This is a genomic window from Bartonella sp. 11B (assembly GCF_002022625.1).
GTDB lineage: Bacteria > Pseudomonadota > Alphaproteobacteria > Rhizobiales > Rhizobiaceae > Bartonella > Bartonella rochalimae.
In genome coordinates, this window is record NZ_CP019783.1 from 1,233,599 (window position 1) to 1,291,269 (window position 57,671).

Genomic DNA, 57,671 nt, shown 5'->3' on the forward strand with positions numbered 1-57,671 from the left:
CAACTCCTGTCTCAATAACCCTAGAAAATCCATACCATGTGCAAGAGCTATAACATTGTGCTCTTTATAAAATTTCCGTAAAATAGTAATTGTATTTGAAGTATTAAGATCATTACTTAATGTTTTAATTAAAGAAGAATCAACAGTTTGATTATCTTCCAAACAGTATTTTTCACTACGAAGCAATTCATACCAGCGATACAACTCACTACTGGACTGTATTAAACGCTGCATTGTCCAATTTAAAGGCTCTCGATAATGCGTTTGTAACATCGAAAAACGTATAGATAAACCAGCCCAGATCTGTTTTACTTCAGCTGACAAAATATCTGCAAACTCAAAAAAATCATCCTCTAAGAGTGAACGAATAGTAATGAAATTCCCAAGACTTTTAGACATTTTTTTACCTTCAACTTGCAAAAAACCATTATGCATCCAAAAATTAGCCATCCGTTCTGTCCCAAAAACTGAACAACTTTGCGCAATTTCATTTTCATGATGAGGAAAAATCAAATCAATACCACCGCCGTGAATATCAAAAATATTTGCCGTCGGATCTTCACAAACAAAACCACCACCATAAGGAGATAACAACTTCGCCATCGACATTGCTGAACATTCAATATGCCAACCAGGACGACCTAAAACGGAAATTCCTGCTGGTGATGTCCAACCTGGTTCTCCTTGAGCAGAAGGTTTCCACAAAACAAAATCCATTTCCCCCTTTTTATAAGAAGCTACATCTATGCGTGCCCCTGCTCTCATTTCGTCAAGTGATCGTTTTGCAAACATACCATAACGAGGGTTATCTCCCATACTACTGACAGAAAATAATATATGATTATCCGCTATATAAGCGTGGCCCTTTTCAAGAAGCCTTTCAATCAAAAACCGTATTTCCTCCAAATGATCCGTTGCGCGCGGTTGACTGGTCGGCGGCAAGCAACCAAGCGCCAATGTATCTTGCTGAAATTGATAAGATGTATGTTCTGTTAATTGATGAATAGCATCATTAAGTTCTAGATCGGGATACTGAAGAGCTGCTTTTGCATTAATTTTATCATCCACATCGGTAATATTACGAACATATATAACATGGTTTTCACCGTAAATATGACGTAACAAACGAAATAAAACGTCAAAAACAATAACAGGACGAGCATTACCGATATGAGCGTAATCGTAAACTGTTGGACCGCAAACATAAAGGCGTACTTTAGTAGCATCGATTGGTATAAAATCTTCTTTTCTCCGTGTCAGCGTATTATAAAACCGCAATTCTCCCATCATCACACTCCATTAGTGATACTTCTTAGCCATTCCCTTAAAATTGTTTACATCAATGCATTAATAGCACTGTAATAGCACTGTTTGAAAAGAAATCTCGCCCTGTTGCATCTACTACTAACATCAATTTTTATATATAATAAAAAAATAGCAATAAATGTTCATTAACAAACATACTAACTATGCATACTCAAATAATTAAAATAAATCAAACTGTTGATTGTTTTGAATATCGGATAATTTAACTGTTTAATTTGGTAAAGATATAACCTAAAAAAATATTTGATAACATATAGGTTGTCTTGTTAACTTGATTTGAAATGAGATAAAATTCGAAATCATCATACTAAGCTTATCATAAGGTCTATAACCTCATTTTTCTTGTAACGAGAACAATCAAGCCAGCACACAATACTAGCACGATTTACCATAACAGGAATACGATGATGAATGGCATATAAATATTGAAGCAAATGACCACGTAATAATTGCACCCGTATCAATCAGTAATACATCTGCACCATTCTAGATTTCCATAAACTCTGCAGAACCAATAAACCGATATCCTTAGGATGAATGAAATTATGTCTTTTTCATACCATATTTTTTGCATTCAAAAAATCTAACTGATAATTAAAAGTCACTTTATTCGTTATGAGCAAATGTTAACTGCCATTATCTATTAGATAATAATTTTCATCAAAATAGAATTATGGACAAGAAATACTCTGTAATCTGATGGAGAAAGAAAATTGATTGTATGAAAAAAAATAAATACTCTAAAATATTCAATTTTAATATTTTCATGATTATTTTCTTACGTCTATCATGCCCTAAATACTTACTGCACACCTATAGCGAATAAGAATGAGTGAACTATTTTGACTCTATTTATCAATATACAGTCCATAATAAAACTCCTCTATCCACTATTGAAATTCATAGAGATAATGTTAAAAGCGAGTAATAAAAATAATGAATAAGATATTGATAAATATATTTTTTTTAATTTTCTTCTTAATTCCAACACAAACTTTTGCACAACAATACCCACCTTATCATATCAAACTTTTACGATTAGTAGAAATTTTAGGATCTCTGCATTATCTACGTAATCTTTGTAGCCTTCCAACAAATCAATGGTATGATCACATGGTTGCATTAATTGAAGCAGAAAAACCAACTCCACAAATACGTGCTCACCTATATGAAACGTTTAATGCAGCTTACAGCGCTTTTTCAGAAAATTATCATCGTTGTACAGATTCAGCAATCGAAGCAGATCAAAGATATGTAAAAGAAGGTAATGCCTTATCCACAAGTTTACTTAAGCATTTCAATAATGAAAACTAGAAAAAATTGATAGCACTCTTATTTAACTGACATAAATAACTAGAAAACAAATAGATTACCTATAGGCAGTATAAAAATTTGACCCCTGATAAACGTAATTTTTTGCTACTCTTCTACTATAAATCTCTATAATCTCTACATTTCTAAATTTTTTGAGTAACTTTTCTCTCTCTTTATCAACTTTACCCAACGCTTTTATATAATCAGAAAATGACTCTATCTAGAATCCTTAAGACCCGTGAGATATCCCTATCATAAAATAATAACATCTTATGATTTTCTCAGAGAATCCAAATTTTAAGTTTTCAAATCTTACCAACTTGTCTCATGAAAGCCCATGAAATAATTGTTGCTTAAAATATACTATTAGCTGCAGACACAATTTAAATAAGCTGTTCTTGCATATTATCATCGTTATAATAAGAAGTAATATTCCAATAATTATTACTCCTAGCAAAGTAATTAAAAAACGATCCTACTATCTCATACATCCTTTTCTAACGAGTATGTACACTACTCTATAGTTTAGTTGTTTTATAGATAAAATATTCGTCTTTTTATTAAGAATAATCCAAAGAATTAAAAGAAAAAGACGACAAATAGAAATTGCAAAATTCTGCAATAATACTTATCCATTCCCAAAGAGTAGTACTACGATAACGCTTCTATAAATTTAACAGGTTCACCTTGCGAAGGCGTAACAATTTCACCTTCCCACATAACCCGCCTACCACGAATAATCGTCCCCACAGGCCATCCTTTTACCTTTTTACCATCATAGGGTGTCCAACCAGCACGCGAACCAACTAATGCATTCGTAATAATTTCCTCACGTTTAAGGTCAACAATAGTCAAGTCAGCATCATATCCAACAGCAATACGTCCTTTACAACTTATACCAAAAACGCGATTAGGACCATGCGAAGTAAGATCAACAAAACGTTCAAGAGACATTTGCCCTGCATTAACATGAGTAAGCATGATTGCTGCTGTTGTCTGTACACCTGTTATCCCTGAAGGCGATGAGGGATAAGGCTTATGCTTCTCTTCAAGTGTATGTGGAGCATGATCAGAACCTAAAATATCGATAATACCTTGCTGAACTCCATACCAAAGACCTTCACGATGACGTTTTTCGCGAATAGGTGGATTCATCTGAATTAATGTACCAAACCGTTGATAATCATCAGCGCTCAAAGTAAGATGATGCTGAGTAACTTCAACTGTTGCTATGTCTTTATGCTCTTTCAAAAAATCAACTTCTTCCGCTGTAGAAAGATGTAATATATGAATACGTGCCCCTGTTTCACGTGCGATTTTAACTAAACGCTGTGTACATTGTAAAGCTGTAACCTCATCGCGCCAAACTGGATGTGATGACACATCCTCTGTAACACAAAAAGCTTTACGTTCTTTAAGCCGTGCTTCATCTTCAGAATGAAAAGCTGTGCGACGGCGTGTATTTTGCAAAATAAGACGTACACTTTTATCATCGTCCACGAGAAGATTACCTGTCGATGATCCCATAAACACTTTAATTCCAACAACACCAGGAAGTCTTTCCAACTCTGCTAACTCATAAATATTATCACGCGTTGCTCCGACCCAAAATGCATAATCACAGTGCATCCGATGATATCCACGTTTAACCTTATCATTCAAAGCCTCTTCCGATATCGTTAATGGATTGGTATTTGGCATTTCAAAGACTGCTGTAACTCCCCCTAAAACAGCAGAACGAGAACCGCTTTCCAGATCCTCCTTATATTCCTTACCCGGTTCACGAAAATGTACTTGGCTATCAATGATACCAGGCAAAATATGAAGTCCGGTACAGTCAATTAGCTCTCCACTAGATGCACGTGTGAGATCACCAATTTCAACAATACGACCATTCACAACACCAATATCGCGCTTGCTGATACCATCATGATTAACAAGCGTTGCGCCTTTAAAAATTGTATCAAATGTTTTAAACATAGCCATGCTCCTTGTATATAACCTCTCTATCGTTATGTAACTCGAAGCAGAAAGGCAAGAACCATGATTGAAAAACAGAATGCCATAAATTTAAAAAACCGTAAAATTATTAAAGTCATAGGTGAAGAAGCAACAAATTTTCTGCAAGCTCTTATTACTACAGATGTAACAAAAATAAACTCACGAGAGCTCTTTCCTGGTGCCCTATTATCCCCACAGGGGAAGGTTATCGCTGATTTTCTGATTGGTAAAATAGACCAAAACTACATGATTGATATTGTGGCTTCCCTAGCTGACGTTTTTCATAAGCGCCTCACCCTCTACAAACTCCATAAAAAAATAGAAATTACAGAACCATTACAAGAGGTTATAAATGTTTTTTGGAATAATGATTTAGATAATTTAAATTTTAATTTAAGTTTTGTAGATAAGCGCTTCCCAAAAAAGGAAAAAGTTATACGAACTTATGGAAAAATTCCTTTTCTTATTCCAGAATATAATACTTGTTGGGATCAAATGCGTATCCATTATGGGATAGCAGAAAGTGGTCAAGATTATGAAATAGGTAAAGTTTTACCCTATGATATTAATTATGATCAAATTCATGGACTTTTCTTCAACAAGGGATGCTATATTGGACAAGAGGTTATTTCACGAATGTATCATCGCAAAACAGCTCGCCGCCGTTTTTTAGTGGTTAAAAGCCAAGCTCCCTTAACCTCAGGCTCTACCATTCAAGCAGGTACAAAAATATTTAGTCAATTAGGAACATGCGTCAAAAATGAAGCTTTAGCCTTAATGCGTATTGACCATGTCAAAGAAGCTATTGATAAAAATCTTCAATTTACAGTAGATGATATTCCTGTAACTATTAATATTCCTGAAAATATGAATTTTACCTTCCCTGAAAACTCCGTAGAGGCTAACTAATGGCTAAAGCTGAATTATCACAAGATGGAACAACACGTGCGTGGCAAAGAATGCTTTCTGGTCGACGGCTCGATTTACTTAATCCTTCTCCTTTTGATATTGAAATTGAGGATATTGCCCACGGCCTAGCTCGCGTTGCACGTTGGAACGGACAAACAAAAGGAGAATATGCTTATTCTGTTGCACAACATTCACTTTTGGTTGAACAAATATTTCAGCAACTTTTCCCACAGTCCTCTAATGAAGAATGCCTCTTTGCTCTTCTTCACGATGCACCAGAATATGTTATTGGAGATATAATTTCACCTTTTAAAGCTGTGATAGGAAAATATTATGAGCGCGTAGAAAAACATATACAAGATATTATCCACATACGCTTTTCCTTACCTGTCAATCCACCTCAACAGATCCTAAAAAAAATCAAACAAGCTGATCGCATCGCTGCTTTTTATGAAGCCACCACTCTTGCTGGTTTTAGTAGAGCAGAAGCTCTTCGTTATTTTGGTCATCCAGGTAATATTGGATCTGATGAACTCAATTTACAACCATGTTCCACACAACAAATTGAAAATGCCTTTTTAACTCGTTTTAACGACCTTGATGTTCAAAAGCCATATTCTGGTTGTTGATTTTTTTATCATAACTGAAAGAATATAAAATTTCTATCATACGGTCATTACCTTAGTGAAGCATTAAGATTCTATTGTATCTCTTCCTATGAATCCCTTCAAAAATTTCTTCATCCCTTTTGTAGAACTGCCGTTTTAAATTCAATTTATTTGAGCTTGTAAACCTCTGAATCAGCTGGAAAAACGCGTGATTTGACATCATTCGCATAATTCCTAATTGCTGTATCCATCGCCTGCTCGAAAATACCATAACGACGTACAAATTTAGGTATATAAGCACCATAACCTAACATATCTTCCATCACCAAAATCTGCCCATCACACTGATTGGAAGCACCAATACCAATAGTAGGAATAGAAAGTTTCTCTGTAAGTTTTATCGCTAATGGCTCTACCACCCCTTCCACAACAACAGAAAAAGCACCTGCCGCTTCAATTGCTGTAGCATCCGCTTCAATTTGTAACCAATCACTTTCATTACGTCCTTGCATCTTAAAACCACCAAAACGATTCACCGCTTGCGGTGTGAGACCAATATGCGCCATAACTGGAATACCACGATTGCATAAAAAACTAATTGTTTCTGCCATATAAGTACCACCTTCAAGCTTCACCGCACCGCATCCTGTTTCTGCAAGAATACGGGATGCATTAGCAAAAGCTTGCTCTGGACTTTGCTCATAAGAACCAAAAGGCATATCGACAACAACAAGAGCACGTTTAGAACTACGCACAACAGCTTGTCCATGTAAAATCATCATATCCATACTAACAGGAAGTGTTGTATCAAACCCATATATAACCATACCAACGCTGTCACCAACCAAAAGCACATCACAATGTGAATCAGCAATCCGAGCGCTATAAGCCTGATAAGCTGTTAAAGCAACAATCGGTTCTTGTTTTTTTCTCGAACGTATTTCAGAAGCAGTAATACGCTTTATATCTTTATGAAGACTCATTTTTTCAGCCTTTTTATTGTAATATATATTGATCAATAAGTCTGACTTTACCAAAGCAAACGGTAAGCAATAAAACCGCAGGTTTGTTTAGTTCCTTTTTAATCGCACACAAAGTTTCCAGATCGCATAAATCTATTGCTTCAATCACAGCACGTGGTTCTTTTTGTAAAACAGAGCGAACAACTTCACACAATTTATCAACGGATCGTTCACCTTGCTCATAAAGCCTCTTAACAGCTTTAAGACTTTCAGGAATAATCCTTGCAGCTTTGCGATCTTCTAATGTCAAAAGTTTGTTACGTGAAGAACTAACAACTCCATCTGCATCGCGTAAAATAGGTACACCGACAATTTCAACAGGAAAAGCCAAATCTTTAACCATACGACGGATAATCAAAAGCTGTTGAAAATCTTTTTCCCCAAAAAAAGCTTTATCTGGTTGAACAATATTAAAAAGCTTAGCAACAACACTGGTCACACCACAAAAATGTCCTGGACGTAATTTCCCCATCAAAATACGTGATAAGTTTTCTACTTCTACAATTGTTTCATTGCCTAACGGCCACATTTCTTCTATAGAAGGCGCAAAAACATACTCAACATTCTCCCTTTTCAATAAAGAGCAATCCCCTTCTAGATCTCTTGGATATACATTAAAATCCTCATGACGACCAAATTGTTTGGGATTAACAAATATAGAAACCACTACACGATCACACATTGACCGTGCCTGTTGTACCAATGCAAGATGGCCATTATGTAATGCCCCCATAGTCGGTACAAAACCAATTGACAGCCCTAAGTGCCTCTCCTCTCTGAGGTGTTGACGCAACCCAGCAATTGTTTTTAAAATTTGCATTTTATTTACTTTCACAAAATCAAAATGTTGATGCTTTCATACAAAATCGCCGTTCAAACAATTGTATCAAACTAACACGCAAAGACAACTGTTTTATACCTCTCGCTTCCCAAACATAGCGTGTTAAAAAAAAATTTGTCAGAATTAATCCTTTGCTTATATCATTAAAATCAACAGGATAAACGCTTTTTTGTACAAGGAATTGTGGTAAAAGTAAAAGCTTATCTTTCCAAGGACGTCCTATTTCTTCACATACAGCACGTCCCGATTTTGGAGAAACATAATAAAGTTTTTCTTGACGGCCTGTTACAGCACAACAAGATAAATCAAGCCCAAAACCAAGTTCTTCAAGCAGTAGAAGCTCAAAACGTACAAGCAGTTCAGCATTTATAAATGGATCCTCAAAATTTTGCATAAAAAAATATAACATATCATACAAAACAGGATGAGGATCACGCTCAGGAAGAAGACGTAAATAAAAAGCCATCAATTGTAGAGAATAAAGCGCCTCTGGTAAAACGATCAATCTTGAAGCATGTAAATTAAGCGCTTCAAGCCTAAATAATCCTAAATGTTCATCTAAACGTGCCCACCATTCAGCTTCAACAAAATTTCCAGGCTGAAGAAGAGGAGCCATACGACGAGAACGTCCACCTTTTACAATTCCCATATAGCGACCATGCTGACGTGTCATAATTTCAAGAATAACACTCGTTTCACCATGTTGGCGTGTACCGAGAATAATAGCCTGTTCTTTCCACTTCATTGCATCAAAAAAAACCTAATCCCATTTCGCGATAACGCTCTGGGTTCGCATCCCAATTATCACGCACTTTTACAAATATAAAAAGATGAACTTTCTGTCCCAATATATCCATTAATTCCTTACGTGCTGCCTGACCGATAGCTTTAATGGTGCTACCTTTCGCTCCTAAAACAATTTTTTTCTGATTATCACGTTCTACATAAATGACTTGATTAATTTTAACTGAACCATTTGCACACTCTTCCCAATTTTCTGTTTCAACCGTTGATGAATAAGGAAGTTCTTGATGGAGACGAAGAAAAAGTTTTTCACGCGTAATTTCAGCAGCAAGCTGACGCATAGGCATGTCAGAAATTTGATCTTCTGGATAATACCATGGCCCTTCCTGCATAATTGTACTAAGATAATGCAGCAAATCCTTACACCCAGAGCCATTTAAAGCTGAAATCATAAATGTCTGTAAAAAATTCACTCGTTCATTCACTTTAGCCGTTAATGCCAAGAGAGATGATTTAACAACCGTATCAATTTTATTCAAAACAAGAATTTTATCCTGCTCAATACTTTTTAAAATATCTAACATTGCATCAACTTCATCTGAAAAACCACTCTGAGCATCAATAAGAACGAGAAGAATATCAGCATTCTTCGCGCCACCCCAAGCAGCAGAAACCATAGCTCGCTCCAATCGCTTATGAGGACGAAAAACACCTGGTGTATCAATCAGAATAATTTGAGTCTTATCATAAATTACAATACCACGAACTAAAGTTCGCGTTGTTTGTACTTTATGCGTTACAATTGATACTTTTGTTCCAACTAACTGATTAACTAACGTTGACTTTCCAGCATTAGGCACACCAATGAGAGCAACAAAGCCTGAACGCGTTTTAATAAGATCATTCACGATTATGTTTCCCCTCTATTTCCATATACCTTCACGTCGCAAAATTCTTTCAGCAGCATCTCTCTCGGCTTGACGTTTAGAACTACCTCGCCCTATCTCAGGTGCATAACCACAAATACTTACCTCCACCATAAAAACCGGATCATGATCTGGACCATAACGCTGTACGACCTGGTAATGAGGTTGTGCACTATCTTGTGTATGAGCCCATTCCTGTAATTCTGTTTTAGCATCACGTCGACCAGCATTCATCTTCTGGGCTCGATCATGCCAATATCTTTGAATGACAGGACGAACGCTCTCTAAACCTCCGTCAAGATATATTACAGCAATTAAGGCTTCAATAACATCAGCATAAATATTAACTAACCGACGACCTTCTAAGTTTTTCATTTCACAACCAACATGAACCATATCGGGTAAACCCATTTCCAATGCAATATCGGCACATGTTTGTGCATTGACCAAGCCATTCAAACGTACGGATAATTCACCTTCACTTGCTTGTGGAAAAATTTGATAAAGCATTTCAGCAATCAAAAGCCCAAGAACTCGATCACCTAAAAACTCTAATCTTTCATAATTACCCTGCTCTGAACTTTGCACACTAGAATGTGTCAATGCTCTTTTTAATCTGTCTGCATCTTTAAAACTATGCCCTGTCAGCTTCTCTAGCTGATCAATAATTTGATGCTCCATCACAGAATTCCTACTTATTTATCAAGCGGAAAGTCACGAATAGTATGAATGAAAGAAAATAAACGATTCCAACGCACGTCAAATGGCCAACGCCAAATCTGCCACGCACTCGAACCATTACTAATAGAGAAAAAAATCAAATTAGCTCGACCAATAAGATTTTCATCTGGAACATATCCTACATTCAAACGGCTATCATCTGAATTATCACGATTATCACCCATCACAAAATAATGTCCTGGTGGAACCTCAAAAACCTTTGTATCATCAACCTGAGGGATAAAACCTAAATTAAGTGTATTGTAACTTACACCGTTAGACATTGTTTCGCGATAAACATCAACAGGATGATTAACCTCTGTCACATCAGGATCATCAATCTTTCCCATAAACTGACGTGAAACAGCTTCATCATTAATATAGAGAACACTTTGACGAACTTGAACACGATCACCGGGTAATCCAACAACACGTTTAATATAATCAATATCCGGATTGCTAGGTAAACGAAAAACCAAAACATCCCCACGCTTAGGCTGAGATGCCCAAATCCGTCCTGAAAAAATAGGAGGAGAAAAAGGTATAGAAAAACGAGAATACCCATATGCATATTTGGAAACGAAAAGATAATCTCCCACTAGCAAAGTAGGACGCATCGAACCAGAAGGAATAGTAAAAGGCTGAAAAAAAAGTGTACGAATAATTCCAGCCAAAAATAAAGCCTGAATTAAAACAGAAAAAAATTCAATAATTTCATTTTTTTTATCTTTTTTTTGCATTTTCTCTTCTTGTTTCATCCTGTACTACCTTTTTATAGATAAAACTTATTTTGCAATCATAATGTCCAAATAATAAAAGCACAATCTCTCATGGAATCTATCCACGTGGAAGTGCTTCTATAATAACAAATGCCTGCGCCCAAGGAAAATCATCTGTTATACTGAGATGAACCATCACCTCATGATGAGGAGGTAATAATTTTTTTAACTGTGCGTGTGCGCAATTCGTTAGCCTCATAGTCGGTTTGCCAGATGGTAAATTAACTACCCCCATATCTTTCCAACTAACACCACAAGCAATTCCTGTTCCTAAAGCTTTAGCGCACGCTTCTTTAGCAGCAAATCTTTTAGCATAGGAACTAGATCGCTGACAAAGACTTTCAGATTTTTCCTGTTCAACATCTGTAAAAATACGCTGAATAAAACGGTCACCATAGCGAACCAACATCCTCTCAATTCGCCTTATATCAACCATATCACTGCCAAGACCAATAATCATAAATATTACCTAAGCTTTTTTGCTTTGAATATCTTTCTCTTACCATCTTTTGATAGAGATTTTTTTTGAAAATGAATTATTGTTCTGTAAATACCTATATAAGATAAACTACCAAAAATAATACCTAAAAATATTCCACCCACAAACATCGGCATCATAATCAAATTCCATGTTTCCCAAAAAAATAACCATGCTTGCGAAAACGTCAAACCATCTAACATATTGCGAATTTGTGAAAAAGAAATTTCACTTTCATGACCAAAGAACAGTAAAAATAGGCGACCGACTTTATAATCAGCCATGATGATAAGAAAAAATGTCAATGGATTAGAGAAAACAGTTCCGATAATTGCCGCAGCAAAATCGCCACGTAAAACCCAAGAAAAAAATATTGCTAAAATGATGTGCAATCCCAAAAGAGGTGAACAGGCTGCAAAAATACCAATAGAAAACCCCAGCGCCACTTTATGGGGCGTTGCTGATATACGTAAAATACGTTCACGCATACGATAAAATAAACCACACAGGCTAAGCTTACGTCGAACACACTTTCCAAAATTCTTCAATGTCTGATAATTAAAAAATATGTGGTTACTCATATATACCTTGTACACACTAAATAATGCTTATATTTAATGCTTATATTTTATGTTATTCAGATTTATTTCATCAAGCATTTTCGTAGAAAAATTAATAAAATTCAAATATTTCGGCTTCCTGGCTTAATCGCCGGAAGCACAGCAAGCTCAGGAGGCAAAGCATTAGCATCATAAGATGCAATTTCATACTCGGCTAGTGAAATGAGTGGGACTCCTATATTAACTTTACCACCAGACCGATCAAGAATACACGCACTCGCTACCACATTGGCTTTTGCTTCAACCAATGCTTCAATGGTCTCACGAATAGAAAGACCTGTTGTCATAATATCTTCAACAATAACAACCCGCGCATCTTTTTCAATTTCAAAGCGGCGTAATTGGAATATACCATTCACACGCTCTACCCAAATAGAGGGAACGCAAAGATGACGTGAAGTCTCGTACGAAGGAATGAGACCACCAATTGCAGGCCCAACTACATAGTCAATTTTTTCTTTCACATATTTCTTAATTTTTTGAGCCAAAGCATAACACAGCTTTTCGGTAAGATCAGCATGCATAAACACTTTTGCCTTTTGTAAATAAGTAGCACTATGACGACCTGATGTTAAAATAAAATGCCCTTCTAAAATAGCATCTGCTTGTTTGAAAATATTAATCACATCTTGTGTATTCATTGCATAATCTCTTTACCCATAAACCCGATGTACCATATTCACTGATCTCGCTCTTTTTAACTGAGAAAAGATACGATTTAAATGTTTTAAATTCCAAATCTCAAGATCAATAATAATTTCTGTAAAATCTGTTCCCTTACGAACAAAAGATAAATTTTCAATATTGGCATCATTTACAAAAATGATCTGAGTAATTTCAGCCAAAGAACCAGGACTATTTACAGCTAAAATATTGATTCGAGTAGGAAAACGTTCACTCATCTCAGAATCAAGATCCCAGCGGACATCAATCCACCGTTCTGGCTGATCATCATAAGCCGTTAAAGCCGAAGATTGTATCGGATAAATAATAACACCCACACCCGGCTCCATAATACCAACAATTTGATCTCCTGGCACAGCTCCTTCAGGAGAAAATTGTATTGGAATGTCGCCTTTTGTGCCTTGAATAGGTAACACTCTATATTGACGCTCTTTCTTTGAAGCTTTTCCTTTTTTATTTTCAAGAATCTTTAAAATCATACCTTGAGCATTTTCAATATTAAACCAGCTTCTCTCCTTAAACTTAAACGATGGCTTTTTCACCACAGAATCGTCTTGATGATTTGGATAAACCGCTTTAACTACATCTATAGCAGCCAACTCACCACGTCCAACAGCTGCTAAAACATCTTTTACGTCCTTACGTGCCAAACGCGGTAAAATTTGCTTAAGCATATCTTGTGAAAATTGTTTTCCCGCACACTCAAATGAACGTTCAAGAATACGACACCCCAAACCTGAATATTGCTTATGTATTGCTGAACGTGTTGCTCGACGAATTGCAGAACGTGCCTTACCTGTTACAACAAGGGATTCCCACGCCGCTGGTGGAGATTGAATCTGCGAACATATAATATTAACTTCATCACCATTTTTTAATTTGGTCATTATGGGCATAATACGACCATTGATTTTTACTCCCACGCAAGAATTACCAATATCGGTATGTACTGCATAAGCAAAGTCAATGGGTGTAGCGCCTTTTGGAAATGCAATTAACTGCCCTTTCGGCGTAAAACAGAAAACCTGATCATGAAAAAGCTCAAGCTTTGTATATTCTAGAAACTCTTCTGGATTATGGCCATCTGCCAAAGATTGAATTGTTTGACGCAACCATGCATAAGCATTAGTCTCACTTGATAAGCGTGATGATGAATAATCAGAACCGTGATCTTTATAAATGGCATGTGCCGCAACGCCATATTCAGCAATCCTATCCATTGCACTAGTTCTAATTTGTAATTCAATGCGTTGCCCTGAAGGCCCAACAATTGTTGTATGAATTGAACGATAATCATTTTGTTTAGGGATAGAAATATAGTCCTTAAAACGCCCAGGAACCATCGGCCATGTAGTGTGTATAATACCAAGAGCGCGATAACAATCATCTACGCTCTCAACAATTACACGAAACCCAAAGATATCAGATAATTGTTCAAAAGATAAGGTTTTGCTTTCCATTTTACGAAAAACTGAATAAGATTTTTTCTGACGACTTTTAACATTGGCTTTAATACCGTTTTTCAAAAAAAGTTTTGTCAATTCTTTTTCAATTGTGGAAAGCAAATCGCGATTGCGCACTAATAATTCAGAAAGCCTATCATTAATAGTACGATAACCCTCTGGATTTAAATAAAAAAAAGAAAGATCCTCTAGCTCTTCACGCATATCTTGCATCCCCATACGACCAGCAAGCGGCGCATAAATATCCATTGTCTCTTCAGCAATCCACCGACGCTTATCATCACGCATGACATCAAGGGTACGCATATTATGAAGACGATCTGCTAATTTAACCAAAAGAACACGAATATCATCAGAAATAGCAATAAGAAGCTTACGAAGATTTTCTGCTTGCACAGCTTTCTTCGATACGAGATCAAGCTTATTAAGCTTTGTAAGCCCTTCAACTAATTTACCAATTTCAGCTCCAAACAGTTGATCAATTTCTTCTCTTGTAGCATTTGTATCTTCAATTGTATCATGCAAAAGAGCAACGGCAATTGTTGCTTCATCTAAGTACATATCCGTTAAGATAGAAGCAACTTCTAAAGGATGAGAAAAATAAAGATCACCTGAAGCACGCCTTTGATGACCGTGCTTCTGCATTGCATAAACATAGGCCTTATTTAATAAATCCGCATTTACGTCAGGCTTGTAACGCCGTACACGCTCAACCAGCTCACACTGACGCATCATATAGATATCCTCAGAAATTTTGTAATTAAATTATTATTAAATACCCTACGAATAAAGAAAAAACAAATCTACCAAATGATAATCTATGCATTACTTTTTCAATAAAATATGATGATTAATAATCATCACTTTTCTCTGGCACAACTAAGCTCTCAATACCTGCCAAAAGCTCTTCTTCTGACATATAATCAAATGAACCAGTGTTTTCTTCTGATGAAGAGCCAAAAATATCTCTGGATTCGCCTGAGTGAGAAATAAACTCCATTGTTCCTTCTGGCTCATCAACTTCTACATGCTTTTGTAAAGAGTGAATAAGATCTTCTTTCAAATCAGCAGGAGACAAAGTTTCATCTGCTATTTCACGTAAAGCAACAACTGGATTTTTATCATTATCACGATCAATTGTAATCTGTGCACCTTCTGAAATCTGGCGAGCCCGATGCCCAGCTAAAAGCACCAACTCAAAGCGATTATCAACCTTATCAATACAATCTTCTACTGTTACACGGGCCATTTATGTCCCTTTCTTCAAGGTTCAAAAATTAACAATTACGTTAGAATATATACAATAATCAAAACAAAAAACAAGAAAAACAATACACACCTTATTATTTTTTCCAACTATAGCACTATAGCAAAACTCTTGAAAAAAATTTAGGTTTATAAAAACACTAAGATCTATAAGCGTTTGGAAATAAAACAATCTTAAACTATTGCATTCTAATAACACAGTAATTATTCATAGTTAAAGAAAATGGATCGCACAAAAAAGTAAGCGCATTCATCAAAAAAATTACAATATAAACGGCATTGTGCTGTATTTTTTCTTTCTACAACCATAAAGATTTATTCAGATATAAATGAAAACTGGTAGTATATTACAGCTGAAAAACCAAGTGCAGAGAACAAAGCCTTAATTAACTTATTAATTATAAAGCACTATATTATAAGGCTATTTGGCATAAATATCCGAACCTTCCTCCACCGACAAACTAAATATACCTAATCCACAAGCATCTTTAAAAAATATAGTTTTTTAATCCATCACTATGCAAAAAATTAAGTTTCTATAATTAAGAAAATAACATATCCCCCTTAAAAAAAGAAAAAACTTTAAATTCTTTTGGTAATGTATGGTCAATACATTACAACTAATCATAGCAATACATATTCTCTCTATAACACAATCAGCAACAAATTCATCTAATCATATTGTGAAAAAATCTCTGTATGCATATTATAAAGCTGTTTACAAAAATATACTCGACTGAATATCAAATAAAATAGCTTAAAAGATTTTTGATAAAATATAATTGGTACCTGCAATCCATGAACAGTAAATTAACATCATTGTGCCCAGAACCACCTCCAAATTGTAATTTGTGTCCTCGCCTAAATAACTTTATCGCTGACTGGCGTATTAAAGAACCTCATTGGCATAATGCACCTGTTAGTCCATTTTTTCCTCATAAAGGGGCTGCAACAACACGCCTTCTAATTGTTGGACTTGCTCCTGGATTACGCGGAGCAAACCGAACTGGACGTCCTTTCACAGGCGATTATGCTGGACACCTTCTTTATTCAACGTTAAAAAAGTTTGGTTTTGCTCAAGGTACTTTTGCAGAAAGATCAGATGATTCCCTAGAGCTCATCGATACTGCAATTGTTAATTCAGTACGTTGTGTTCCACCAGAGAATAAACCCACTGGCACTGAAATCAACACTTGTCGACATTTTTTTTCACCTCTTTTAACAAATCTTCCTCAGCTAAAAGCCATCATTACTCTTGGCAGCATTGCGCATAACTCCACTCTACGAGCTTTAAATGCAAAAACCTCAGCACACCCTTTTGGTCATGGAAAAATTAGTGATATTGGTAGATTACGTATTTTTTCAAGCTATCACTGTTCACGCTATAATACTAATACCGGCCGTTTAACAGATACTATGTTCTATCAAATCTTCGAAGCTGCAAAAACCTATTTAAATCAATGTTGAAATCTTTCTAACGAAGATATGGAAATTTCTTTTCCATTATCCATACTTTCTAAAAAGTCGTGCCTTTTCACGCTCCCAATCTCGTTTTTTTTCTGTTTCACGTTTATCATGAAGTTTTTTACCACGTGCTAAAGCAATTTCCAATTTAACACGCCCCCGTTCATTAAAATAAAGTTTAAGTGGAGTAATCGTCATACCCTCACGAGAAATTGCATTAAAGAAACGCGCCATTTCACGCTTTGAAAGTAATAATTTACGCAAACGACGTGCATCATGATTAAAACGATTCGCTTGCGTATATTCAGGAATATGAGAATTAATCAACCATAACTCTCCCTTCTCAAAGCTAGCATAACTTTCAGAAATATTGGCATGATTGGAACGTAAAGACTTAACCTCTGTTCCTTGAAGAACAATACCGACCTCAAGAGTATCAAGAATTTCAAAATTGAAACGTGCTTTACGATTATCGGCAATAACTTTTCGTATTGATGCTGTCTTTTTTTTGTTGTTCATAGCTATTTCAACATAATTTTATTCTTTAAGAAGACCTGCATGTTGCAAAGCAGCATCAATAATCCTCTTTGTAGTATTGTCTAATGGAACAATCGGTAAACGAACAGTATCCCTACAAATTCCCAATTTTGCAGCAGCATATTTAATACCCGCTGGATTTGGTTCAATAAATATTGCACAATTAAGGGGCATTAAACGATCATTTAATTCTAATGCTGTATTATAATCACCACGATGGCAAGCAGTATAAAGCTCTGAACAAAGCTTTGGAGCAACATTAGATACAACTGAAATACACCCTACACCTCCATGTGCATTAAAGCCTAATGCTGTTTTATCATCACCGGAAAGCTGTATAAAATTCTTACCACATTTTTCTCGTTGTTCACTTACCCGCTCAATTTTACCTGTTGCATCCTTAATACCAACGATATTTTTAAAATCCTGACAAAGATTTTTCATAGTTTCTACAGTGAGATCAATAACAGATCGCCCGGGAATATTATAAATCACAATAGGAATAGAAATAGCTTTCGCAATAGCAGAAAAGTGAGCATATAATCCCTTTTGATTAGGCTTATTATAATAAGGAGTTACTACTAAAACTGCATCTGCACCTACTTTCTCTGCATGCTGTGCAAGCTCGACAGCCTCATCCGTGCTATTTGACCCCGCCCCTGCAACAACAGGAACACGCTTAGAAACTTGTTTAACGCATAATTCTACAACTCGCTTATGTTCTTCATGACTTAAAGTTGCTGACTCGCCTGTTGTCCCAACGGGATTCACACCATGAATACCTTGTCCGATTTGCCATTCAATAAAATTGCAAAATGACTTTTCATCAATAACACCATCTTCATTAAATGGTGTAATCAATGCAGTTAGTGCTCCCTTGAGCATAATAAACTCCTGATAATATTAAATTTTATTTTTAATAACCACCTTATTATAATAACATAGTCTTGCTCTATGGCTGAAGCAAGTTGAATTTCATAAAGATCTTACAATATTAATTTATAATTTCTGTATGCTGAACATTTCCTAAAAACACAACTAAGTTGTTAACATGTCGTTCATGCTTCTCTTTTAAAATTTATAAAGTATTACCTAAAAAGCAAGATCTAAAGGTCTTTCATCAATGTATATAGTCTCTGTTCACTATTTTGTATCAATCTTTATTATACTCAAATTGGCAACTATCATTTTACTCTCAAATGCCTCAGCACAAACAGTTTTTCTACCACAAAACGGACCAATTCCCTTGGTTCATCCTCACTCTTCTATCACCATAGAAAAACTTAAAAAATCTTTTGAGGCTAATCATCCTATAAAGAATAATATCCCAACAAAAATTAAGATTACTAAAAATAACCAGCTTAAATTCGGCTTAGATACTCTTTCAAACAAAGATATTATGAAAACAATAGCGCTTCGCAATACAATGCCTCAAAACAGTCTTGATCGCCATATTTTAACATGGGCAATCAACACATCATATCAAACGAATATACCAAGCTCTGAAATATTAAGGGCCATCAATGAATTAAAAGGTTGGCCAGGTATGAATATAATGAAACGCAATGCTGAACGTGCTTTCATTAATGAAAACAATTCTACACAAGCGATTATTCAAAAATTTACTCACCATTCTCCCCTCACTGTACAAGGAATGGCTGCACTTGCCAAAGCCCTTATCGTAACTGGACAAACCACCCGTGCACGACAAATTATTGCACCGTGGTGGCATACAGTACAGCTCAACGCTCAAGAAGAAGATCTTATTCTTAAAAATGCAAGCACTGCATTAAAACCCTCTGATCATCTGAAACGTATGAAGATTATGCTTTATGCAAATCGTATTGATTCAGCTCAGCGGATTGCAAAATTAGCCCATGCCCAATCTCTCTTTAATGCTTTTGCTGCTGTTGAAAAAAATGAACCTCAAGCCGCACAAAAACTAAAAGCTGTTGATCAATCATGGAAGAAAGATCCTCTTTTACAATTTGCTAAAATTCGTTATTTTCGACGAACTGGACAATATGAAACTGCTGCACAACTCATGATGCAAGCACCACGAGATCCGATAAATCTTATTAACCCTGATGCATGGTGGATAGAACGACGTGTTCTTTCTCGTGAAATGCTTGATTTAAACAAGCCTAAAATCGCTTATCAACTTGTTTCAGCTCATATTGGAGGAACACCCTCATTTAAAATTGATGCTGCGTTTCACGCGGGATGGTATGCACTTCGATTTCTTCATAGCCCCAAGACAGCAATGCATCACTTTACGCATATCCCTCAACTCTCCTCTTCTCCTCTCTCAACATCCCGTGGCTATTATTGGATGGGGCGAACAGCAGAAGCCTTAGGTGAATATAAAAATGCTCAACATTATTTTCAGCGCGCTGCTCATTTTGGTACAACTTATTATGGTCAATTAGCAGCCTCTCGACTTAACGAAAAAAAACTTGAAATTTATTTTCCTAAGCCAACAATGAATGAGCGGCAAAGTTTTAGTGCACGAAAAGGTGTTCAAGTTATCCAAAGGCTTGAAGCTGCTGGCTATGCTAATCTCGCTAAAATTTTTTATAAAGAGCTCAGCACAACAATAGACAATCCTGGTGAATTAGCTCTTTTAGCTGTTATGTCAGAAAAAAGTGGCGACTATTATACCAGCCTCAAAATCGGTAAAACTGCTGTTGTTCAAGGTAAGGCCGTCAGCGCTCTTTCCCATCCTATCGGGGCTATTCCAACATCCATCAACTTTTCTGCAACAAAAAAGGCACTCATCTATGCCATTGCACGCCAAGAAAGTGAATTTAATCCTGTCGCTATATCAAAAGCTGGAGCCCAAGGTATGTTACAATTGTTACCTACCACAGCAAAAGCATTAGCTAACAAACATTCAATTGCGTGGTCTCACAAAAAATTTAGCAGTGATGTCAATTATAATACTATATTAGGTGCTCATTTTTTAAGTGAACAATTAGAGCATTTTAACGGATCTTATATATTGGCTTTTATCAGCTATAATGCAGGCTTCCGTCGCGCAAATGAATGGATAGAACGTTACGGTGATCCTAGAGGACAATCTCTTGATAACGTTGTCGACTGGATCGAACGTATCCCCTATACAGAAACGCGTAACTATGTGATGCGTGTTATAGAAAATTATGAAGTTTACAAAGCGCGTCTCATTGGAACCACAGATATCAAATCTGATCTCATTGCTGGCTACAGGAAGTCATAGACTCTCGTCTATTTCAAAATAGATCCTCTTCTTATCTTTTATTGTAGGATACGGTATAATGAAGTTATGTAAATGCCTTTTAAATAAGCATCTGTAAAACCATATATGTTATTGCTTTTGAAGCATTTAATAAAAATCAGAATATCACTTTAGTTTATAATGGTGATATCTTTTATTACATTATTAGCCTAATTTGAAAAGCATACTTTAGCTCTTACCTGTAAATTAAGTATCTACCTCTCATGCAATGACACATTGAGACAGTTTCAAATTTTCACTGCTATCCCAGTTTTATATAGAATAGACTGAAATGAAAACGTTAAATACACTAATTTAGCTTATCTCTACAATAAAGAGATAACAATTTGAAAAGAGCATAATTAAAGTAACACCAATGTCCAGCTTTATTACTTGTTTAAATCAACTTTCCGTCTTTCAAAATTGTCTAAAGCAATACATTCAAAATAATGAAGATTAACAATAACTTCATACTTTTTTCATCCTTTAATAGGATCATATTCCTTACGAAAAAATAGTCTACAATTAATTTACGAATCCGTTTTAAAAGATATTTATACTTTCTCCCCAACTCATTTCTTATCATCGTCCACTGAAAATATAATACAAGCTCAACCGAATTGCCACCATCTTTACCTTTATATTTATAAAGCAAAAAACCAATACCATCATTACTTCTATATTTTTATTCACTCACTAACATTACAACTTCTTTCTTATGTAGATGTCTCCTAAAAGGTATTGTAAAATTCCTTCTCAAATAATTTATCATCTATTCTTTTTTCTTATGACGTTTAGATAAATGGTTTTGTTTGCTTCAAAAAGAAAAATTAAAATGAAAAAACATTATTCCAGTAGGAGCTATCATTCAAAGAAAATAACACTCCATTCATTGTATCAAAATTGCATCTCTCACTTCACTAATTGCTTTCACCACTTATATATTTTAAAGTAAAAATAATATTCGCGTTTTTGTGTATCATAGGCACAGTTATAAGAATAATAATTAAAAGGGAATTTGTATCTTATTATATAGAGATAGGATTACAAAATGGACAAGTTTGTTGGTTATGAAGAAAATGCAATACTACCCTATACTGCGATAGCAACTATTGATATTGGTGCAATTATTGCTAATTATAAAACCTTAGTCCAACGTGTTGCTCCTGTAGAATGTTCAGCTGTTGTAAAAGCTGATGCCTATGGGCTAGGAGCTGAAAAAATTGCCCCTGCACTTTATCAAGCTGGTTGCCGCACTTTTTTTATTGCCCATCTTAAAGAAGCACTCCAATTAAAAGCTATTTTACCAAATAATGTTACCCTTATCCTTCTGAATGGTATTCCCCCTACTGCAGAAGAATTCGTGACTCAAACTGGTATTGTCCCTGTTCTTAATTCTCGGAATGAAATTGAAAACTGGCAAATGCATTGTCAAAAAAATGGTAAAAAATTTCCAGCAATCATTCAAATTGATACTAATATGAATCGACTAGGGCTCGATCAAGAAGAGCTACAATGGTTGATCCAAAATCCTACTCTCTTCGAAATAGCAGACATAAAATACATTATCAGCCACCTTGCTAATGGAGACAATGCAACACACACATCCAATTGCGAACAAAAAAACGCTATGAAAAAAGCACTTGCACAACTTCCTGCCTGTAAAGCTTCACTTGCTAATTCTGGAGGAATCTTTCTTGGCCCAGACTTTTATTTTGATCTTGTCCGCCCAGGTATTGGACTTTATGGAATTGATCCCCATCAAAAACATCCCACATCTCTTAAATCTGTTTTAAAACTTAAGGCTCAAGTTATTCAAAGCCGTTGCACTGAAGCGGGAACTCCTGTGGGTTATGGGGGAAGTTTCATCACTCAAAAGCCCAGCATTCTTACCACCATTTCTATTGGTTATGCCGATGGCTGGCTACGAAACCTTTCTAACAAAGGTTCCGTTTATTTCAACCAACACAAACTACCCATCATTGGACAAATCTCTATGGATTCTATTATTGTTGATGCAACCAATCTTAAGCATGAAAAACCAAAACGTGGTGATTGGGTAGAACTTATTGGAAAACATCAAACTGTCGAAAATGTTGCTGCAGATGCAGGGACTATTCCTTACGAAATTCTTACTTCTCTTGGTTCTCGTTATAAACGTATTTACATTTAAATCTTCGAATTCTCATAAAATGAATCTAAGATAGCCATGATCAGCCTTAAACAAAAATCGAAATAAATTATATCCAACTCCACAGGCTTGATATAGACTTGCTTAATTGAAACATAAGAAAATAAATTTAAACCGTGTTCACCAATGGTGGACAAGAACAAATCAAAGTTCTATCACCAGAAACATTGTCAATACGTGAAACAGGCGGCCAATATTTATTTGCTGGATCAAAGCGAGGATCAGGAAAAGCAGCTTCTTTTCTCGAATAAGCCCGTTTCCAATTATCGTCTAAAGTGTCTGCTAATGTATGCGGTGCATTCACCAATGGATTATCATCTTTCGGCCAAATGCCTTCACCAATTTTCTTAGATTCTTCAGCAATAGATAACAAAGCATCACAAAGACGATCAATTTCTGCCTTCGGTTCTGATTCAGTTGGCTCAATCATCAAAGTTCCAGGAACTGGAAATGACATTGTTGGAGCATGAAATCCATAATCAATAAGACGTTTTGCAATATCATCAACACTGATTCCATATTGCTCTTTCAGAGACCGTGTATCCACAATACATTCATGTGCAACACGCCCATGTTTACCCCGATAAAGAATAGAATAAGCCTTTGAGAGCCGCTCAGCAACATAATTAGCATTTAATATTGCTATCTGTGTTGCACATTTTAATCCATCAGCTCCCATCATCCGAATATACATCCATGTAATCACTAAAATAGAAGCACTGCCATAGGGAGCTGCTGAAACGGCATGAGTCGTCTTATCTTGTTCGTGGCCAGGTAAAAACGGTTTTAAATGCATTCCAACGCCAATCGGGCCAACACCAGGACCTCCACCACCATGAGGAATCGCAAATGTTTTATGAAGGTTCATGTGACAAACATCCGCTCCCATATCCGCAGGACGTGCAAGGCCTACAAGTGCATTTAAATTAGCTCCATCGAAATAGACTTGCCCACCATTTTCATGAATAATGGCACAAATGTCCTTAATGTTTTCCTCATAAACACCATGTGTTGAAGGATAAGTAATCATTAAAGCTGCCAAATGAGCTTTATGCAATTGTGCTTTCGCTTTAAGATCATCAATATCAACATCACCATCACTTAAGCATTTCACTACTACAACTTCCATCCCTGCCATATGTGCTGAAGCTGGATTAGTTCCATGTGCTGATGCAGGAATAAGACAAATATTACGCTGATGATCACCACGAGATTGATGATATCGCCAAATAGCCAAAAGTCCAGCATATTCACCTTGAGCACCAGAATTAGGCTGAAAAGAAACTTGAGCAAACCCTGTAATTTCACATAACCATGCATTTAACTGGTTCATCATTTCCTGATATCCCAACGCATCCTCTTTAGGTGCAAAAGGATGTATATTAGCCACTGTAGGCCAACTCACAGGTATTAACTCAGCCGCAGCATTCAGTTTCATTGTACAAGAACCAAGTGGAATCATTGCCCGATCCAGTGCTAAATCCTTATCTGATAAGCGACGTAAAAAGCGCATCATGTCGGTTTCTGAATGCACTGCGTGAAAAAATGACTGCGAAAGAAAAGCAGAATCACGCTCTTTGCCAAAAAGCCTTGTAGCAGTTTCATCAGTTAATTGTGCGTTAAAAAGCTGTGCTAAAGCAATAGCATCTTCTTCTGTTGATAATTCATCAAAATTAATTGCAACCCAATCATCATTAAGAACACGCACAAGCCGCCCACCCATTTTTGCTTGATTTGCAATATCTTGAGCTCTCTTCTCGACAAAAACACTAATACAATCAAAAAAATATTTACCCTCACAATGGATACCCACCGCTTCTAAACCAGCAACAAAACGACATGTTAAACTGTGAACACGTTTGGCAATTTCCTGTAGACCTTTTGGACCATGCCAAATAGCATAAGCCACTGCCATGTTAGCCAACAAAGCCTGCGCAGTACATATATTCGATGTTGCTTTATCACGTCGAATATGTTGTTCACGCGTTTGCAATGCTAATCGAAAACCAGTACGCCCTTTTGTATCTGTCGATTGCCCAACAATACGCCCTGGAATTAAACGCATTAAAGCATCACTCACGGCAAGATAACCTGCATGAGGACCACCAAAACCCATTGGAACTCCATAACGCTGCATAGAACCAACAACAATATCAGCTCCCCATTTGGCTGGTGCTTCCATAAGGGTAAGAGCTAAAGGATCTGCAACGACAATAACTAGAGCCCCCTTCTCCTTTGCCTCTTTAATAACTTCATTATAATCATTAAAGCATCCTCTTGTATCTGGCCATGGTAAAACAACAGCGGCCGTATCAGAACAAATTTCACCTTTTTCGCTCATGTGAATGCCCTGTGTTTCAGCACGTGTCTGCGCAACACTCAATGTTTGAGGATGTAAAAGGCCTTGAATCAAAATTTTTGTTTTTTTCTCACGTGCAAAACGGACAGCCACCGCATTAGCTTCAGCTAAAGCTGTTGCCTCATCAAGAAGTGAAGCAGCCGCAACAGGTAATCCAGTCAATTCACTTATTAATGTTTGAAAATAAAACAAAAGCTCTAAACGGCCCTGGCTAATCTCTGCCTGATAGGGTGTATAAGCGGTATACCAAGCCGGATTTTCAAAAAAATTACGCAAAATAACAGGTGGTACAAATGTTCCATAATAGCCTTGTCCAATAAAACTCTTCCGGACATTATTGCGTTCCATAATCTTCGATAATTCTTCCAAAGCTTTTTCTTCATTTGCTGCTTCTGGTAAATTAAGCAATCGTTTCAAATGAACAGACTCAGGAACAGCTTGAGAAACTAAAGCTTCTATTGAATCAAGCGCTAACACCCTAAGCATTTTTTGTATTTCATCAGATCGAAGCCCTATGTGCCGCGAAACAAAACGATGTTCTTGCATAATTTTACCCAATCAATGCACGATAAGAAGATTCATCTAATAACTCATCAAGCTGTGTCTTATCCTGTATCCTCATTTTCCATAACCAACCTTCCTTTTCGGCTTGCTGATTTACCAACGCAGGATCACCTGCTAAAGCTTCATTAGCTTCAATCACTTCTCCATCAATAGGTGCATAAACATCCGATGCCGCTTTAACAGACTCAACAACAGCAGCTGCATCTCCCTTAGAAATATGTGTTCCGCTCTGTGGCAAATCAACAAATACCAAATCACCTAACTGCTCTTGAGCATGATTGGTAATTCCAACCGTAGCGATCTGTCCCTCAACACTTATCCATTCGTGATCTTGCGTAAAATAAATTTTAGACATAAACAATTATCCCTTAAAATAACGTTGTTCAACAAAAGGAAGCGAATGAACAGACAACATGATTTTTTTGCCACGCACTTCAGTAAAAACTTCTGTTCCTTCGATTTTCCAATCAATAGGAACATAGCCCATTGCTACAGGACCATTAAAAGAAGGACCAAAACCACCCGATGTCACTATTCCAATCTGTTTCCCCTTATCATCTAGAAGAACTGCACCTGCACGTACAGGCTGACGTCCCTGTGGTTTTAAACCAACACGACAACGAGAAGGCCCTTTCTGATATGCTCTAAGAAAAGCTTCTGCCCCATAAAACTTAGCTTTTTCCCGAACACTCTTGGACACAGCCCATGTCAGTGCAGCCTCAATAGGAGTGGTATCAGGTGTAATATCATTACCATGTAAACACAATCCCGCCTCCAGTCGAAGACTATCACGCGCAGCAAGACCGATCCATTCAACACGATAATCATCGAGTAATTTTTCAACTAATGAACGTGCCTGACTTTCTGAAAGTGCAATTTCAAAACCGTCCTCTCCTGTATAACCAGAACGTGTTACAAACCAATCTTGGTATGGCTCAAACCCTTGCATAAACAAAAGCTCATTACCAAGCAAACCTGCATCAGCCAAAACAGAGGCAGCCTGCGGACCTTGAAGAGCAAGCAAAACTCTCTCAAGCGCAACTATTTTACAGTCAAAACCAACTGCACGTTTTTGAAGTTCGGCAAAATCAGCCTGTGCATTCCCTGCATTAACAACCAGCATAAAACGATATTTATCTAAACGCGTAAGAATAAGATCATCAAGAATACCAGCTTGCTCATTCAGCAAATAATTATAGCGTGATTGGCCTTTTTTTAAAAGGAATGCATCAATAGGAAGTGCATAAGATAAAAATTCAGCTGCTTCTTGCCCTTCAATAGCTATTAACTTCATATGAGAGATATCAAAAAGACCAGCCTGAGCACGTGTATGCAAATGCTCTTTCAAAACACCTAGAGGATAAACTAAAGGCATCATCCAACCAGCAAAAGCGCCAAATTTCGCTTGTGCTTTTTCATGTAAATTATGTAAAGGAAGTTTTTTTAAAGGCAATGTCTCAAATGTCTGCAAATCGGTGTCCATAATTTCTCCAAAGCCACGTTTACCACTCTATATTGTGGTTGTCTTTCTTACCCTTTGTCTCAAACCTGCAAGATTGCGGATTATTTTTCTCTTTGGCGGCAGATGTGAAAGTTCACATTTTGCACTCTCCCGCAAAGAATGAAAGAAGCAATGACATTCTTTCCAACATATTTTTGCTATAACTTATCTTCTCTACACTGTCATTAAAAAACTGATTATAGCACTCTAAATTTCAAATTTTTTTATAATAACCTTGTTTTTTCAAACTACCCTTATAAATCTTTACTTGAGAGGAACTCATATTCTTTAAAATCTTACTGAAAACAACCCAAGATATTGTTGTTTCTCTTACTTTTCTCTATAAGGAGAGATTATAGTTTTTTTCATTATAATGACTTATATTATGTTATTATGTGATATAGTCTCGCTCATAATAATATAATTTTCTTATAATAAAAAATTATAATAATTCTAGGTACGAAACTGTATTGGATAAAGGTTATAGAACACTCATGAAAGCTGGTAATATCCACTATAATTGTGAACATGACTTACCAAAACAAATTGCCATTTTTCCTTTAGAAGGCGCATTATTGCTTCCTGGAGGTTTTTTATCGCTTAACATTTTTGAACCAAGTGCTCTTGAAATGATTGAAGACGCTATGACATCTAATCGTCTATTAGGAATCATTCAGCCGTTATCATCGAGTACAGATGATTTATCCTCAGAACTCTATGAAATGGGCTGTGTTGGTCGTATTACAAATTATAATGAAACAGGAAATGGACGACTTCTTATCGTATTACAAGGTATTTGTCGTTTTACCTTAAAAAAAGAATTAGCGAGCAAAAAGCCTTATCGGATTGCCATCATTGAATTTAATATAAAAGATTTACAAGAATATGAAAACTCAGAGAATATTAATCGAGAAAATTTACTCAATACGATCGAAAATTATCTTGTACTTCATGAAATTGAACATAATTGGAATAATATTTTACAAACGCCTACACCTGTACTCGTTAATGCTCTTTCAACTCTTATTCCCTTTACTCCAGAAGAAAAGCAAGCTTTACTGGAAGCGCCAGATATTGCAAGTCGCGCCCAAACTCTCCTTGCTTTAACTGAACGTTCACTTATGAAACAAACAGGGGCATATCATCTCTTACATTAACGGATTTTCAAACATGAAAAAAATGACAACTGATCCTAAGATGCTTGAATTACTGGTCTGCCCACTCACAAAAGAGCCGCTCTCTTTAAATAAAAAAACACAAGAATTAATTTCATTAAAAGCAAAACTCGCCTATCCTATTCGTAGTGGTGTTCCCATTATGCTTACCTCAGAAGCGCGTCCTTTAAAACATAATGAAAAAAAATAGTTTTTATTTTCCTTTTCATAAAACCAAATTTTATATCAAAACATATTTTCTCTCGATCAGTTTTTTAAAATACATACCCAAAGAAAATCTTAAGAAAACTATTCTACTGACTAATAACGTTAAAGCTTTAATTTTTTTCAACAAAGAAACTCATTCTCTGCTTCCATAAAACTCATATTATTTCTTTGAATATCAATTGATAAATGCATAAAATAATTTTACTCATCACCTGCTAACAAAAATAGACCTGTTGCCTTAAACTCTGTTCCTTATGCAACAAAAAAGCCTGAAAAAACGATAATCAATAACAGATTAGCAGTCTGCTCAATCAAAACCTCATGAAAAATAATATTTATTAATTTGACAGAAAAAATTGAAACTCTCTCCAGTTCTAAAAAAACCAAGGAAGAAGTGTATTGTCAAGTAAAGTGATCTATAGTACCCTCATCACGATAATTGTATGTATACAATTGGGCCTAAGAAAGTAATAATTAAAATATGCAAATTTCTTGGCTAATTTACCCTCTTTGTTAGATTTAACCTAAAAAAAATTAGCGTCATATCTGTTTTATAAAATAGAGAAAGAAGTGAAAATATGAATTTTAAAGTTGCAGTTGTTGGTGCTACGGGAAATGTTGGGCGTGAAATATTAACAATTCTAGAAGAGCGTTGCTTTCCAGCTAGCGAAATAGTTCCTTTGGCTTCACGACGCTCAATAGGACAGAGTGTTTCTTATGGCAACAAAACTTTAAAAGTCAAAGCGCTTGATACATATAACTTTTCTGACACTGATTTGTGTCTCATGTCTGCTGGAGGAACTATTTCCAAAGAATACGCTCCTAAGATTAGCGCTGCTGGTTGTGTAGTCATCGATAACTCCTCCACATGGCGTTATGATATCAATGTTCCCTTGATTGTGCCAGAAGTAAATGCAGAAAGCATTAAAGCATTTTCTAAACGTAACATTATTGCCAATCCTAATTGTTCAACCATTCAACTTGTTGTTGCTTTAAAACCTCTCCATGATGCAGCAATCATCAAACGCGTTGTTGTATCCACTTATCAATCAGTCTCTGGAGCTGGTAAAGAAGAAATGGATGAACTATTTGAACAATCACGAGCTGTTTTCGTTGCTGATCCAATCTTATTAAAAAAGTTTACTAAACGCATCGCTTTTAATATCATTCCTCATATCGATGTTTTTATGGAAGACGGCTATACTAAAGAAGAATGGAAAATAATGGCCGAAACAAAAAAAATTCTTGACCCCAAGATCAAATTAACGGCTACTGCTGTTCGAGTCCCTGTCTTTATTGGTCATGCTGAATCTGTTAATGTTGAATTTGCAAAACCATTAAGTGCCCATGAAGCGCGCGCGCTCCTACGCAATACACCTGGTTGCCAAATCATAGATAAACAAGAAGATGGTGGTTACATCTCTCCCTATGAATGCACAGGAGAGGATGATATTTTTATTAGCCGTATTCGCGAAGATGCTACCGTCGAAAATGGCTTAGCTTTTTGGGTTGTTGCTGATAATTTAAGGAAAGGAGCAGCATTAAATGCAGTTCAGATTGCTGAACTTCTCATCTCTCGTAATTTAATCACACCTAAATCAGCTATCTAAACGGAAATAGCAGCATAAAAATTCTCTTTATGCTGCTATTTTTGTTTATTTTTTCTTCAGAAAAATACAAGAAAGTTTTCTTTATTTTTATAAAGTAGGATATGTTATAACACGATAGCGTGTTTCATTGCGTTCAGCATTTTCAAAATTGACATTATCTGGAAATAAAGGATTATAAGCTGTTACTCGTTTTATAGATATTTCACGTGTATTTTCAGAAGGTTTTAAAATTATTCGATCATCAGTTTTTTTCACACCCGTGGGTACAATATCCTTAATATCTACAGGCTTCTTATTAATCGTCGCACTTGTTTCATCTTTTTTTTGCACCTTTTTCTCTGCTACTGTAGCAGTAGGCGTATTGTTTGGATGAGAGATAACCTGTTTTTCTTGTACTATTTGCTTTTGAATAACAGGTTGTGGCTTTCTTTTAATCTGCATAAAAGAAATTACGGGAATATTGTCAACATTAAAATAATTTGCAGATGCCCAACCAACCGTTTCATTATGTTGAAGTAAACACCATACTTTATCAGCGAGACAGCCATTAATTTGTACCTTCGCTCCAGTAGGAACTACCGCCGTAACTTTATAAGTTGTAGCTGGTCCTGCGCGTAAAATTGCTTTACCTTTTTCTATTTTAGCAACTGTTCCAGCAGCTACATCAGAAGTAGCCAACATAAACCCCGCTCCCATCAAAGATGTCAACATCATTGTTGCTGATAAAAAACTCTTTTTAAACATTCTCTCTTTCCTATTCCATAGCATTTAGAAACTCAAATTTGCCTGTGCAAAAATTTGTCTCGTTTCAATAAAATGGTGGTAAATTTTTTGATTTCTCAAAAGACTGCTACATCTTAAGAAAATTGAAAAAGCTCTCTTACGTGTCTCCCACCACCCTATAGACACGAGCTCTTCTCTTGCAAACAATGCTGATCTTATCGATCATTGCATGCAAAAATATCATTTGATCACCTGATCATCAGTTCTTAAAGAAGTTTTGAAAATACTATTGGTTCCACAAAAAAGATCACAATTTAAAATATATTGACCTAAGTCAGAGTAAACCTCTTCCATTAATAGGATATGTTTGTTCAAAGATAAGCACTTCGTAACAGAGGATAAAAAGATAATATCATTTTTAAAATAAAAATGATTGAGTACTCTCTAAAGCTTTTATACTTTTTAATTTTTTTCAAGATAATTCGAATACACAAAATTGTCCTGTAAAACCTTTATACAAAAACAAAAGAAAGATAAACACGTATGAAGTTGAATAACTGCTGCAATGCACAATCATTGGATTATTTCTTTTTCTCTCTCCCTTTATCTTTCACACTTCCTATACTGTTGTTCTTAACCAAGGATAAATTGCAGAAGAAAAATGTATCAAAAAATTTCACCTCACTTCAAAGAGATGCAACTATTGCTATGCCAAAACTGTAACGCCACAGCTTCCTATGTAATTTGCAAAAAATTAAATCAACAGGTCAAGAAGCCGTTACCTAAACAACATTGCCAGTGACATTGTTCAAAGAACTTTTCTTAATCTCCTTGAAAATGAAACAAGCTTAAGAGCGCGTATTTTTCATAGGTAATCTTGATACAGTCCAAAGAAAAACTATCGTACGTCTTTTTAGGTCTTCCTGAACACAATAAAGTAGCTCTAAAAAGCCATTTAATAGTTGACCGAAAAGAGTCAATATTGTGAGGTTTTTGGCTACATTTAACATTCTTTATGTTGAGCTTCCCACTGCTATTTTTACATTATTCATGACAATCAGTGCTTATTTATGTCCATTATTTTAGGACCGCAGCTTGGTTTGTTGCTTCATACAACTGCACAGTATGCATGCATAGCAGAATTATCTTTTAAAACAATCGAGCATAATTTAGTTGAAGCCATCCATTCTATGGAAACCAACCACTTTCAGATCATCAGACAATATCCTTATCCCCCTGTACCACTCACTAGTATCATTACTGGTTTTACAATCATAGTCATTTCTTTAATCAGTGCTACTTTGCTCGCTGGATATCTTGATGGTGGCAGTCTAGGTATTCTAGCAATTAGCTATGGCTACCAACGCTATACAATACCGCACTAATGACGATAGTGATTATTTTTTAATTATTCTCAATATAATTGTCGAATAAATTGATGATCAAATTGCATAGAAATTGGACAAAACAAAATTAAACAGTTTCAGATGCGGACTTATTTTCCCCAATCATAGCAATAATAAGCCAGTCGGCAATAAGAGCTGGATTTTTTAACTGTTCAATCTCCATCGTTACTTCATAATGAAAAACAACACGACCAGAAGGACGAACTTTAGCATTATTTAAAATAAAACGAGCACGGACTCGTGCTCCTGTTTTTACAGGATTCATAAAACGAACTTTATCAAAACCATAATTAATCCCCATTGTTGCACCTTCCAACTCTGGCAATGCCTCATAAGCTAACACAGACAAAAGTGACAATGTTAAAAAACCATGAGCAATAGTGCCTCCAAAAGGCGTTTTTTTCGCTTTTTCTTCATCTACATGAATCCATTGATGGTCATCGGTTGCATATGCAAATTGATTAATCATATCTTGAGTAACAAGACGCCACTGCGATAAGCCAATTTCTTTTCCAATGAAATTGGCTATATCTTGCACTGCTATTTTTCGTTGCATAACACTATCCTTATTTTGCTGAATAAAAAACTAAATGCCTTCCCTCTTGCTTTTATAAAAGCTATTGTTTAGAGCATCAACAATATAAATCCTAAATATCTCATCGATAAGCGCATTTATTAATAATAAAATGTTTTCTTAAAGAAAAATTCAAATAGGAAACAACAATGACCAGCAACATAAACCTAACAGGTTTAGCGCGTGATTTAAAACAGCATGCAGAGACCCATAACCCCATTCGTATTGGATTAATTGGTTGTGGTGAAATGGGAACAGATTTATTATCGAGTATTACACAGATAGATGGCATAACAATCGCAGCTGTTGCAACCCGCACACCATCGCGTATTTTTGATGCTGCTGCATTAGCCTATGGAGAAGAAGGGCATGTACGTGAAGTTGAAAACACTACTGCTTTAACCAAAACTATTGAAAAAGGCCTGATTGCTGCTACAAATGATTTAGACCTTGTTTTACGCCATGAACAAATTGACATTATTGTCGATGCGACAGGACATCCTGAAGCAGGAGCAGAAATTGGTTACAAAGCACTTAGTAACAATAAACATCTTGTCATGATGAATGTGGAAGCGGATGTTACGATTGGTGCTTATCTCAAATATGAAGCAGATAAACGAGGTCTTATTTATACACTTGGTGCCGGTGATGAACCGACATCTTGTATGGAACTCATTGAATTTGTTTCAGCACTTGGTCATAAAATTGTTGCAGTAGGTAAAGGAAAAAATAATCCACTCATTTTAGATGCTACCCCTGATGCTTACGAAGAAGAAGCCAAACGGCGCAACATGAATGTTCGAATGTTGGTTGAATTTATCGATGGGTCCAAAACAATGGTTGAAATGGCAGCAATTGCTAATGCAACAGGACTCCTTCCTGATTGCCCAGGAATGCACGGTCCTAAAGCTGCACTCAAAGATTTAAATAAAGTACTTATTCCAAAACAAGATGGTGGTATTTTAAACAGATGCGGTGTTGTAGATTATTCAATAGGTGAAGGAGTTGCCCCTGGTGTTTTCGTCATTGCAGAAATAACGCATCCACGTTTGCGTGAACGTATGGAAGATTTAAAAATCGGTCAAGGACCTTATTTTACCTTTCACCGTCCCTATCACTTAACTGCAATGGAAATTCCGCTTACCTGCGCGCGCATTATGTTATATGGAAAAACAGATATGGCACCACTTCACTACCCAGTAGCAGAGGTTTGTGCCATTGCTAAAAAAGATTTACACCCTGGTGAACAATTAGATTTTATAGGTCTTTACAGCTACCGTGCTTGGATCATGAGCGTTGAAGAAGCACGTGCTCATCAAGCTATTCCTTGCGGACTGTTAGAAAAAGCAACTGTTACAGCCACAATTAAAAAGAATGAACTCATTACAATATACAATACAACTATTCGCGAAAATCAATGGATTGCACGTCTACGCAATAAACAAGACCTCTTACTGCGTTGAATATCCTCCTCGCATAAACCATACTTTGCACTAAACTGCATAAAACACTCTAGATAAATAGAAAAAGAAACGAAATCACCTCTTAGGTTAAAAAAGAAAAACAGCGCTCATCTTTTTAAGCCAAAGCATTTAATAATCGCAAACTCTTTTAATCGCTCATTTTTTTAAAAGAACGAAAATATTAATAAGCTTTAATCAACAAAAGAAATAAAATTATAAATAATCTTATAAACCTTCATTCTTTTTTCAAATAAGCTTCAAATTCGCTTTGCGTAACACACTCAAAATTATATGAGATAAAAGGAAAAGAATAATTTTTGCGAAAAAATAAAAAATTATAAATATGCTTTATCAGCTCACTTAATAATTTTTTGCAAACTACCCCAAAAAGTGTGTATAATACGAAAAACACAAAATAAATTTAATTCTTGATTGGCACTGCATTATACACTAAACAGTACGTATCTTAAATCATTTTGATAACATAGTGTGTTCTTACTGTATATTTATTATGTAGAAAAATTCGATATAAGGATCTTGATCTTAAAAGTGTTTTTAAAAGAAAAGGACAAAATAATGATTGTTAAACGTCTAATACGGGCAGTTTCTATTTTAACTGTAATAATGAGCTTTATAACTACTGCGTGCGCAAATCTAACGGTTGAGCACGCTTCAGGCACGACTTCTGTTCCTAACAATCCCAAAAAGGTTGTATTTTTTGATCTTGCATCACTCGATAATGTAAATCGTTTAGGCATTAATGCTGTTGTTGGTGTTCCTGAAGGAAAAAAACCCATATATTTGCAACATTTCGATGATGCAAAATATGAGAAAATAGGTACTTTCTTTGAACCTAATTATGAGAAAATCGCTGCTTTCCAGCCTGACCTTATTATTATTTCTTCAAGAACGAAATCTAAATATCAAGACTTATCCAAAATCGCTCCAACGATTGATCTGACAGTAGGGTATGAAAATGCTCTCCAAAATATTGAACGGAATGTTACCATTCTTGGAAAAATTTTTGGTAAAGAAAAAGAAGCAGAACAAGAAATTGCAACGTTCAAAGAAAATTTAGCAATGGTTCGTAAAAATACGCAGGAAAAAGGAACGGGCCTCGTTCTAATGACTTCAGGTGGAAAAATAAATGCTTTGGGTCCAAAGTCACGTATAGATATTATTCATACTGACTTTGGAATTGCTGCTGCAACTGATAAGATAGTTGTGCACAAACATGGTCAACCTATTTCTCCTGAGTTCATTCTTGAAACCAATCCTGATTGGTTACTAGTTATTGATCGCGATGCAGCAATTGGACGGGAAGGAAAATCTGCAGCAGAGTTGTTAAACAATGAACTTGTTCACCGCACAACTGCTGGGAAAAAAAATCAGATTATTTACCTAGATTCTTGGAGCTGGTATCGTGCAAGTGGCGGCTTAACTGGACTTAACGAAGCAACAAAGCAAATCAGCAAAGCTTTCGCAGAAAGTAAATAAAAACAGTTAAAATAGCTTGCTCGTTATAAAAATAAGATTTAATAACAGAAGCTGTTATACAAAGAGCTTCTGTTATTTTTTTTTAAAGAATTTGATGTGATAAATTATTGGATAGCCATAGCGATCATTGCAGTACTTTCTGCTTGTAGTATTTTTGTTGGCTATTCTGATATGACACTCGCTGATTTATTATCAGGCAACTTAAAAGCGTGGCTTCTTTTTTGGCAAACGCGTCTTCCCCGAACAATTGCAGTACTCTTGACGGGTATGTCACTTGCTCTCTCAGGAATGATTATGCAATTGTTAACACGTAACCGTTTTGTTGAACCTTCAACAGCTGGAACAGTTGAATCCGCGTCACTCGGCATTCTTTTCGTCATGATTTTTATTCCTGACATATCTGTACTTGGAAAAATGGCCGTTTCCACAGCTTTTGCAATGATTGGTACGTTGATTTTTATGTTTTTATTATACAAGATTCCTTTAAAATCTGTTCTCATTGTACCACTCATAGGAATCATGCTGGGATATGTTATTAATTCCCTAACAAATGCTATTGCTGACCATGAAATGCTTCTTCCATCCCTTCAAGCTCATTTATTTGGTAGTTTTTCAATGATTATTGATGGGAAATATGAACTTTTATGGCTGTCTTTTCCCTTATGCGTTCTTGCTTATTTTGCTGCTCATCGCTTCACCGTAGCTGGCCTTGGAGAAGATTTAACCAATAATCTTGGCCTTAATTACCGTACTGTTATGTTTTTTGGGCTCTTTATCGTTGCATCAATTACCGCTTTGACCACTTGTACAGTTGGCCGTATTCCTTTTATCGGATTGATTATTCCAAATCTCATCTCAAATTTCATGGGGGACAATATGCGTCATAGTGCTCCTTGGGTGATGATTAGTGGAGCTGGATTAGTATTAATCTGTGATCTTTTAGGACGGGTCCTTCATCACGATTTTGAAATTCCTATCAGTACTGTAATGGGTGTTATTGGTAGCTTTATTTTTATCATACTGCTTTTACACTGGAGACAGCGTCTTGGATAGAAAAAAAGCGACTATAATGATATTGACAAGGCTGATCATAATAGCGTGTATCATGATTAGTCTTTATATGCTATGGAATATAACTACTTTTACTTGGAAATTTCGTTTCGCAAAACTTGTTTCTCTTCTTCTCATTGCTTATACAATTGCTGTTTCTACTGTTTTATTTCAAACAGTCGTTAATAATCGTCTTTTGACACCTTCAATCATGGGATTTGATCAGCTTTATATTTTAATCAAAACCGTTATTCTTTATTTTCTCGACTCTCTTTCTTTACCATTCCTCAGTGAGGAAGGGCAATTAATTCTTGAAGCTATTATTCTTATTATTTTTTCAACAAGCCTCTTTCGCTGGTTATTTTCAGGAAACATTCAAGGTCTTCATCTTACTTTATTGATCGGTGTTGTTTTTGGTGGATTTTTTTTCAGCTTACGCATGTTTATGCAATTACAACTGAATCCAGATCAAATGATGAATTTAACAGATATTATGTTTGCAAATTTTAATAAATTCAATACATCATTAATTGGCTTTGCTACAATCATTGTTTTTATCGTAAGCTTGCTCGGTTGGCGTTTATGCCACTTACTTGATGTTCTTTCTCTTGGACGTGAAATTGCTGTTAATCTTGGTGTTGATTATCACAAAAGTGCTACAACTATCCTTATTTTCATCTCTATTCTTGTATCGATTTCTACAGCACTTGTTGGGCCAGTCACTTTTTTTGGACTATTAGTCGCTAATCTTTCTTATGAACTCTCACCTCAAAAAAAACACCATGTTGTTGTCCCCATTGCCATATTACTAGCTATAATTTCTTTAGTAAGCGGACAATTTATTTTAGAACAAATCTTGAATATGGGAGGACGACTAAGTTTTATTATTGAATTTTTTGGTGGTATCGTCTTCTTAACTCTATTGATGAAGGGACAATTAAAATGATTGAAATCAATCATCTTTCCAAAACCTATGGAGCTAGGAAGGTTATTGATAATTTATGCCTTCATTTACCAGAGGGAGGAATTATTTCTCTTATTGGCCCTAATGGTTCAGGAAAATCAACTCTTTTGATGATGATTAGACGCCTTCTGCCAATTACTAAAGGTACAATTAATGTCGATGGCTTTGATATTCAAACGACACCACACGATATTTTAGCTAAAAAACTTTCACTTTTACGTCAAGATAATCCTTTACCTGTCCGTCTAACAGTTCGTGATTTAGTAAGCTTTGGGCGCTATCCTTATTCTAAAGGTCGGTATAACAATGAAGATAAACAGTTTATTGACAGTGCTATTAAATATCTTGGTTTAGAAAACTTAGAAATGCGCTTTTTAGATGAACTTTCTGGAGGACAACGTCAACGTGCTTTTATTGCAATGGTCATTTGTCAAAATACTGACTATTTTTTATTAGATGAACCATTGAACAACCTCGACATGAAACATTCCGTTTCAATGATGAAGCAACTGCGCCGCACAGCCAATGAATTAAAAAAAACCATTCTTCTTGTTATGCATGATATTAATTTTGCCTCATATTATTCAGATTTGATTGTAGCAATCAAAAATGGTAAAGCTATTTATTGTGGGAGTCCAAAAGAAATTATCCAGCCTAAAATTCTTAAAGACATTTATGATATGGATATTCAAGTAACAACCATCAATGATGTACCTATTGCTCTTTATTACCAATAAAAACTCGTCTTTAGCACTTGCATACTCTTCAAAATTTTCTACAAAAAGTAAAATTTGAATATTGAATAATAGTAGACTCTGATACCATCAATCTTGGTATAATCTAAGTTCTGAAAAAATTAATAAAATTTAGTGATTTATACTCTACATTCAAAACTTGATCCTTTTTTCTTTATCTAACTAATTTTGCCTCGATCCTGATTGCTAATCATTAAAATATCAACTCTAATGACAAGAAAGTAGCAACACAATTTCAAAGAGTCTGCTAATTATTATTTCAAAAACAGAAGATAGTGTTACAAAAAACAAAACAAGTGTACGTAAGACAATTCTAATTCAGTCATTTTTTATAAAAAGAAACTAATGCTACATAACCTTAAATATTTATAAAATGAAAAAAGGAGCTCTTAATATACTGGATTTTAACAAAGAAAATTTTATTTATTTTAGTGTCTTACAAAGAATAGCTTTCAAAAAAACATTTCAAAATAATTTTGATAAGTCTATAAAACAGATTTGAATAATCCTATTCTATAAATGAGAAATATTCAGAAAAAAATTATATAAAATGAAAATTCAGTTTTTCTTTATCTAAGCATCTTATTTATATATATTTTTCCTATATATAAGTACGATCAATTATTAACACTCGCTTTTCTAAAAAGCTGTCTACAAATTAAGCTCTTGAATTAAATATAAGGAATACCTATTAGCAGCTTGATTTTATAAAAAAAGTCGATTATTCTTGCGAGTCATTGAGTAGTTAATGTAACGAGGGGTAGTGATTATGAAACCGAGGGGAGTTGCTTCAACAATGCACTTTGCAGCATTAATGCCACAAATAGCCTTTTCTAAAAATGAAGTGCAACAAACTCAAAAACTTACAAAAATGGCTCCTATTGTTGAACCCATGCCTCATTATCCTCTTTCAGCAAATATTTCTGATATGCTTGCACATATTAATGAGCTTATCCGTCAGGAAATAATGAAACCAGTCACAGACAATGATAACTTTTTCTTTTTAAATGCTGAAGAAGAATATAAGTATCAACCGATGCAACAACGTGAAATGGTAAAGAAAGAAGAGCTGCCTACAGCACAAAAAGCAGATGGGAAATTAATTGCGATAGAGAAAGAAAGTGCTGCATAAAATAGATATGAAATTTGCAGAATGATAATTGAACTAAAACAATTAGTGTGAAGTAAATAATTATTATTTATAAAAGCAAAAAGGGCTTTTCTTAAAATTTAATGTGCATTTTACAGGGAATTTTCCCAAAAATTTCAATGATATTACATTTATTTATGCATTAAATATAATAATTTAGCTTATATAAGAAAGCTTATCAGTTAATAGTTTTACGTATGCAAATATAAAAATATTCTAGTATCTTGTGATATACTGTTAACAAAAACTTCTAAAATCCCGTTTCTATTCGATTATAAACTAATTGTGTGAAAGCATAAATCTGCCCTCCAACAAACGGAGCTGTAAATGCTAACACTAAAAAAATAATAATAATTTTTGGAATAAATGTCAGCGTCATTTCCTGAATTTGTGTTAAAGCTTGAAATAAAGCAATAATAATACCTGCAGACATTGCAGCAAAAACTGCTGGACCACTAGCAGTTAAAATAGTCCATATAGCTGCTGTTACCATATCAATAGCATCAGCTTCATTCATACTCTAGAACCTACCAACATAAGATTTATGACCATCAGCTTCAGGTTTCTCACCATTTTCGCCAGGTTTCTCACCCTCTACATCAGGTTTTTCAGTCATAACCTTAACACCTGGGCCAATAACAACTTTTTCACCATTGTCCAATGTCGCAACTATCCCATCACTATAAATATCAATAGAAACCACATATCCTTCAATAACTTTATCTTTTTCATCTGTAAATTGTATATATTTACCGACATACCCCTCTGCTCCGTTGATTAATCCATTAGAAAGCATCTGGGAAAGTGTTTCATTCATTTTTATAGCTTGTTCAACAGATGAAAAACTTGCTAATTGCGATACAAATTCTGTTGAATCCATAGGTTTTGTTGGATCTTGATTTTTCATCTGTGCTACCAACAACTTTATAAACATATCATAATCTGCATTCTTCTTTGCTCCAGCCATCTCCGGCTGTCCACCATCATCTTGAGAATAACTTCTAGGAGCACTAACCGCGTCCAATGCCATATCACACCTCGTTAACGTTACATTCCAACTTGTCTTACACTTATACTTGTCGTATTTGGTGAGGATATTTTACCCATAATCTGTGCTTCTTTCTGAAACAAACTACGAAGAACTTTTAATACCTCAAAAATTTTATTTTGCTCAGTTAAATAAATACACTCCTTTAAGCCTTTCAAAAGGTCACAATCAGTAAAGGTTTGAAGTAACTTTTTTAACAGATTAACAAACACAGTTAATGCTTTCTCCGCTTCGCTTGGATTAATCAACACAAGCTGAGCAGAAAAATAAAGCTGTTTAAGAGGAGTATCAGTATCTTCAACTTGTAAAACATGCCCTTCTAAAAGAAAAGTTGCATCATTTAATAATTCAAAAGTTACTTTACGATCCACCCGTAATACAGCACCATTAAGAAAGATTCTTTCATTTGGTTTGAGTGTCAAACGGATTGTTTTTTTGCTCATTCATATATCTCCGCATTTTCTGCCAAACCATCACGAATAGATTCAGAGATCTCAACAAGAACATCAAAATCAGTAATCTCTCCTTCATCTAATTTCTGAATTTCTTTTAAAATAAAAAAACCAATAGAAATAAGAGAAGCTTTCAATGCCTGTGGTAAAGCATTTGCTGCTTGCCCAAGATCTTCAATAAGAATAACCCAAAGCTTTCGGGCAAACTGAACTGCATCCTTAGCTTCACAAGAACCAGGACCTTTGGCTTTTGCAGCTAAAAGCAGCTTGATACAACGATCAAATAAAAATCGTTCGCGCTCACGTGCGCTCATTGCATCATCTTCCATGACATCTTCATATCGCATTTGATACATTAAACAGCTAAACCTCTTTATTTTAAATAATTAATAAGACTTAATCGCCTTATCATATCTGTCAAAGTATAAGAAGCCTCTAACATAGCCTCCAAAGCTTTGACTTTTTGAGCGACCTCTGCCGCATCGACACCAATCATATCAATTTGTGCTCCTTTAAGAAGGCCTACTTGAGTTTCAATTTGGTGCGTAGCCGCTTTAACCCTTGTTTCTGTACTTCCTACTCTAGAAGCTGTTGCAGTAATTTCATCCACAACACTACTTGTAGATGTATTGTCAGCAGACACTCGCGCTCTTGAAAAAAGACTTTCTTGTGCTTCTTTTGATAAACCGATATCACCAAATTCTGCGACTAAAATCAGATTTTTCATAGCATCGCGAAAACCTTTATCATTAGCACTTACTGCAACATCTACCTTATCACCATTGGGTGCAATATGCTTCTCAGTAGAACCATCCTTAGCATTTGAAAAAAATTCCTTAAAATTCTCTTCATTAAATAAATCACTAAAAGGCCCATCAATAAATTCTTCCATCTCTTCACTGGTGAGATCTTCTGGTTTTCTGCCATTTAGAAAATTCTCAAACGCTTCGTGCACAATTTTACTGGGACCCGTTTCACCACCTACTTTATAAAACTTTAACGGTGGTTCACTCGTATTTGTCCCACCAAATATATATTCACCATTAAAATTAGTATTTAAAGCTGAAATAAATGCACTCAAAGCATTTTGGGCAACAGCTTGCGCTGCAGATGGTGCCGCATTTCCTGCATCACCGACAAGCATATTATTAAAAACAACCAATGACCCTGGCGTTGATTCTTTATCACCTGACGCAATTAAACTTTGAATCGCAGCCTGCACAGAAGATAATCTCAATGAAAGAAGTTTATTGCTTGTACTATAACCTTCGAGATAACTCATCTGATTCTCAATATCCATTAAGCGTCCTGTTTTACGCCCCAATGTAAGACCTGGATCATACACCTGTCCAGTAGCCATTTCATAGCCAGCCTTCATCAAATCAGACTTCCCCTCAGAAATTAGATTACGCCTTGCATTGTTTAAAACATATGTCGAAATTGAAGGAACTCTCACTTTACACCTACCTAACTGCTGCTAGAAGATCATCTAGCATTTTACCAACCGTACTAATAATACGAGAGGTTGCTCCATATGTCTGCTCTAATTGCAACATCAAGGCTAATTCATCATCTGTATTGACACCCGTTGCATTGGATAATGCCTCAGCAGCATGCAAAAACATTGTGCCTTTATATCTAGCTTCTTTATCTGCGTTTGACCGCAAACCTTGAAGCCAGCCTACTGAGTTTTTACCAAAATCCATAATTGACTGCTCTAGATCCAAACCTGTACCCGTTCCAAATTTTTGTTTCTCATTAAAAGAATCTACTAATTCTTGAAGTTTATCACCAAAATGTTCTGGACCACCACCTTCTGTTTTGCTGTCAAATATAGGATTAAGTTGTATCCTTCCTGCTAAACCCTCAAGAGCACCGATCTGACCACTAGGCTGCTCTCCATCTAAAAATAAAGAAGGAGGACCAGGAAACACCTGCATCAAAGCATTTGCTATTTCGTCTAACTGCTTTTGATATTGTGGTATAATATCATCACGTAGCTTCAATAAACCACCGAGATTACCACCTCCATTAGGATCAATAAAGGATGAATGACCTAAAGGGACACCATCAATGAAAATCTGTTTTCCAGAAATACCAGATGGCAAAGAAGTGCTGAATTGAAATGATACTGTCCGTGGCATTTTATCGTATAAAGTACTGCCATCCATACCATAAATGGACATTGTTCCATCAGAATGATTAACTGTATTGATACCGATTTCTTGAGACAACTCTTTTAAAATAGCATCTCTTTGATCCATATAAACACTATCATCCCGATTTGCATTTCTCTCCCGCGCTACCAACTGATCAAGCTCATGAAATTTTTGCAATAAATCATTAATGTAATCAACAGAATCTTGAATATCACTATTCACATCATTATATGACTTTTCAATTTCACGACTTCCTGCATTCAACCCTTTGGCTAAATCACGAGCACGATCGACTGCTGCATCTCCATTAGAACGCTGTTGTGGATCATTCGCATACAATTGAAGTGCTTTTTGAAATTCACCAAGCAATTTAGAAGGTGAATTTGAAAATCGATCCGATCCATAAATATCAGATAAACGATTCAGCCCATTAGAAAGACTGCCAGCAGCAGCAGCCTCGCTTGCTTTAACCAAATAATTATTCAATAAATGGATATCACCATCACGACGTACAACAACATGAACCGCTCCCCCCGGCCCCGATTCTAAATATGAAGTGCGACGCGTATAATTCGGATCTCCTGCTTTTACAACATTACGCGAAACAGTATCAAGTCGACCTGTAGTCGCTTTTAACGAGTTTCGGGCTGAATTAAGTGCTAAGTTAAGCGACATAATCTTATCCCCTTTTTGATTGTGTTTACATTATCGTTTCAAATTAACAATAACATCCATCAACTCCGAACCCGTCTGAAATACTTTGGAATTCGCTGTATAATTCCGTTGCGCCTCAATCATATCTGTCAGTTCATCGCCCATATCAACGTTTGAATCCTCCAAATAACCAGAAGATAGAGTACCAAAGACACCATCACCAGGACGCCCCATCATTTGAGGCCCCGTCTGACTATTAGTTTCAAAAACAGTCCCACCTAAAAAAGTCAAACTGTCTGGTGAAGCCACAGTCGTAACACCTATATACCCAATTGTCCGCGTTTTTTGATTGGAATACATAACCTCAATTTCACCATTTTTACCAAAGGTGAAACCATCAAAGGCACCCGACTCCATACCATCTGCTTCCCCTTCAAAAGCAAATAAATTGCCCTTTTGGGTCACCAGGGAATCTGCCCCCACCCCGCCAAAATTAACATTGACCTCAAAAGTATTCCCCTCACTATCTGGCAATGTTAACTTAAATTCTTTTGTAGGCGCTATAAGATTTCCTTCTTTATCAAAGTTAAACTCTGTAGAACCAACTTTTTTCCCGTCAGAATAAGCATCAACAACCCACTTATTTTCAGCAGTTTTTCTCATATAGAAATCAACCTGAACCTTTTTACCTTGACTGTCATAAGTCGTCATTGATTTTTTCTGACTATAAGTTTCAGGTTTCTCAGGATCAATTTTACCATCCTTCGGCTCAACAACCTTTGCACTCGGATTAAAGTTTACTTTAAAATCAATTTTCGTCGTCGCTTCAGGGCCGAATAAATCGGTTGGACCGCCTTTAATTTGGATCTTTTCTCCATCTTCATTTAAAAGATAATATCCTGCAGTATTGCGAAGATACCCATCCTTATCGCGTACAAAAGACCCTGCACGCGTTAAAAATTCTTTTCCATTTTCATCTGCTACACGAAAAAAGCCATTTCCGTGAATCATTGTATCACCAGAACGACCTGTTGCACGCGCTGGACCACCAATCGAAATATCATGACCAATATGACTCTTCACTCCGCCAGAAACGTAAGCATATTGTCCTGAAGGCGTTACATAATTAGAAAACTGGACATTCGTACGTTTATATCCAATTGTACCAGCATTAGCGACATTGTCAGCTACACCAGAAAGCCGCGTTCCTTGAGCGTTCATACCAGAAACACCAGTACGCATCATTCCGTAAATACCCATATCATCTCCTATGATCTTTAGCTTATAACACTACTATAAATAAACTTCCTTGTGTGAAGCTTTTGCTTAAATGTTTTTACAAAAATAAATTATATGATCATAAAAAAAACATAATTTGTTTTTAGTGGGTTTGTATTGGTTTTGAATTAGAGTGTTAATATTAGGTGTTTTATTTTAAAAGTGGAGGAATTATATACAAATTTAATCTAATTGATTTTTAATTTGTAAGCTGTAACCAAGGAATCTTTTCGAATCTATAATGTCGTAGTTGAGTTTTGCTTTTAGTTTCTTGCGAAGTTTACTAATGTGGCTTTCTACAACGTTCTCTTCTATTGTTTCATCAAAGATTCCGTATACCGCATTGAATATTTGTGTTTTATTAACACGTTTTCCTGCGTTTGCTATTAAGTATTCGAGAATACGGCGTTCCCTGCGTGGAAGAGGTAGATTTACTCCATTGATTTGTGGGTCACGTCCATCGTTGAAGACGCTAATAGGGCCAACTTCGACTGCGGTATTTGCTCCTCGTATATCATTTCCAATTCGTCTGCGGATAGCAGCGATTCGCGCTAGAATTTCGCGGACGTGGATTGGTTTGCGGATTACATCATCGATACCTGATTGAAAAAGTTCTATTGTATGATCCAAAATGTTTGTTTCTGTTAGAGCTAAAATTGGAGTCGAGCTGTAATTTCGAATTTTTTTTGGTAATTCGATTTGGTTTTCACATTTTCCTAAAAGAACTGCTTCAAGTGAAGATATCTCATTATGTGAAGCTGTTGAAATCCACTGACTAAAATCTGAAGGGGCTAAGCCTGTTGCAGCAACTCCTTCGCGAGAAAATAAGGTAGCATAGCCATCTGTTACCAATTTACGGTCATCTACTACAACAATCATAAGCACTCACTCAGCAATTTAGAACTAAAATTTAAAATGTATACGCAGGAAATCTACATATTGCTAAATTTATACAACTTTAATTTTTAAAAACACAAGTTATTTTTACGATTTATTATCTATAAAGACGCGATTACTATTTTTGGTTGTGTTTTTTGACACAAAAAACACCTATAGGTTGTTACAAAAATTAATATCATCTCAAAATGAAACAAATTTTCATTTTTTTATCAAAATAATTTACTATTTTTGTCATAATGATTCATAAGGCTCCTTTACAAAAAGCTTGAGAATTAGGAGTCCATCGACCAAAACCGCTAGCAATCATGTTACGCATAACACGACACACATAGCCCTTTTGAGCTGGATCATTATTAGGCCCTGCATGGTAGCGTGCAACTGCCATAGTCCAGCTGCCTTCTTTTTCGTATAATTTTTTTAAAAAACGCGCAGCATAATCAACATTAAGACGAGGTTTTAACATTTCTACAACAGAAAAAAAATTCTTACCGTGGTAATAATGATTAATTTGCATACAACCTACATCAATGAATTTAGCTCCAGAGCGTTTAGCATTTTTAAAGATATGTAAAGCTTCCGCTTGGTTTTTTGCAAAAACAGCCTTGCCATCAATATTTAATGCATAAGGTTGGAGCGATTCTTTATGGCCTGTTTCTGTTAGCCCAACTGCATATAAGATACCTAATGGTACATTATAGCGCTTAGAAGCCGTAATCATTTCTGCTTCACAAATATTCTCAGCTACCGCGTAATTCAATACTATAATGCTAGACGACCAACCGATAAGAAATGCGTGAAGAAATATCTTCAAAAGGAATATCCAAAAATGTTGCATCTGATAACGGAAATTGCTTGAAAAATTGCTTTGATTCATTTTTTCCATTCTGTTCATTATCACCAAACGCTTGACGTTGACCATTAAAATGCTGTCCACTATTATCTTGCTCTAATCTTTGCTCCATTTGCAAAGATTGATTTTGTTGAATAACTTGAGAACTTTTATCCACAATACTAATTAATAAATGACCACTATCATGAACATGTGCCTTTTCTAAAACATATGATAACATCTGCTGATTGCTGATTAAAAGGCGCGCTGTTTCGCGATGTTGAGTACATAATTCAATATGAAGCCCTTGCGCAGTCATTCTCACTTTAGCATCAACTGTCCCAAGCTCCACAGGTGTAAGTTTTAAATGCAAAATCCTTACATCCCCAACTTTTTTATTACACGTAATATCAACACCACTTAACTGCATCATAAAATCAGGTTTTTCTTCTTGAAGAATAAGCCTATTGCCTATTTCTAAATTCTTGAGAGATTGAGTTCTTTCTATCTCCATCCCCACACGTAGTGTCAAGGATTCACTTTCATGTGCAAAATTTTGTATACTATACTGTGGCATTTTTGGGTGTGTGAGAAAATGTTTGTCAACTGCTTTAATTTGAACCTTGTCTTCAATAGCACATTCTTTTTGAATATCTGCAACCCACTGATTTTGTACATCACCATTTATAGAAGCTGTAATGCTCCCATGTTTTACATGTTCACTAATTTTTTCTCCAATTTTTTCTTGCTTTACAAACCTCTGTGCCAAATAAAGTGGATTCAAAAAATTTTGAAAAGACATATTTTCTTTATTACCAAGATAACCATGCTTGGCTTTTTGCAATTTTTTCTCAAAAGCTTTAATTACATTTTGTTCCACAATTTCTTCTGATATTTCCGACTCTATAACTTTAGCTAAAGGATCCTGTCCTTTATTTAAATACTCTGCACCCTCATCTAGAATTGTCTGTTTTACGGATTCTTCTAAAGCTTCTTTCACCCTATGTATAAGCGAAGAATCTTCATGAAAATTTTTATCTTGCTCAAATTTACTTTGTTTAAGTAACGTATCAAATGTTTTAGGTAATTGATTATCCGCACAATCTTCTGATTGAACTGCAACTTTATCTGCTGTAGTTTTATTTATTGTAGCCATTTGTACAGAAAGAAAACCGCACAATCCATCAGCGCTTATCATCATTTTTGTATCCTAATAATTGGTCGATTTCATTTATCTTTTCTTGTGTATGTTGAATAAATTGCTTCATTTCTGCTTCTATAAGAGATGCTGTATTTTTTTGTTTATCATCTTTTTCTAAGGTTAACTTCAATTCTTTATGACTTTGCAGTTGTGATGCAATTTGTGTGTTTTTCTCTTTCAGAACATCCAATGGAAAAGAAACGACTCTTTGCGCAACAGCTTGTGCAGCAATAAATAAAAAACGATCTTTCTCTGATAAATCTTTGTAGATGATATTTTGTATCATCTGTAGAGCTTCTTGTGCAGCGATTGAACCAGAAAGACTCATAGCGTAATACAAACGCACAGATGTATCATCTACACCGATTTCATGTGCTAATGTCAAAGCTTTCTGAGCACTGAGTTTTGCTTTTTCCATACGTGCATCAATTAACGCAGCACGGCTCACTGCCATATATGCCATAAACTGCACCTTTGTCGGTGCATAAGCAAGCAATGCTTCCAATTGATCAATACTTAATTTTTCATCAAGCCGCAATACAGCAGGAATAAACTCATGCCAAAAGTCATAAGCATAAGGTGATTTCCAAAAACGATGCACATAATGACGAATTAATAAAGCCAAAAGATCTATCTCACCAAGCATTGATGCAACTTTTAATTCTCGACGAATAGCACCCTCTTCAAATAAAGTTCCCGGAGCAAAAAGCCTTACTTGATCTAATTGTTTCAAAGCTAAAGCAGGATCTTTTTCTATGATATTAACAACCGTAGAAAGTACAACAGACGCAAATAAAGCAGGAGGAATAGATCGAATATCTTCTTCAGTTAATTGTGTATATGTCTTTAAAAAAGTAGTTTTTTTATGAGATGCATAAGCCAAAGCACCATCCATTACATTCTCTGAAATCACTCCCTTTCCATATTTCTCTAAAATGCTTTGCACTACTCGAGGATTTCCACCATTAAAAAGATAAATCAATAAAGCATAAAGATTGTTCTTATCTTTCCAAACACTAGCATCAAAAGTTAAAAATTTATCGCCAATTTCTCCCAAAAGTTGCAGTTGTTTTTGCAGTTCTTCCTCTTGTCCTGATATAATTTTATCTTGTAAATTTTGTAAAGAACGCACAAGATGTACTGGCTCAGAGACAATAGTTTTTGATAACATAGAGGGCTCTTTAATTTCACGCTCTACCTGTGCGATAAAAATGTCCTGAGAATCTCTTTCTATCTTTTGTAAAAAAGCTCTACCCTCTTGTATAAAAATTCCTTGAATAAAGACCACAAAAGATAAAAAATAGACAGAGTATGCCTTTTTCATAATCATGGTGTTTTTTCCTTTTCAAGAACTGACTTGTCTTGTATAATCTTTTGCGAAGAAGACTTCTCTACTGCCGATTTTTCCTGTACTTCTTCAGTCTTTGGATCTCGTATAAAAATAGATATACGCCGGTTTTCAGCAGCATATGGATCCTTTTTATTTTTCAAATCCCGATCTGCATAACCTTCAACACGCAAAATTCGTTTCTCATCAAAGCCACCACGCACCAACATATAATAAGCCATCTGTGCACGTGCTGTTGAAAGTTGCCAATTATCATAAACAGCACTACGATAAGGACGTGCATCAGTATGCCCACTAATCACGACATCCCCTTGATATTTCGCAATAATTCCTGCCATACTACTAATTAAATCAATAGTCCGCGCTGTTGGAACAGATAAGCCAACTTTAAACATTTCATATTTTGGCTGATCCATTAATTCAATCATAACGCCTTCTTTAATCGGCTTCACATGAGCCAATATATTGCTGTTTTCCCCCTCTATAAAATCCGTTAATTCTTGTGCAAGAGCACGAGAATTCTCAGAAGAATTATTTTCTTGTATAGATTCTTTTACCAACGTTTTTTGCTTTTGGTCTTTTCTTTTTTGAGAAAAATCAATATTTTCTCTCCAATAATGCGGAGAAAAAGGATCATGATGCTCTGTTCCTAGTTGTAAATTTTCTTGAGAATCACCAACTCCCTGCCCTACAAGATCCCCTTTTTCAAACTGCTGCTCGGAAGGATTTTTTGCGTGGTGTTCTGATTGAACAATTTTTTCCAATCCAGGATAAGGATTATGCATTAACTCTGTTTCCTCCATAGCATTTGACTTTTCTGACTGATCATCATCTCTACGCTCTTGATCAAGAGAACTTTTTTTATCTTGTTCAATATCTTTGTGTTGAATACCCCGATTACTTGTTTGGGGATCTACAAGTTTGATTGGATTAAAATAGTTTGCGATGGCTTCCTTTGTCTCATCATCCTGGACGTTAACAAGCCACAAGACGAGAAAAAGCGCCATCATTGCTGTCATAAAATCAGCATAAGCAATTTTCCAAACACCACCATGATGATCATCATGATCTCCATGTTGCCCACGACGAACAATAATAATTTCAGAAGAAGATTGTTGGTCTTCAGATTTCATTGTATCAACTCCTTCAACGTCGTCAGCAATGGAGTAAGCTGTGTAGCAATAACCATTTCACCACGATGTAAACGTAACTCTGTACTTTTGGTCGGTTGAAATTCAAATTGAGATGAATCAAAATCACGCTGTTTTTTGAGCTGTTCAAATAATTTTTCATTCCCCTCAAGAACTAAAGGTTTCCCTGCAGAAAGAGCCTGATCTAATATTTTTGTAGCAAATTCCTGAAGTGCTTCTTCTGTAATTTTTTCACCAATAAATACGGAAAGAACCTGTGCAATCTCTCGAGAAATTTCTTGACGCAAATCAGAAAATTCTTTTGTTAATTGACGCTGTACATTGGCTCCTAGCGATTCAACCATACTTTGTTTAGCCGCTTCAATAGCTTTTGCATGCTCTTCTTCCAAACATTTCTTTTCTTCTTCAAACTGTTTTTGCAATTTTTCTGTTACCTCTTGCACAGCTTGATCAAAAGCTTCTTTTCGAGCTACTTCAACATCAACAACCCCTTCAGAAGGGAAAGATAATATTTCTTCCATATATTCTTCTGAAGGTTTAGTATCAGATAATGAACAGTCTTTCTGCTTCTCATTATTATACATGAGTTCGCTTTCATCATCAGAAGGCAAAACCTCTATATCTCCAGCAGAAATGTAGCGGGATGAAAAATCACTCAGAAAAGAAGATAAGGGAAGACTTACCTGTTTTTCAAATTTTCCACCTGTTTGTTCCATTCTATTTATCACTTCCATTTAACGTTTCACTTTACAAATCTATACAGCCACAGTTGTGTCAGTATCATGGACCCATTCACGCAAAACTCCAGCAAAACGTTCTTCATCCATTGCAATCATTTGCTCAAGACGATTCTGTGGTGGAACACGCATACGATTGCGTAAATTGTGAAGTGTATCATTATTTGTGCCTGTAACGCCACCAAATTCTGCATTATCTTGATATTGGTGTTCTAAAGCAGGTATATTTCCAAGACCAGCTACAGCATTTTCACTGTTTTCAAGTGCCTTTTTTCCTTCCCGCATTTCCCGCATCAAAGGACGTACCCCTAAGAATAAAATCAAGAAAACAGCAATTACTAAAGCAACTCCATTGATCAAACCAGATGTATAACGTGACAATGATTTCCAAAGAGGCTCTTGAACAGGTGCCATATCAGCCTCAGAATTACCAACGAAATCGACGGCTGTAACATTAATGATATCTCCGCGTTTTGGATCAAGTCCTGCTGCCGTTGCCACCATCTGCTGGATACGATTTACTTCATCATTAAGAGCATTTTCAGAGGTTGGTTTTGTACCATCTGGAAGAACCAAACGCGCACGATCTACCACGATAGCAACAGCTAATTTCTTCACACTATAACCATCACTAACTGTAGAAATAGTCTTAGAGTTAATTTCATAATTAGTAATCTCTTCACGGCGATCTTTTTTATCGGTTGATCTTTCTCCACCACCATTAGCAATTTCTTCTTGCGGAATATTTTGTTCTACGCCGACAGCATCACTATTACGGTTATTTTGGCTATCAGCTTGATCACGCACGGAACGCACGGAACGCACAACCTGTGATTCTGGATCAAAAACGGTCTCATTTGTCTGACGACGATCTGTATCTAAAACAACTTGTACACTAGTTTGAAAATGATCAAGACCAAGATAAGGAACCAATTGTTTACGAATATTCGCATCAATTTGCGAAGCAACCTGTTGCTCAAGAGATGCCATCATCATCGAAGCTCCATTCATTGCATCCACTCCAGATGCAAGCAACTGTCCACGTGTGTCCATTACTGTCACTGAGCTTGCTTCAAGTGAAGGAACAGCTGCCGCTACTAATTGACGAATAGACTGAGCAAATTCAACTGCAAAACCACTATTAGTGCGAATTACAACAGAAGCAGTAGGCTTCTGGTTAGCCTTACGAAATGATCCTTTATCTGGTAAAACAATATGGACACGTGCTGCCTTTACACCTTGTACAGCTTGAATCGTCCGTGCGATTTCACCTTCTAAAGCACGTTGGCGTGTAATTTCTTGCATAAAAGACGTAAGCCCTAAAGATCCCATATTATCGAACAATTCATATCCAGCATTATTTGATGTTGGTAGTCCTTTTTCGGCAAGAAACATTCGTGCTTGCTCTGCTTGCCCCACAGGAACCTGAACAGTACTACCATCAGAAGAAACATCAAAAGCAATCCCTGCTTCACCCAACGCCATTCCCATTCGATTCACATCATCACGTGAAAGACCAACATAAAGTATTTCATAAATAGGACGCGTTAAATAAAAGCTAGAAAACAAAATTGTTCCAAACAAAGTTAATCCAACCATACCAAGCGCAATAAGGCGCTTTACTCCTAGTTTATGAAGCGCATTTCCAGAAGAAGAAAGAAAAGCCAAAAATTTATCAAGCATAGATTTGCACCATTATTATTGAAAAGACAATCTCGCGTAAAACAAAGAAAACAGCTGTTAAACAACTGTTTTCCTACTCCTACTGCTTAAATCATAAAAAACAAAACTTGCGTGAAAATGATGCCTGTTTTTGATAGAAAACCCATGATATGCTTATATCATAGATTTATTTAAAGGTAATATTTCGCTATCATGCCATCTTTATCTATTCTAAATAACACAATAATACTGTGCATAATACATTGCGCCATCATGTAGACATATTCTTGCCATATAATCGCTGGTAATCGCCGGTCATTTTATTGAAAATCGTAAACTTTTTCAAAGGTCCTTTAGAATGTACAAAAATTACCTATTGCGGTATACGCTTATAAGTACTGTATTCTTTCATTTTTTAAGTGGTAATTCTCTATATGCTGCTCCACAGAGTGATTCCATACCTACAGGAAATGAGAACACAGCCCTTAATCTGAATAATGGTACAGTATGGACACTCAGAATTAATAAAAGGGAAACAGAGGGAGAAGAGCAAAATGCAAGTCAGGATTTACCTGTTACTGATCAACTACGCTCCACTTTTTCTACCATTAATCTCAATGACAGTACCATTATTTTTGACAAACCAACAGATGATCAATATCAGATATTATATGTAGGTCCCTTACCAACTACAGAGCGAAATGAAGAGAGAGGTGCATCTCAACGAAGTACGCCTTCCTTATCAAAAGTCTATAATGCAACAGGCAATGCAAAAATTCACTTCAATACAAAATATAGTAGCGCGCTTGCAATAAGAGATCAAGAAACAGACCAACTTGTAATTAATGGTAGTGTTTCAGGAACAACGACAATTTATGTCAACAGTATCAAGGGAAAGAAGAAACCAAAAAGTGCTCCTATTCCTGACAGAAGTGGTACCCCACTTGTCTATAATAAAAGTGGTATCTCACTCATCCAAGTTTCTGGAATAGCAAATAAAGACTCCTTTAAATTGGCAAATGGCTATACCACAATAAATAATTCTCCTTATAAATATATTCTTGCTGTCTATGCTCCTGAGCATTCTCGTCGTAACCATAATCAAAGTATGTTTGCTCTATATCAGCCATATTGGGATTTCCGTTTGCGAAATGCCTATCTCGACCCTAAATCAAAGGTGAAAGCTCTGGTCCCACAAATGGCCAGTTATTTGGTGATGCCAAATGTTTTATTCTCTGCTGGTTTCTCTGATATCAATCAGCAAAATGCATCCTTATCCAATCTCCGGGCTATGTCATTGGAAAATGATAACAATAAGAAAAATGCTTTCTTCTTATCTTCTTATGGCAATACAGCAACTTTATCATCCAAACATACTGCTATGGAATATGGTTATGGAGCTGATCTTCGCTACAGTGCTCTACAATTAAGGGTCGCGTTAGGTGTTCTGGAAAATCAAAGTACCACAACAAACTTCGGCTTGTTAGGCTCTTATGGACAAGTATCTTTCACTCCAAAAGACATGGAAGGTGCTGCCAAGAGCACACTTGATAAGTGGTCAATTTCAGCCTTTAGTAGTATACATCATCAGAACAACTTGTACCTTGATACACTCTTTTCCTATGGCCGTGTGAAAGGAAATATTAAAGTTGCTGATATTGGTGACATTGCAAAATTGGATGACGTCAACACATTGAGCGCCTCTGCAACTATTGGTCAACAATTTGCAACTGGTGTTGAAGGGTTGGTCTTTGAATCACAAACACAACTTGTTTATCAGCGCTTGATATTTGATAATATTTCAGATGGTAATAATCTTGAAATCGATATGAATGATCCTAACCGATGGTTGGTTCGTATTGGTGGACGTTTAAACAAAACTGTCACCGCAGCAGAAAACGCTCATATTATTTCTTTTTATGGAAAACTAAATGTGATCAAAACTTTTGCTGATAGAAATACAATACAAGTTATCGATAATTTCAATCTTGATTCTATGGGAACTTCTGTTGAAGGTGGGGTAGGAATTAATGCGCAATTGAGTAAAAAGATTGGACTGTATGGCGATGTCAGCCACCAACACAAACTTCAAAAAGCAGGTATATCAGCAACCTCTCTCTCAGGTGGAATACGTTACCGTTTCTAAAACAATACTGATATTAGTTTCAATAAAAAGGGCAGTATAAAATACTGCCCTTTTTATTTTATTTCACTTCCCTCTTTTTAAAAAAGGCCCAAATATTAAGTCTCCATTATATTTTATTTCTTTGATTAGTTATTCTTAACTATATCCATCATTTTTATAAAAATAGAAAACTTATCAGTATTTTAAATTGAGCTTATAATAAGCCTCTATACTAGAAAGATTAAAGATAATATTATGTTATTGTTTTAGCATTCATTTTAAATATAAATATGAAAAATGAGCTCTTTATTAAAAGAATAATTTAATACATTATGTATTGTTAATAATAATATATAATACATTATGTATATAAATAATAAATATTATTTATCTTTATATAAAATAATTTTTATCTTTACATATAAGGAAAAATAATTTACTTCATCCAATAGGAATTATCGATTCAATATCCTTCTTATAAGCGGGGGGGATATTTTGGGTTTTATAAGTTAGGACAATCTTTATGTGTAAAAATTATCTTCTATCGTGTACAGCTGCGGCTGCTATAATTTTGTTTGGTGCTCATTTTAATGTTGCTGCTGCAGCTGGTGATGAGAAAAGCATCTCTATAATTAATGGCGCCTTTAGGGATGCCGGTAAAGGCAAAACTTATGAAGCTCCGGAATTAGAAAAAAGTGCTCTTTACGTAGGTGATAAAAAAGAAGAAATTGACGGAGCTGAAGGTACTGGCGATAAAGCTAGAAATGATGGAAAAACAGGTGGTACAATCACAGGTGAAGATTTAACACTAATTGGCAATGCTAGGAAACAAGGAATCGGCGCAACAGCTAGAGGGTCGAACAGTAAAATTATTCTAAAAGGCACAACAACTATTAAAGATCTTGATTCTGGTCTTTCTGCGGGTGATGGTGGTACAATCACAATGGAAAGTGGTACCATTGATGTCAGTGACACTGCCGTAAGAGTTAAAGGTAAAGATACAACTATTACACTAGGCGATGTAAAGATTACTTCAAAAACGACAGGTATTGATTTAACAGATGGAGCTAAATTCACGATGAAAGGTGGCTCTATTGAGGCCGATGAAACTGCTGTACAAGCTAAGGATGAAGGTACAACCGTTACATTAAGCGATGTGGACATTACTTCAAAAAAAGAAGGCCTTAGAATAGAAGAAGGTGCCGCAATTGTAGCAAATGGTGGTTCTATTACAATAAAAAAGGATGGCGTTTATGAGAATGCTCCTGGGAAAGCAGTTGTTGCTTCTGGAGAAGGGACTAGCGTTACATTAAATGATGTAGAAATCTCTTCAGATAACATTGGTATTGAAATAGAGGATAAAGCAATATTAAATATGACCAGCGGTTCTATTAAAGCAGAAAAAGACGGTGTTACTTTTGTAGACAGTAAAAATAATAAAAACAAACTAAAAGATACAAAAATTAGCGTTGTCAAAGGGTCTGGATTTAAAGCCGAAGGAAGCACAGTTTCTTTAGAAAATGTTTCCATTCAATCTAAAGAAGGCACTGGTCTTTCTGTATCTGGGAAAGAAGCAGTTGTTAAAATGACAGGTGGTACAATTGATGCGCACGAGGCTGCATTCGTTGTAGAAAACGGTGCAAAAATTGATATTTCCAATGTTTCTGCAACAGCTGCTAAAAATGGCCTAGAACTTAGAGATGAGAATGGTGATCAACAAAATAATGTTAATTTCACGAATACAAAACTTACCGTTGAAAAAGGTGTAGGTATTCTTGGAGACAAATCTGGAAAAGATGCTATCAAACTCAAAAATTCAGAAATACGTGCTGATCTTTTATTAAGATACACTTCTAAAGATGACAAGGAAGCATCTCTTACACTCGATGCAGATCATTCAATCTTAGAAGGTGGTGTTAGAACTGAAGACAAGGCTAAAACAGTCTTTAATCTGACCAATGGTACAGTATGGACGCTTAA

General features: G+C 35.7%; 52 protein-coding genes and 1 pseudogene (2 of these 53 running past the window's edge). 18 read left to right on the forward strand and 35 right to left on the reverse strand.

Features of this window, described 5'->3' with window-relative positions; all coding sequences use genetic code 11:
• Both cysS and Bho11B_RS06910 read right to left on the reverse strand, forming a co-directional pair.
• On the reverse strand, positions 1 to 1,287 hold the 5' portion of the coding sequence (gene cysS, locus Bho11B_RS05305; RefSeq protein WP_078673846.1) for a cysteine--tRNA ligase. It extends 222 nt beyond the left edge of the window; 1,287 of the gene's 1,509 nt are visible here — the first part of the coding sequence; it begins with the start codon at positions 1,285 to 1,287; its stop codon lies beyond the left edge, outside the window.
• Between the two features lie 341 nt (positions 1,288 to 1,628).
• Positions 1,629 to 1,781 (reverse strand): hypothetical protein, encoded by a 153-nt coding sequence (locus Bho11B_RS06910; RefSeq protein WP_153300816.1) that lies wholly within the window; start codon positions 1,779 to 1,781, stop codon positions 1,629 to 1,631.
• A 481-nt stretch (positions 1,782 to 2,262) separates the two neighbouring features.
• Here Bho11B_RS06910 and Bho11B_RS05310 point away from each other — a divergent pair, with 481 nt between their 5' ends.
• The gene (locus Bho11B_RS05310) at positions 2,263 to 2,640 is read left to right on the forward strand and encodes a TIGR02301 family protein (RefSeq protein ID WP_035007232.1); all 378 of its coding nucleotides are present in this window, start codon (positions 2,263 to 2,265) and stop codon (positions 2,638 to 2,640) included.
• Between the two features lie 651 nt (positions 2,641 to 3,291).
• Here the strand turns inward: Bho11B_RS05310 and Bho11B_RS05315 are convergent.
• The gene (locus Bho11B_RS05315) at positions 3,292 to 4,620 is read right to left on the reverse strand and encodes a dihydroorotase (protein WP_035007230.1); all 1,329 of its coding nucleotides are present in this window, start codon (positions 4,618 to 4,620) and stop codon (positions 3,292 to 3,294) included.
• A gap of 63 nt (positions 4,621 to 4,683) precedes the next feature.
• On the opposite strand from Bho11B_RS05315, the gene Bho11B_RS05320 reads away from it, so the two are divergent.
• Together Bho11B_RS05320 and Bho11B_RS05325 are read left to right on the forward strand one after the other, a co-directional pair.
• Positions 4,684 to 5,550 carry a folate-binding protein YgfZ gene (locus tag Bho11B_RS05320; protein ID WP_078673847.1) on the forward strand — a complete coding sequence of 289 codons (867 nt, stop codon included), beginning with the start codon at positions 4,684 to 4,686 and terminating at the stop codon, positions 5,548 to 5,550.
• Positions 5,550 to 6,179: a YfbR-like 5'-deoxynucleotidase gene (locus tag Bho11B_RS05325; RefSeq protein ID WP_035007228.1), complete on the forward strand. Its 630-nt coding sequence runs from the start codon at positions 5,550 to 5,552 to the stop codon at positions 6,177 to 6,179. The genes Bho11B_RS05320 and Bho11B_RS05325 overlap by 1 nt, the downstream gene beginning before the upstream one ends.
• A gap of 146 nt (positions 6,180 to 6,325) precedes the next feature.
• On the opposite strand, the gene panB is transcribed toward Bho11B_RS05325, so the two are convergent.
• The 11 genes from panB to rpoZ form a co-directional block, all read right to left on the reverse strand.
• Positions 6,326 to 7,141: a 3-methyl-2-oxobutanoate hydroxymethyltransferase gene (gene panB / locus Bho11B_RS05330; protein WP_078673848.1), complete on the reverse strand. Its 816-nt coding sequence runs from the start codon at positions 7,139 to 7,141 to the stop codon at positions 6,326 to 6,328.
• 13 nt (positions 7,142 to 7,154) lie between these two features.
• A complete protein-coding gene (panC, locus tag Bho11B_RS05335; RefSeq protein WP_078673849.1) occupies positions 7,155 to 8,000 on the reverse strand; it encodes a pantoate--beta-alanine ligase in 846 nt (281 codons plus the stop codon).
• 19 nt (positions 8,001 to 8,019) lie between these two features.
• Positions 8,020 to 8,766 (reverse strand): DNA repair protein RecO, encoded by a 747-nt coding sequence (recO, locus tag Bho11B_RS05340; RefSeq protein ID WP_035007221.1) that lies wholly within the window; start codon positions 8,764 to 8,766, stop codon positions 8,020 to 8,022.
• A gap of 4 nt (positions 8,767 to 8,770) precedes the next feature.
• Positions 8,771 to 9,673, reverse strand: coding sequence for a GTPase Era (gene era, locus Bho11B_RS05345; RefSeq protein WP_078673850.1), 903 nt, complete (start codon positions 9,671 to 9,673; stop codon positions 8,771 to 8,773).
• 15 nt (positions 9,674 to 9,688) lie between these two features.
• Complete coding sequence (gene rnc, locus Bho11B_RS05350) at positions 9,689 to 10,372, reverse strand: ribonuclease III (protein WP_078673851.1); 684 nt, start codon at positions 10,370 to 10,372, stop codon at positions 9,689 to 9,691.
• Positions 10,373 to 10,386: 14 nt separating this feature from the next.
• On the reverse strand, positions 10,387 to 11,169 hold the full coding sequence (gene lepB / locus Bho11B_RS05355; RefSeq protein ID WP_035007214.1) for a signal peptidase I: 783 nt from the start codon (positions 11,167 to 11,169) through the stop codon (positions 10,387 to 10,389).
• A 79-nt stretch (positions 11,170 to 11,248) separates the two neighbouring features.
• Entirely contained in the window at positions 11,249 to 11,650 is a 402-nt protein-coding gene (gene acpS, locus Bho11B_RS05360; protein WP_035007213.1) for a holo-ACP synthase, read from the reverse strand.
• Positions 11,651 to 11,655: 5 nt separating this feature from the next.
• Positions 11,656 to 12,249, reverse strand: a complete 594-nt coding sequence (locus Bho11B_RS05365; protein WP_078673852.1) for a DUF2062 domain-containing protein — start codon at positions 12,247 to 12,249, stop codon at positions 11,656 to 11,658.
• A 101-nt stretch (positions 12,250 to 12,350) separates the two neighbouring features.
• Positions 12,351 to 12,929 (reverse strand): orotate phosphoribosyltransferase, encoded by a 579-nt coding sequence (gene pyrE, locus Bho11B_RS05370; RefSeq protein WP_078673853.1) that lies wholly within the window; start codon positions 12,927 to 12,929, stop codon positions 12,351 to 12,353.
• A gap of 12 nt (positions 12,930 to 12,941) precedes the next feature.
• A complete protein-coding gene (locus Bho11B_RS05375; RefSeq protein ID WP_078673854.1) occupies positions 12,942 to 15,170 on the reverse strand; it encodes a bifunctional (p)ppGpp synthetase/guanosine-3',5'-bis(diphosphate) 3'-pyrophosphohydrolase in 2,229 nt (742 codons plus the stop codon).
• Positions 15,171 to 15,285: 115 nt separating this feature from the next.
• Positions 15,286 to 15,684 carry a DNA-directed RNA polymerase subunit omega gene (gene rpoZ, locus Bho11B_RS05380; protein WP_078673855.1) on the reverse strand — a complete coding sequence of 133 codons (399 nt, stop codon included), beginning with the start codon at positions 15,682 to 15,684 and terminating at the stop codon, positions 15,286 to 15,288.
• 815 nt (positions 15,685 to 16,499) lie between these two features.
• On the opposite strand from rpoZ, the gene Bho11B_RS05385 reads away from it, so the two are divergent.
• A complete protein-coding gene (locus tag Bho11B_RS05385) occupies positions 16,500 to 17,168 on the forward strand; it encodes a uracil-DNA glycosylase (protein WP_035007206.1) in 669 nt (222 codons plus the stop codon).
• Between the two features lie 36 nt (positions 17,169 to 17,204).
• On the opposite strand, the gene smpB is transcribed toward Bho11B_RS05385, so the two are convergent.
• The gene (gene smpB, locus Bho11B_RS05390) at positions 17,205 to 17,684 is read right to left on the reverse strand and encodes an SsrA-binding protein SmpB (RefSeq protein ID WP_035007204.1); all 480 of its coding nucleotides are present in this window, start codon (positions 17,682 to 17,684) and stop codon (positions 17,205 to 17,207) included.
• An 18-nt stretch (positions 17,685 to 17,702) separates the two neighbouring features.
• The gene (gene dapA, locus Bho11B_RS05395) at positions 17,703 to 18,587 is read right to left on the reverse strand and encodes a 4-hydroxy-tetrahydrodipicolinate synthase (protein WP_078673856.1); all 885 of its coding nucleotides are present in this window, start codon (positions 18,585 to 18,587) and stop codon (positions 17,703 to 17,705) included.
• 238 nt (positions 18,588 to 18,825) lie between these two features.
• On the opposite strand from dapA, the gene Bho11B_RS05400 reads away from it, so the two are divergent.
• Together Bho11B_RS05400 and alr are read left to right on the forward strand one after the other, a co-directional pair.
• Positions 18,826 to 20,940, forward strand: coding sequence for a lytic transglycosylase domain-containing protein (locus tag Bho11B_RS05400; RefSeq protein WP_078673857.1), 2,115 nt, complete (start codon positions 18,826 to 18,828; stop codon positions 20,938 to 20,940).
• A gap of 1,069 nt (positions 20,941 to 22,009) precedes the next feature.
• A complete protein-coding gene (alr, locus tag Bho11B_RS05410) occupies positions 22,010 to 23,131 on the forward strand; it encodes an alanine racemase (RefSeq protein ID WP_035007196.1) in 1,122 nt (373 codons plus the stop codon).
• Positions 23,132 to 23,258: 127 nt separating this feature from the next.
• Here the strand turns inward: alr and gcvP are convergent, their stop codons facing one another.
• Genes gcvP through gcvT form a run of 3 tightly spaced genes read right to left on the reverse strand, consistent with a single transcriptional unit; the run spans position 23,259 to position 27,555 of the window.
• Positions 23,259 to 26,054 (reverse strand): aminomethyl-transferring glycine dehydrogenase, encoded by a 2,796-nt coding sequence (gene gcvP / locus Bho11B_RS05415; protein ID WP_078673858.1) that lies wholly within the window; start codon positions 26,052 to 26,054, stop codon positions 23,259 to 23,261.
• A 4-nt stretch (positions 26,055 to 26,058) separates the two neighbouring features.
• Positions 26,059 to 26,427 (reverse strand): glycine cleavage system protein GcvH, encoded by a 369-nt coding sequence (gene gcvH, locus Bho11B_RS05420; RefSeq protein WP_035007193.1) that lies wholly within the window; start codon positions 26,425 to 26,427, stop codon positions 26,059 to 26,061.
• A 6-nt stretch (positions 26,428 to 26,433) separates the two neighbouring features.
• Positions 26,434 to 27,555 carry a glycine cleavage system aminomethyltransferase GcvT gene (gcvT, locus tag Bho11B_RS05425; RefSeq protein WP_035007192.1) on the reverse strand — a complete coding sequence of 374 codons (1,122 nt, stop codon included), beginning with the start codon at positions 27,553 to 27,555 and terminating at the stop codon, positions 26,434 to 26,436.
• Between the two features lie 512 nt (positions 27,556 to 28,067).
• Here gcvT and Bho11B_RS05430 point away from each other — a divergent pair.
• The 3 genes from Bho11B_RS05430 to Bho11B_RS05440 all read left to right on the forward strand — a co-directional run bounded on the left by Bho11B_RS05430 (position 28,068) and on the right by Bho11B_RS05440 (position 30,565).
• Positions 28,068 to 28,730: an LON peptidase substrate-binding domain-containing protein gene (locus Bho11B_RS05430; protein ID WP_035007190.1), complete on the forward strand. Its 663-nt coding sequence runs from the start codon at positions 28,068 to 28,070 to the stop codon at positions 28,728 to 28,730.
• Positions 28,731 to 28,743: 13 nt separating this feature from the next.
• Entirely contained in the window at positions 28,744 to 28,938 is a 195-nt protein-coding gene (locus tag Bho11B_RS05435) for a Trm112 family protein (RefSeq protein WP_035007187.1), read from the forward strand.
• 595 nt (positions 28,939 to 29,533) lie between these two features.
• Positions 29,534 to 30,565 carry an aspartate-semialdehyde dehydrogenase gene (locus tag Bho11B_RS05440; protein WP_035007186.1) on the forward strand — a complete coding sequence of 344 codons (1,032 nt, stop codon included), beginning with the start codon at positions 29,534 to 29,536 and terminating at the stop codon, positions 30,563 to 30,565.
• Positions 30,566 to 30,652: 87 nt separating this feature from the next.
• On the opposite strand, the gene Bho11B_RS05445 is transcribed toward Bho11B_RS05440, so the two are convergent.
• Positions 30,653 to 31,309 (reverse strand): SH3 domain-containing protein, encoded by a 657-nt coding sequence (locus tag Bho11B_RS05445; RefSeq protein WP_078673859.1) that lies wholly within the window; start codon positions 31,307 to 31,309, stop codon positions 30,653 to 30,655.
• A 1,029-nt stretch (positions 31,310 to 32,338) separates the two neighbouring features.
• On the opposite strand from Bho11B_RS05445, the pseudogene Bho11B_RS05450 reads away from it, so the two are divergent.
• A pseudogene (locus Bho11B_RS05450) lies at positions 32,339 to 32,722 on the forward strand (ABC transporter permease subunit).
• Positions 32,723 to 32,761: 39 nt separating this feature from the next.
• Here the strand turns inward: Bho11B_RS05450 and Bho11B_RS05455 are convergent.
• A complete protein-coding gene (locus Bho11B_RS05455; RefSeq protein WP_035007182.1) occupies positions 32,762 to 33,250 on the reverse strand; it encodes a MaoC family dehydratase in 489 nt (162 codons plus the stop codon).
• A gap of 167 nt (positions 33,251 to 33,417) precedes the next feature.
• Between Bho11B_RS05455 and Bho11B_RS05460 the strand changes: the two genes are divergently transcribed.
• From Bho11B_RS05460 to Bho11B_RS05485, 6 genes are all read left to right on the forward strand, one after another.
• Positions 33,418 to 34,731 (forward strand): NAD(P)H-dependent oxidoreductase, encoded by a 1,314-nt coding sequence (locus Bho11B_RS05460; RefSeq protein ID WP_035007181.1) that lies wholly within the window; start codon positions 33,418 to 33,420, stop codon positions 34,729 to 34,731.
• Between the two features lie 576 nt (positions 34,732 to 35,307).
• Positions 35,308 to 36,228, forward strand: coding sequence for a siderophore ABC transporter substrate-binding protein (locus Bho11B_RS05465; protein WP_153300815.1), 921 nt, complete (start codon positions 35,308 to 35,310; stop codon positions 36,226 to 36,228).
• 96 nt (positions 36,229 to 36,324) lie between these two features.
• The gene (locus Bho11B_RS05470) at positions 36,325 to 37,281 is read left to right on the forward strand and encodes an ABC transporter permease (RefSeq protein WP_078673860.1); all 957 of its coding nucleotides are present in this window, start codon (positions 36,325 to 36,327) and stop codon (positions 37,279 to 37,281) included.
• The gene (locus Bho11B_RS05475; RefSeq protein ID WP_078674157.1) at positions 37,274 to 38,224 is read left to right on the forward strand and encodes an iron chelate uptake ABC transporter family permease subunit; all 951 of its coding nucleotides are present in this window, start codon (positions 37,274 to 37,276) and stop codon (positions 38,222 to 38,224) included. Before Bho11B_RS05470 ends, Bho11B_RS05475 begins: the two co-directional genes overlap by 8 nt.
• On the forward strand, positions 38,221 to 38,979 hold the full coding sequence (locus Bho11B_RS05480) for an ABC transporter ATP-binding protein (RefSeq protein WP_078673862.1): 759 nt from the start codon (positions 38,221 to 38,223) through the stop codon (positions 38,977 to 38,979). The genes Bho11B_RS05475 and Bho11B_RS05480 overlap by 4 nt, the downstream gene beginning before the upstream one ends.
• A gap of 787 nt (positions 38,980 to 39,766) precedes the next feature.
• A complete protein-coding gene (locus tag Bho11B_RS05485) occupies positions 39,767 to 40,129 on the forward strand; it encodes a hypothetical protein (protein ID WP_078673863.1) in 363 nt (120 codons plus the stop codon).
• A 268-nt stretch (positions 40,130 to 40,397) separates the two neighbouring features.
• Here the strand turns inward: Bho11B_RS05485 and fliQ are convergent, their stop codons facing one another.
• The 14 genes from fliQ to fliF form a co-directional block, all read right to left on the reverse strand.
• Entirely contained in the window at positions 40,398 to 40,664 is a 267-nt protein-coding gene (fliQ, locus tag Bho11B_RS05490; RefSeq protein ID WP_035007171.1) for a flagellar biosynthesis protein FliQ, read from the reverse strand.
• A 3-nt stretch (positions 40,665 to 40,667) separates the two neighbouring features.
• Entirely contained in the window at positions 40,668 to 41,177 is a 510-nt protein-coding gene (gene flgD / locus Bho11B_RS05495) for a flagellar hook assembly protein FlgD (protein WP_035007169.1), read from the reverse strand.
• A gap of 17 nt (positions 41,178 to 41,194) precedes the next feature.
• The gene (gene flbT / locus Bho11B_RS05500) at positions 41,195 to 41,638 is read right to left on the reverse strand and encodes a flagellar biosynthesis repressor FlbT (protein ID WP_035007168.1); all 444 of its coding nucleotides are present in this window, start codon (positions 41,636 to 41,638) and stop codon (positions 41,195 to 41,197) included.
• Entirely contained in the window at positions 41,635 to 42,003 is a 369-nt protein-coding gene (gene flaF, locus Bho11B_RS05505; protein ID WP_035007165.1) for a flagellar biosynthesis regulator FlaF, read from the reverse strand. Before flaF ends, flbT begins: the two co-directional genes overlap by 4 nt.
• Positions 42,004 to 42,020: 17 nt before the next feature.
• Positions 42,021 to 43,103, reverse strand: a complete 1,083-nt coding sequence (locus Bho11B_RS05510; protein WP_078673864.1) for a flagellar hook-associated family protein — start codon at positions 43,101 to 43,103, stop codon at positions 42,021 to 42,023.
• A gap of 7 nt (positions 43,104 to 43,110) precedes the next feature.
• Complete coding sequence (flgK, locus tag Bho11B_RS05515; RefSeq protein WP_078673865.1) at positions 43,111 to 44,481, reverse strand: flagellar hook-associated protein FlgK; 1,371 nt, start codon at positions 44,479 to 44,481, stop codon at positions 43,111 to 43,113.
• Positions 44,482 to 44,511: 30 nt separating this feature from the next.
• Positions 44,512 to 45,720, reverse strand: coding sequence for a flagellar hook protein FlgE (locus Bho11B_RS05520; RefSeq protein WP_035007157.1), 1,209 nt, complete (start codon positions 45,718 to 45,720; stop codon positions 44,512 to 44,514).
• A gap of 201 nt (positions 45,721 to 45,921) precedes the next feature.
• On the reverse strand, positions 45,922 to 46,617 hold the full coding sequence (locus tag Bho11B_RS05525) for a response regulator transcription factor (protein WP_035007156.1): 696 nt from the start codon (positions 46,615 to 46,617) through the stop codon (positions 45,922 to 45,924).
• A gap of 262 nt (positions 46,618 to 46,879) precedes the next feature.
• On the reverse strand, positions 46,880 to 47,356 hold the full coding sequence (locus tag Bho11B_RS05530) for a transglycosylase SLT domain-containing protein (protein ID WP_235692234.1): 477 nt from the start codon (positions 47,354 to 47,356) through the stop codon (positions 46,880 to 46,882).
• Between the two features lie 49 nt (positions 47,357 to 47,405).
• On the reverse strand, positions 47,406 to 48,668 hold the full coding sequence (locus Bho11B_RS05535) for a flagellar hook-length control protein FliK (protein WP_035007154.1): 1,263 nt from the start codon (positions 48,666 to 48,668) through the stop codon (positions 47,406 to 47,408).
• On the reverse strand, positions 48,652 to 49,992 hold the full coding sequence (locus Bho11B_RS05540) for a chemotaxis protein (RefSeq protein WP_245289096.1): 1,341 nt from the start codon (positions 49,990 to 49,992) through the stop codon (positions 48,652 to 48,654). The genes Bho11B_RS05535 and Bho11B_RS05540 overlap by 17 nt, the downstream gene beginning before the upstream one ends.
• A 2-nt stretch (positions 49,993 to 49,994) precedes the next feature.
• Positions 49,995 to 51,149 carry a flagellar motor protein MotB gene (locus tag Bho11B_RS05545; protein ID WP_078673866.1) on the reverse strand — a complete coding sequence of 385 codons (1,155 nt, stop codon included), beginning with the start codon at positions 51,147 to 51,149 and terminating at the stop codon, positions 49,995 to 49,997.
• Positions 51,146 to 51,901, reverse strand: coding sequence for a hypothetical protein (locus tag Bho11B_RS05550; protein WP_078673867.1), 756 nt, complete (start codon positions 51,899 to 51,901; stop codon positions 51,146 to 51,148). Before Bho11B_RS05550 ends, Bho11B_RS05545 begins: the two co-directional genes overlap by 4 nt.
• A gap of 21 nt (positions 51,902 to 51,922) precedes the next feature.
• Complete coding sequence (gene fliF, locus Bho11B_RS05555) at positions 51,923 to 53,587, reverse strand: flagellar basal-body MS-ring/collar protein FliF (protein WP_035007148.1); 1,665 nt, start codon at positions 53,585 to 53,587, stop codon at positions 51,923 to 51,925.
• Positions 53,588 to 53,924: 337 nt separating this feature from the next.
• Between fliF and Bho11B_RS05560 the strand changes: the two genes are divergently transcribed.
• Both Bho11B_RS05560 and Bho11B_RS05565 read left to right on the forward strand, forming a co-directional pair.
• Complete coding sequence (locus tag Bho11B_RS05560; RefSeq protein WP_078673868.1) at positions 53,925 to 55,712, forward strand: autotransporter outer membrane beta-barrel domain-containing protein; 1,788 nt, start codon at positions 53,925 to 53,927, stop codon at positions 55,710 to 55,712.
• A 502-nt stretch (positions 55,713 to 56,214) separates the two neighbouring features.
• Positions 56,215 to 57,671, forward strand: partial view of an autotransporter outer membrane beta-barrel domain-containing protein gene (locus tag Bho11B_RS05565; RefSeq protein WP_078673869.1) — the start only. Its footprint extends 1,594 nt past the window's final position; the window shows 1,457 of its 3,051 coding nt (coding positions 1-1,457); its start codon is at positions 56,215 to 56,217; its stop codon lies beyond the right edge, outside the window.

Excerpts from the sequence above, each read along its gene's own strand:
- Bho11B_RS05365 (WP_078673852.1), bottom strand. The coding sequence starts at position 12,249 with ATGAGTAACCACATATTTTTTAATTATCAGACATTGAAGAATTTTGGA.
- fliQ (WP_035007171.1), bottom strand. The coding sequence starts at position 40,664 with ATGAATGAAGCTGATGCTATTGATATGGTAACAGCAGCTATATGGACT.
- lepB (WP_035007214.1), bottom strand. The coding sequence starts at position 11,169 with ATGAAACAAGAAGAGAAAATGCAAAAAAAAGATAAAAAAAATGAAATT.
- fliF (WP_035007148.1), bottom strand. The coding sequence starts at position 53,587 with ATGCTTGATAAATTTTTGGCTTTTCTTTCTTCTTCTGGAAATGCGCTT.
- Bho11B_RS05445 (WP_078673859.1), bottom strand. The coding sequence starts at position 31,309 with ATGTTTAAAAAGAGTTTTTTATCAGCAACAATGATGTTGACATCTTTG.
- pyrE (WP_078673853.1), bottom strand. The coding sequence starts at position 12,929 with ATGAATACACAAGATGTGATTAATATTTTCAAACAAGCAGATGCTATT.
- Bho11B_RS05435 (WP_035007187.1), top strand. The coding sequence starts at position 28,744 with ATGAAAAAAATGACAACTGATCCTAAGATGCTTGAATTACTGGTCTGC.
- Bho11B_RS05520 (WP_035007157.1), bottom strand. The coding sequence starts at position 45,720 with ATGGGTATTTACGGAATGATGCGTACTGGTGTTTCTGGTATGAACGCT.
- recO (WP_035007221.1), bottom strand. The coding sequence starts at position 8,766 with ATGAAGTGGAAAGAACAGGCTATTATTCTCGGTACACGCCAACATGGT.
- rnc (WP_078673851.1), bottom strand. The coding sequence starts at position 10,372 with ATGGAGCATCAAATTATTGATCAGCTAGAGAAGCTGACAGGGCATAGT.
- Bho11B_RS05310 (WP_035007232.1), top strand. The coding sequence starts at position 2,263 with ATGAATAAGATATTGATAAATATATTTTTTTTAATTTTCTTCTTAATT.
- flgD (WP_035007169.1), bottom strand. The coding sequence starts at position 41,177 with ATGGCATTGGACGCGGTTAGTGCTCCTAGAAGTTATTCTCAAGATGAT.
- Bho11B_RS05375 (WP_078673854.1), bottom strand. The coding sequence starts at position 15,170 with ATGATGCGTCAGTGTGAGCTGGTTGAGCGTGTACGGCGTTACAAGCCT.
- Bho11B_RS05430 (WP_035007190.1), top strand. The coding sequence starts at position 28,068 with ATGAAAGCTGGTAATATCCACTATAATTGTGAACATGACTTACCAAAA.
- acpS (WP_035007213.1), bottom strand. The coding sequence starts at position 11,650 with ATGATTATTGGTCTTGGCAGTGATATGGTTGATATAAGGCGAATTGAG.
- Bho11B_RS05540 (WP_245289096.1), bottom strand. The coding sequence starts at position 49,992 with ATGAAAAAGGCATACTCTGTCTATTTTTTATCTTTTGTGGTCTTTATT.
- Bho11B_RS05560 (WP_078673868.1), top strand. The coding sequence starts at position 53,925 with ATGTACAAAAATTACCTATTGCGGTATACGCTTATAAGTACTGTATTC.
- Bho11B_RS05320 (WP_078673847.1), top strand. The coding sequence starts at position 4,684 with ATGATTGAAAAACAGAATGCCATAAATTTAAAAAACCGTAAAATTATT.
- Bho11B_RS05550 (WP_078673867.1), bottom strand. The coding sequence starts at position 51,901 with ATGGAAGTGATAAATAGAATGGAACAAACAGGTGGAAAATTTGAAAAA.
- Bho11B_RS05460 (WP_035007181.1), top strand. The coding sequence starts at position 33,418 with ATGACCAGCAACATAAACCTAACAGGTTTAGCGCGTGATTTAAAACAG.
- Bho11B_RS05325 (WP_035007228.1), top strand. The coding sequence starts at position 5,550 with ATGGCTAAAGCTGAATTATCACAAGATGGAACAACACGTGCGTGGCAA.
- Bho11B_RS05400 (WP_078673857.1), top strand. The coding sequence starts at position 18,826 with ATGTATATAGTCTCTGTTCACTATTTTGTATCAATCTTTATTATACTC.
- Bho11B_RS05485 (WP_078673863.1), top strand. The coding sequence starts at position 39,767 with ATGAAACCGAGGGGAGTTGCTTCAACAATGCACTTTGCAGCATTAATG.
- flaF (WP_035007165.1), bottom strand. The coding sequence starts at position 42,003 with ATGTATCAAATGCGATATGAAGATGTCATGGAAGATGATGCAATGAGC.
- gcvT (WP_035007192.1), bottom strand. The coding sequence starts at position 27,555 with ATGGACACCGATTTGCAGACATTTGAGACATTGCCTTTAAAAAAACTT.
- panB (WP_078673848.1), bottom strand. The coding sequence starts at position 7,141 with ATGAGTCTTCATAAAGATATAAAGCGTATTACTGCTTCTGAAATACGT.
- Bho11B_RS05465 (WP_153300815.1), top strand. The coding sequence starts at position 35,308 with ATGATTGTTAAACGTCTAATACGGGCAGTTTCTATTTTAACTGTAATA.
- gcvP (WP_078673858.1), bottom strand. The coding sequence starts at position 26,054 with ATGCAAGAACATCGTTTTGTTTCGCGGCACATAGGGCTTCGATCTGAT.
- Bho11B_RS05440 (WP_035007186.1), top strand. The coding sequence starts at position 29,534 with ATGAATTTTAAAGTTGCAGTTGTTGGTGCTACGGGAAATGTTGGGCGT.
- Bho11B_RS05535 (WP_035007154.1), bottom strand. The coding sequence starts at position 48,668 with ATGATGATAAGCGCTGATGGATTGTGCGGTTTTCTTTCTGTACAAATG.
- alr (WP_035007196.1), top strand. The coding sequence starts at position 22,010 with ATGGACAAGTTTGTTGGTTATGAAGAAAATGCAATACTACCCTATACT.
- Bho11B_RS05385 (WP_035007206.1), top strand. The coding sequence starts at position 16,500 with ATGAACAGTAAATTAACATCATTGTGCCCAGAACCACCTCCAAATTGT.
- Bho11B_RS05530 (WP_235692234.1), bottom strand. The coding sequence starts at position 47,356 with ATGATTACGGCTTCTAAGCGCTATAATGTACCATTAGGTATCTTATAT.
- flgK (WP_078673865.1), bottom strand. The coding sequence starts at position 44,481 with ATGTCGCTTAACTTAGCACTTAATTCAGCCCGAAACTCGTTAAAAGCG.
- Bho11B_RS05480 (WP_078673862.1), top strand. The coding sequence starts at position 38,221 with ATGATTGAAATCAATCATCTTTCCAAAACCTATGGAGCTAGGAAGGTT.
- panC (WP_078673849.1), bottom strand. The coding sequence starts at position 8,000 with ATGCAAATTTTAAAAACAATTGCTGGGTTGCGTCAACACCTCAGAGAG.
- flbT (WP_035007168.1), bottom strand. The coding sequence starts at position 41,638 with ATGAGCAAAAAAACAATCCGTTTGACACTCAAACCAAATGAAAGAATC.
- Bho11B_RS05455 (WP_035007182.1), bottom strand. The coding sequence starts at position 33,250 with ATGCAACGAAAAATAGCAGTGCAAGATATAGCCAATTTCATTGGAAAA.
- dapA (WP_078673856.1), bottom strand. The coding sequence starts at position 18,587 with ATGCTCAAGGGAGCACTAACTGCATTGATTACACCATTTAATGAAGAT.
- rpoZ (WP_078673855.1), bottom strand. The coding sequence starts at position 15,684 with ATGGCCCGTGTAACAGTAGAAGATTGTATTGATAAGGTTGATAATCGC.
- Bho11B_RS05545 (WP_078673866.1), bottom strand. The coding sequence starts at position 51,149 with ATGAAATCTGAAGACCAACAATCTTCTTCTGAAATTATTATTGTTCGT.
- smpB (WP_035007204.1), bottom strand. The coding sequence starts at position 17,684 with ATGAACAACAAAAAAAAGACAGCATCAATACGAAAAGTTATTGCCGAT.
- Bho11B_RS05315 (WP_035007230.1), bottom strand. The coding sequence starts at position 4,620 with ATGTTTAAAACATTTGATACAATTTTTAAAGGCGCAACGCTTGTTAAT.
- Bho11B_RS05525 (WP_035007156.1), bottom strand. The coding sequence starts at position 46,617 with ATGATTGTTGTAGTAGATGACCGTAAATTGGTAACAGATGGCTATGCT.
- gcvH (WP_035007193.1), bottom strand. The coding sequence starts at position 26,427 with ATGTCTAAAATTTATTTTACGCAAGATCACGAATGGATAAGTGTTGAG.